The 47029-nt window shown below is 59.2% G+C and carries 39 protein-coding genes and 1 tRNA gene (1 of these 40 running past the window's edge); 26 read left to right on the top strand and 14 right to left on the bottom strand.

Annotated features, from left to right (window positions below):
• The 4 genes from WBK19_RS12070 to WBK19_RS12085 all read left to right on the top strand — a co-directional run.
• Positions 1–1633: the 3' end of a transglutaminase family protein gene (locus WBK19_RS12070; protein ID WP_511290019.1), read on the top strand. Its footprint begins 1754 nt before the window's first position; the window shows 1633 of its 3387 coding nt (coding positions 1755–3387); its start codon lies beyond the left edge, outside the window; it ends in the stop codon at positions 1631–1633.
• Positions 1634–1701: 68 nt separating this feature from the next.
• A complete protein-coding gene (locus WBK19_RS12075) occupies positions 1702–4245 on the top strand; it encodes a circularly permuted type 2 ATP-grasp protein (RefSeq protein ID WP_511290020.1) in 2544 nt (847 codons plus the stop codon).
• A gap of 2 nt (positions 4246–4247) precedes the next feature.
• Positions 4248–5246 carry a transglutaminase family protein gene (locus WBK19_RS12080; RefSeq protein ID WP_511290022.1) on the top strand — a complete coding sequence of 333 codons (999 nt, stop codon included), beginning with the start codon at positions 4248–4250 and terminating at the stop codon, positions 5244–5246.
• The gene (locus tag WBK19_RS12085; RefSeq protein WP_511290024.1) at positions 5246–6475 is read left to right on the top strand and encodes a TIGR03862 family flavoprotein; all 1230 of its coding nucleotides are present in this window, start codon (positions 5246–5248) and stop codon (positions 6473–6475) included. The genes WBK19_RS12080 and WBK19_RS12085 overlap by 1 nt, the downstream gene beginning before the upstream one ends.
• Here the strand turns inward: WBK19_RS12085 and WBK19_RS12090 are convergent.
• The 6 genes from WBK19_RS12090 to WBK19_RS12115 form a co-directional block, all read right to left on the bottom strand.
• Complete coding sequence (locus WBK19_RS12090; protein WP_511290026.1) at positions 6472–11169, bottom strand: PAS domain-containing protein; 4698 nt, start codon at positions 11167–11169, stop codon at positions 6472–6474. The two genes, WBK19_RS12085 and WBK19_RS12090, sit on opposite strands and share 4 nt — an antisense overlap.
• The gene (locus WBK19_RS12095; protein WP_511290028.1) at positions 11166–14600 is read right to left on the bottom strand and encodes a PAS domain-containing hybrid sensor histidine kinase/response regulator; all 3435 of its coding nucleotides are present in this window, start codon (positions 14598–14600) and stop codon (positions 11166–11168) included. The genes WBK19_RS12090 and WBK19_RS12095 overlap by 4 nt, the downstream gene beginning before the upstream one ends.
• Positions 14601–14603: 3 nt before the next feature.
• Entirely contained in the window at positions 14604–15689 is a 1086-nt protein-coding gene (locus tag WBK19_RS12100) for a response regulator (RefSeq protein ID WP_511290030.1), read from the bottom strand.
• A gap of 118 nt (positions 15690–15807) precedes the next feature.
• On the bottom strand, positions 15808–16674 hold the full coding sequence (gene rsgA / locus WBK19_RS12105; RefSeq protein ID WP_511290032.1) for a ribosome small subunit-dependent GTPase A: 867 nt from the start codon (positions 16672–16674) through the stop codon (positions 15808–15810).
• Positions 16674–16988 carry a cytochrome c gene (locus WBK19_RS12110; protein WP_511290034.1) on the bottom strand — a complete coding sequence of 105 codons (315 nt, stop codon included), beginning with the start codon at positions 16986–16988 and terminating at the stop codon, positions 16674–16676. Before WBK19_RS12110 ends, rsgA begins: the two co-directional genes overlap by 1 nt.
• Entirely contained in the window at positions 16985–18187 is a 1203-nt protein-coding gene (locus tag WBK19_RS12115) for a M48 family metallopeptidase (protein WP_511290036.1), read from the bottom strand. Before WBK19_RS12115 ends, WBK19_RS12110 begins: the two co-directional genes overlap by 4 nt.
• A gap of 104 nt (positions 18188–18291) precedes the next feature.
• Between WBK19_RS12115 and orn the strand changes: the two genes are divergently transcribed.
• Positions 18292–18837, top strand: coding sequence for an oligoribonuclease (gene orn, locus WBK19_RS12120; RefSeq protein ID WP_511290038.1), 546 nt, complete (start codon positions 18292–18294; stop codon positions 18835–18837).
• Between the two features lie 20 nt (positions 18838–18857).
• Here orn and WBK19_RS12125 read toward each other — a convergent pair whose 3' ends face one another.
• The 6 genes from WBK19_RS12125 to WBK19_RS12150 form a co-directional block, all read right to left on the bottom strand.
• Positions 18858–20492 (bottom strand): ArnT family glycosyltransferase, encoded by a 1635-nt coding sequence (locus tag WBK19_RS12125; RefSeq protein WP_511290040.1) that lies wholly within the window; start codon positions 20490–20492, stop codon positions 18858–18860.
• A gap of 60 nt (positions 20493–20552) precedes the next feature.
• On the bottom strand, positions 20553–20774 hold the full coding sequence (gene rpmE / locus WBK19_RS12130; RefSeq protein ID WP_117608274.1) for a 50S ribosomal protein L31: 222 nt from the start codon (positions 20772–20774) through the stop codon (positions 20553–20555).
• 88 nt (positions 20775–20862) lie between these two features.
• Positions 20863–22122, bottom strand: a complete 1260-nt coding sequence (rho, locus tag WBK19_RS12135) for a transcription termination factor Rho (RefSeq protein ID WP_226400710.1) — start codon at positions 22120–22122, stop codon at positions 20863–20865.
• Positions 22123–22283: 161 nt separating this feature from the next.
• Positions 22284–22610 (bottom strand): thioredoxin TrxA, encoded by a 327-nt coding sequence (gene trxA / locus WBK19_RS12140; RefSeq protein WP_511290042.1) that lies wholly within the window; start codon positions 22608–22610, stop codon positions 22284–22286.
• Between the two features lie 107 nt (positions 22611–22717).
• Positions 22718–23314 carry a response regulator transcription factor gene (locus WBK19_RS12145; protein ID WP_511290044.1) on the bottom strand — a complete coding sequence of 199 codons (597 nt, stop codon included), beginning with the start codon at positions 23312–23314 and terminating at the stop codon, positions 22718–22720.
• A complete protein-coding gene (locus WBK19_RS12150; RefSeq protein WP_511290046.1) occupies positions 23311–25296 on the bottom strand; it encodes a sensor histidine kinase in 1986 nt (661 codons plus the stop codon). The genes WBK19_RS12145 and WBK19_RS12150 overlap by 4 nt, the downstream gene beginning before the upstream one ends.
• A 154-nt stretch (positions 25297–25450) precedes the next feature.
• Between WBK19_RS12150 and WBK19_RS12155 the strand changes: the two genes are divergently transcribed.
• From WBK19_RS12155 to WBK19_RS12255, 21 genes are all read left to right on the top strand, one after another.
• Positions 25451–26800, top strand: coding sequence for a dicarboxylate/amino acid:cation symporter (locus WBK19_RS12155; RefSeq protein WP_511290048.1), 1350 nt, complete (start codon positions 25451–25453; stop codon positions 26798–26800).
• Between the two features lie 162 nt (positions 26801–26962).
• Positions 26963–27967 carry a TRAP transporter substrate-binding protein gene (locus WBK19_RS12160; protein ID WP_511290050.1) on the top strand — a complete coding sequence of 335 codons (1005 nt, stop codon included), beginning with the start codon at positions 26963–26965 and terminating at the stop codon, positions 27965–27967.
• Positions 27968–28030: 63 nt separating this feature from the next.
• Positions 28031–28807 carry a TRAP transporter small permease gene (locus WBK19_RS12165; protein WP_511290093.1) on the top strand — a complete coding sequence of 259 codons (777 nt, stop codon included), beginning with the start codon at positions 28031–28033 and terminating at the stop codon, positions 28805–28807.
• Complete coding sequence (locus WBK19_RS12170) at positions 28804–30087, top strand: TRAP transporter large permease (RefSeq protein WP_511290052.1); 1284 nt, start codon at positions 28804–28806, stop codon at positions 30085–30087. Before WBK19_RS12165 ends, WBK19_RS12170 begins: the two co-directional genes overlap by 4 nt.
• A 104-nt stretch (positions 30088–30191) precedes the next feature.
• Positions 30192–30878: a hypothetical protein gene (locus WBK19_RS12175; RefSeq protein WP_511290054.1), complete on the top strand. Its 687-nt coding sequence runs from the start codon at positions 30192–30194 to the stop codon at positions 30876–30878.
• Between the two features lie 72 nt (positions 30879–30950).
• Positions 30951–31379, top strand: coding sequence for a nucleoside-diphosphate kinase (ndk, locus tag WBK19_RS12180; RefSeq protein ID WP_226400694.1), 429 nt, complete (start codon positions 30951–30953; stop codon positions 31377–31379).
• 10 nt (positions 31380–31389) lie between these two features.
• Entirely contained in the window at positions 31390–32484 is a 1095-nt protein-coding gene (gene rlmN / locus WBK19_RS12185; RefSeq protein WP_511290056.1) for a dual-specificity RNA methyltransferase RlmN, read from the top strand.
• Positions 32481–33281 carry a type IV pilus biogenesis/stability protein PilW gene (pilW, locus tag WBK19_RS12190; protein WP_511290058.1) on the top strand — a complete coding sequence of 267 codons (801 nt, stop codon included), beginning with the start codon at positions 32481–32483 and terminating at the stop codon, positions 33279–33281. Before rlmN ends, pilW begins: the two co-directional genes overlap by 4 nt.
• On the top strand, positions 33278–34198 hold the full coding sequence (locus WBK19_RS12195; protein WP_511290060.1) for a RodZ domain-containing protein: 921 nt from the start codon (positions 33278–33280) through the stop codon (positions 34196–34198). The genes pilW and WBK19_RS12195 overlap by 4 nt, the downstream gene beginning before the upstream one ends.
• 3 nt (positions 34199–34201) lie before the next feature.
• Positions 34202–35431 (top strand): flavodoxin-dependent (E)-4-hydroxy-3-methylbut-2-enyl-diphosphate synthase, encoded by a 1230-nt coding sequence (ispG, locus tag WBK19_RS12200; RefSeq protein ID WP_511290061.1) that lies wholly within the window; start codon positions 34202–34204, stop codon positions 35429–35431.
• Complete coding sequence (gene hisS / locus WBK19_RS12205) at positions 35428–36717, top strand: histidine--tRNA ligase (protein ID WP_511290063.1); 1290 nt, start codon at positions 35428–35430, stop codon at positions 36715–36717. The genes ispG and hisS overlap by 4 nt, the downstream gene beginning before the upstream one ends.
• Before the next feature lie 5 nt (positions 36718–36722).
• Positions 36723–37361: a YfgM family protein gene (locus WBK19_RS12210; RefSeq protein WP_511290065.1), complete on the top strand. Its 639-nt coding sequence runs from the start codon at positions 36723–36725 to the stop codon at positions 37359–37361.
• Positions 37361–38521, top strand: coding sequence for an outer membrane protein assembly factor BamB (bamB, locus tag WBK19_RS12215; protein ID WP_511290067.1), 1161 nt, complete (start codon positions 37361–37363; stop codon positions 38519–38521). The genes WBK19_RS12210 and bamB overlap by 1 nt, the downstream gene beginning before the upstream one ends.
• Positions 38518–39849, top strand: coding sequence for a ribosome biogenesis GTPase Der (der, locus tag WBK19_RS12220; protein WP_511290069.1), 1332 nt, complete (start codon positions 38518–38520; stop codon positions 39847–39849). The genes bamB and der overlap by 4 nt, the downstream gene beginning before the upstream one ends.
• A gap of 76 nt (positions 39850–39925) precedes the next feature.
• Positions 39926–40162, top strand: a complete 237-nt coding sequence (gene hfq, locus WBK19_RS12225; RefSeq protein ID WP_011288708.1) for an RNA chaperone Hfq — start codon at positions 39926–39928, stop codon at positions 40160–40162.
• Between the two features lie 63 nt (positions 40163–40225).
• A complete protein-coding gene (gene hflX / locus WBK19_RS12230) occupies positions 40226–41380 on the top strand; it encodes a GTPase HflX (RefSeq protein ID WP_511290071.1) in 1155 nt (384 codons plus the stop codon).
• A 37-nt stretch (positions 41381–41417) separates the two neighbouring features.
• Entirely contained in the window at positions 41418–42725 is a 1308-nt protein-coding gene (gene hflK, locus WBK19_RS12235; RefSeq protein ID WP_511290095.1) for an FtsH protease activity modulator HflK, read from the top strand.
• The gene (gene hflC / locus WBK19_RS12240; protein WP_511290073.1) at positions 42725–43612 is read left to right on the top strand and encodes a protease modulator HflC; all 888 of its coding nucleotides are present in this window, start codon (positions 42725–42727) and stop codon (positions 43610–43612) included. The genes hflK and hflC overlap by 1 nt, the downstream gene beginning before the upstream one ends.
• Positions 43609–43794 carry a DUF2065 domain-containing protein gene (locus tag WBK19_RS12245; protein ID WP_226400677.1) on the top strand — a complete coding sequence of 62 codons (186 nt, stop codon included), beginning with the start codon at positions 43609–43611 and terminating at the stop codon, positions 43792–43794. The genes hflC and WBK19_RS12245 overlap by 4 nt, the downstream gene beginning before the upstream one ends.
• Positions 43791–44945: an ATP phosphoribosyltransferase regulatory subunit gene (locus WBK19_RS12250; RefSeq protein WP_511290075.1), complete on the top strand. Its 1155-nt coding sequence runs from the start codon at positions 43791–43793 to the stop codon at positions 44943–44945. The genes WBK19_RS12245 and WBK19_RS12250 overlap by 4 nt, the downstream gene beginning before the upstream one ends.
• Before the next feature lie 3 nt (positions 44946–44948).
• Positions 44949–46259 carry an adenylosuccinate synthase gene (locus WBK19_RS12255; protein WP_511290077.1) on the top strand — a complete coding sequence of 437 codons (1311 nt, stop codon included), beginning with the start codon at positions 44949–44951 and terminating at the stop codon, positions 46257–46259.
• A gap of 51 nt (positions 46260–46310) precedes the next feature.
• On the opposite strand, the gene WBK19_RS12260 is transcribed toward WBK19_RS12255, so the two are convergent.
• Entirely contained in the window at positions 46311–46661 is a 351-nt protein-coding gene (locus WBK19_RS12260; RefSeq protein WP_511290079.1) for a hypothetical protein, read from the bottom strand.
• A gap of 229 nt (positions 46662–46890) precedes the next feature.
• Positions 46891–46975: transfer RNA gene (locus WBK19_RS12265), tRNA-Leu, on the bottom strand.
• Between the last annotated feature and the right edge of the window lie 54 nt (positions 46976–47029).

The following is a 47029-nucleotide window of genomic DNA, read 5'->3' on the forward strand; positions in this document are numbered from 1 at the left end:
GGGCAGTGCCGGTGCTGGCGCTGGCGCCGCCGGTGCCGCCGCCTCAGCGAGCGGCGACGGCAAAGTGCGGCCGTGGGAAAAGCCAACCGAGACGATGCCGGGTTTCAAGGAATCGGCCGGCTGGATCACCCGCATGGCCATGTGCGCCGAGCCGCGCGACGGTCGTCTCTACGTCTTCATGCCGCCGACCGAGAAGCTAGATGACTATCTGGAAATCGTCGCTGCGGTCGAAGCGACGGCCGAAGAGATGTCGCTGCCGGTCATCATGGAAGGCTATACGCCGCCGTCCGACCCGCGCCTGACGCATTTCAGCGTCACCCCCGATCCCGGTGTCATCGAGGTCAATGTCCATCCGGCGCGTAGCTGGGACCAACTGGTCGACCAGACCACCCACCTCTACGAGGCGGCCCACTACTCGCGCCTGACCACCGAAAAGTTCATGGTCGATGGTCGCCACACCGGCACCGGCGGCGGCAATCACTTCGTCCTCGGCGGCGCCACGCCGAACGATTCGCCCTTCCTCCGTCGGCCGGACCTGCTCAAGAGCCTGATCGCCTACTGGCACAATCACCCGAGCCTGTCCTACCTGTTCTCCGGCCTGTTCATCGGCCCGACCAGCCAGGCGCCGCGTGTCGACGAAGCGCGCAACGACAGCCTCTACGAGCTCGAAATCGCCTTCAAGCAGATTCCGCAACCGGGCGGCGTTGTTCAGCCGTGGCTGATTGACCGCATCCTGCGCAACCTGCTCACCGATGTCACCGGCAACACGCACCGTTCCGAGTTCTGCATCGACAAGCTTTACTCGCCGGACGGCCCGACCGGTCGCCTCGGCCTGCTTGAGCTGCGCGCCTTCGAAATGCCGCCGCACGCCCGCATGTCGCTGGCCCAGCAACTGCTGCTCCGCGCCATGATCGCCCGCTTCTGGGAACAACCCTACGAGCCAGCTCGTCTGGCGCGCTGGGGGACCGAGCTGCACGATCGCTTCATGCTGCCCTTCTACGCCGAGCAGGACTTCAATGATGTCATGCAGGAAATGGCGGAGGCCGGCTTCGCCTTCAAGGCCGAATGGTTCGCCCCTCACTTCGAATTCCGCTTCCCGAAATACGGCGATTTCGCCGTCAAGGGCATGGAGTTCGAGCTGCGCCACGCCCTCGAACCCTGGCACGTCATGGGCGAGGAGGGCGGTGCCGGGACCACGGTGCGCTACGTCGATTCCTCGGTCGAGCGCGTCCAGGTCAAGATCAAGGGCATGGCGCCCGACCGTTACGTGCTGACCTGCAACGGCGTTCCGGTGCCGCTGCAGAACACCGGAACCAACGGCGAATTCGTCGCCGGCGTTCGTTACCGCGCCTGGCAGCCGGCATCCTGTCTGCATCCGACCATTGGCGTTCATGCGCCGCTGGTCTTCGACATCGTCGATACCTGGATGCAGCGTTCGCTGGGCGGTTGCCAGTACCACGTGGCGCATCCGGGCGGTCGCAGTTTCGACACCTTCCCGGTCAATGCCTTCGAGGCCGAAAGCCGTCGTCTGGCCCGCTTCTTCCGCTTCGGCCACACGCCGGGCAAGCTGCAGGTCAAGGCAGCGGAGGTCAGCGCCGAGCACCCGTTTACGCTAGACTTGCGCAGGTTTTAATCAAAAATTCGGGTTGACCGTGGGAACAGGCCGGAAACGGCCTGTTTTTTCTACAAGAACAAAGAAAAATGGCGCGCACCCTCCTCGCAATCTACCCCCACAGTCCCCGCCGCTACGATGAAATGCTGGCTGCGGATGGTGAAGTTCGTCCGCACTGGAAGCAGTTCCTGACGCATCTCGATGCGGTGACGCCGGAGGAAATGCGGCGCCGCCTCGATTTTTCCGAGCAGCGTATCCAGGAAAACGGCGTCACCTACAACGTCTACGCCGATCCGAACGGGGCCGACCGGCCGTGGGCGCTCGATCCGTTGCCGCTGATCATTCCGCCCGACGAATGGGCCGAGCTGTCCGCTGCCGTCGCCCAGCGCGCCACGCTGCTCAACGCCATTCTGGACGATCTCTATGGCGAGCAGACGCTGCTTGCCGAAGGTCTGCTGCCACCGGCGCTGGTCTATGGCCAGCATGGCTACCTGTGGCCGTGCCGCGGCGTCAAGCCGCCGGGCGGGATCTGGCTGCACAATTACGCCGTCGATCTGGCGCGTTCGCCGAACGGCCGCTGGTGGGTCATCGCCGACCGTACGCAGGCCCCGTCGGGAGCGGGCTATGCGCTGGAAAACCGGCTCATCGTTTCGCGTGTTTTCCCGGAAATGTTCCGCGACCTGCGCGTCCAGCACGTCGCCGACTTTTTCCGCGACCAGCTCGATGGCCTGACCGCGCTGGCGCCGGTCGAGGGCGACGAACAGCCGCACATGGTCCTGCTCACCCCCGGGCCGTACAACGAAACCTATTTCGAACACGCCTACCTGGCCCGTTACCTCGGCTTCCCGCTCGTTGAGGGACAGGACCTCACGGTACGCGGCGAAACGGTCTATCTCAAGACCCTGCGTGGCTTGAAGCGCGTTCACGTCATCCTGCGCCGTCAGGACGATGCCTATTGCGACCCGCTCGAACTGCGTGGCGAGTCGGCGCTGGGCATTCCCGGCCTGCTCAACGTGGCGCGGGCCGGACGCGTCGTCATCGCCAATGCGCTGGGCAGCGGCCTGCTCGCTTCCGGCGCGCTGATGGGCTTCCTGCCCGCCATCTGCCGGCACCTGCTCGGCGAAAAGCTGGCCATGCCGTCGGTCGCGACGTGGTGGTGCGGCGAGAAACCGGCCCTCGATTACGTCAAGGAAAATTTCGACGATCTGGTCATCAAGCCGGCCTACCCGACCCAGAACATGGAGCCGGTTTTCGGTAACGAACTGAAGGGCGAGGCGCGCGCCGAGATGCTGCGCCGGATCGAGGCGCGACCACACGCCTACGTCGCCCAGGAAATGATCAACCTCTCGCAGGCGCCAACCTGGAGCCGGGCGCATGAACGTCGCCTGCTGGCCCGTCCGGTCGGTCTGCGCGCCTACGCGGTGACGACGCCGGACGGCTATTCGGTGATGCCGGGCGGTCTGGCCCGGGTGACGACGGCGGCCGGCACGCGCATCATTTCGATGCAGCGCGGCGGCGCCTCGAAGGATGCCTGGGTTCTGACCAATGGCCCGGTCAGCCAGTTCTCGCTGCTCAAGCCGTCGGTTGGCGTGCGCGACCTGGTGCGGGCCGGCGCCAATCTGACTTCGCGCGTCGTCGAGAACCTGTTCTGGCTCGGCCGCTATTCCGAACGCTTCGACGACAGCGCCCGCATGCTGCGTGTCGCCTTGTCGCGCGTCGTCGTCGGCGGCGGCCAGAAGACGCCGGTAGTCATCGCGGCGATGGAACTGGCCCGGCGGCTGGGCGTGTTGCCCAAGCCGGGCGAGGAGGAGGCCAAGCTCAAGGAAAGTGGCGGCGAGGTCAAGGAGGGCGGCGAGCACGAGTTGCTCGAGGCGATCTACGATCCCGAGCAGCCGGGCAGTCTGGCCCGCAATATCCGCGCCCTGATGTGGTCGGCGACGCATGTCCGCGAACGCCTGTCGCTTGATCACTGGCATTCGCTCAACCGCCTGCAGCGTGACCAGCAGGCCGCACTCAAGACACATCCGACGCTGACCGAGGCGATCGCCTTCCTCGACCGCGTGCTAGGCGTCTCGTCATCGCTGACCGGTTTCGCCATGGACAACATGACGCGTGACGACGGCTGGCGCTTCCTGTTCATCGGCCGACGGCTCGAACGGCTTTCCTTCCTGTCGCTGATGGTTGCCCATTTTCTGCGCATGCCGGCAGCGCGCAGTCAGGGTTCGCTCGAATGGCTGCTCGAACTGTCCGACTCGATCATCACCTACCGCTCACGCTACTCGCGCCAGCCGGAACTGCTGCCGGTCATCGACCTGCTTGTTTTCGACGAGAGCAACCCGCACGGCGTGGTGTTTCAGGCCAACGTCCTGGGCAACTACCTGGAGCGCATGCAGCGCGAGCTCGGTGACGATTTTGGTGGCGGCCTGGCCGCTGCGCTGGCGGCTCTGGAAGCCTTTGACCTGCATCGTCTGGAAAACATCCAGTTCGACAGCGCCCGCGATTATTCAGCCTGTGAGGAACTCGCCGACCTCTTGCTGGCGCTCGATAGCGCCGCGAACAAGCTCTCCGAGGCACTCGGCATGCGCTACTTCACCCATGTCGGCGATGTCAGCCGGCAGACGATGGCGGTCTGATCATGGAACCCGTTCGCTACCGCGTCCTGCACGAAACCCGCTACGACTACGGCAGCAACGTGTCGCTGTCGCAGCAGCAGTTGCACCTGTCGCCGCGCATTCTCGACTGGCAGCAGGTCGAAGAGCAGCGCATCGACATCACGCCGGTGCCGACCTGGCGCCGTGACGGCCGCGACGCCTTCGGCAATCCGGTGACCTGGATGGCCTTTCATACGCCGCATGACGAGCTGTTCATCAGTTCGGCCATGACCGTCGCCGTCATGCCGCATCTGCCCAAGGATATCGAGGCATCGTTGCCCTGGGAGGAAGTCCGCGACCGCCTGGCTTACGATTCGACCGATCCGATCCCGGCCGACCTCGATGCCACGCGCTTCCTGTTCGAAAGCCCGCACGTGCGCGTCAAGCACGAGCTGGCCGACTACGCCGCCGACTGTTTCCCGCCAGATACGCCGGTGCTGGTTGGCGCCAAGGCGCTGATGGCCAAGATTTTCCGCGAATTCACCTTTGATCCCGAGGCGACCACGGTGTCGACGCCGGTCCTCGAAGTGCTCGAAAACAAGCGCGGCGTCTGCCAGGATTTTGCCCATCTGATGATCGCCTGCCTGCGGGCGCTCGGTCTGGCCGCCCGTTACGTCAGCGGCTACCTGCTGACCCGGCCGCCCCCGGGCAAGCCGCGCCTGATCGGCGCCGATGCTTCGCACGCCTGGGTTTCCGTCTATGCACCGGGTAGCCAGGAGGAAATGAGCGACTGGGTGGATTTCGATCCGACCAACAATCTGCTGCCCAATACCGAACACATTACGCTGGCTTTCGGCCGCGACTTTTCCGACATTTCGCCGTTGCGCGGCATCATTCTCGGCGGCGGTGGCACCGAGCCGGACGTTGCGGTGACGGTCATTCCGCTCGACGAGGAAGAGATTCCCGGAGAACTGCTCAAGGCAGAAAAAGACGAGCCAGCCGAACCGTCCGAGGCGCCGGAAGCCGACGCGGACGACAAGTGATGCCGCGTGTCGCCATCATCGGTGGCGGCCCGGCTGGCCTGATGGCGGCCGAAACGCTGGCGGCAGCGAATTCCACGGTCAACCCGAAAAACATCCAAATTTTCGAATCCATGCCCTCGGTCGGCCGCAAGTTTTTGATGGCCGGCAAGGGTGGCATGAACATCACCCATTCCGAGCCGCTGGCCGATTTCATCGGGCGCTATGGAGAACGAGCGGCGAACATCGCGCCGCTGCTCGACGCCTTCGGCCCGACCCAGCTGCGCGAATGGATCAATGACCTCGGCATCGACACCTTCGTCGGCACCTCGGGCCGGGTCTTTCCGACCGACATGAAAGCGGCGCCGCTACTGCGCGCCTGGCTGCATCGGCTGCGCGGACAGGGCGTGCAGTTTCATGTGCGGCATCGCTGGCTCGGCTGGGCGGCCGATGGCAGCCTGCGTTTTGCCACACCGGCCGGCGACATTGCGGTCGAGGCGGATGCGGTCATTCTGGCCCTCGGCGGCGGTAGCTGGGCCAAACTCGGTTCGGATGGCGCCTGGGTGCCCATACTGGTCGACCGCGGCATCGACGTGGCGCCGCTCAAGCCGGCCAACTGCGGCTTCGATGTGGCGTGGAGCCCGTATTTCAGCGAACGTTTTGCCGGTGCCCCGGTCAAGGCCGTTTCGGCCCATTGCCACGGTCAACCGGAAAAAAAGGGCGAATTCAACATCACGGCGACGGGCATCGAAGGCGGCCTGATCTACGCCGTTTCGGCGCCCTTGCGCGATGCGCTGGCCCGCGACGGCAGCGCTGTGCTGCATCTCGATCTGGCCCCCGGCCGCAGCCTCGACAAACTGAGCGCTGACCTCTCCCGGCCGCGTGGCCGCGATTCGCTGGCCAACCATCTGCGCCGGCATGCCGGCATCGAAGGCGTCAAGGCCGGACTGCTCCGGGAGTTCTGTTCGGCCGAGACGATGAATCAAGCAAGCCGTCTGGCTGCGGCGATCAAGCGCTTGCCGCTGGTGGTGACGGCAACCCGGCCACTCGACGAAGCGATCAGCACGGCTGGCGGCGTTACCTTCGAAGGGCTGGACGAAAACCTCATGCTGCGTGGCCAGCCCGGTGTGTTCTGCGCCGGTGAAATGCTTGACTGGGAGGCGCCGACCGGCGGCTACCTGCTCACCGCCTGTTTCGCCAGCGGCCGGGCCGCCGGTCTGGGCGCCAGTCGCTGGCTGGATAGTCTGGCCTAAACTGCGCTCGCGGGCGAAGTTGCGTCGTTAAGCACGGCCAGTGCGCCTTCAAAATCGAAGACGGAGACGCAGTCCTCGAATGCCCGGAAGTCCTTGCCGAGGACCATTTTCAAGGTCGCTGCCTGGTGTCTGACCAGATCCTGGGCACTCATCTCGCCTTGTTGCAACTCTCGGCGGAGGCGCTCGATCAGGGCGCTGCTTGCCACCGCGTCGCCCGCATCTTCGCCGACATGCAGCGGTTGGGCGACAGCGGCCAATTGCTCGCGCAATGAGATGTAGGCTTGCTCGGCAGCCTCAATGAGCGGTTCGATGGCGGTTGATTCACGCCCTTCCTTGATTGCCGCTTCCAGCGCTATCGAGGTTTTGTTGATGAGCATGGCGCCAAGCGTCGCCGAGACGCCTTTCAGCGAGTGGGCGAGGCGGCGCGCCTCGTCACGGTTGCCAGCGGCAAGATGGTTGCGGATGCGGGCAAAGTCGTCGCCGTGGTTTTCCGTGAATTTGGCGAGCAGCCGGAGATAGCTGTCCATCCGGCCGCGCACCGATTGCAGGCCGAAGCGGCTGTCCAGACCGCTGATGTCGGCCAGTTCGTGGCGGGCAACTGGCGGCTCGTCAGCCGGAGTCGGGATGGCAGCCTTGATCGGCAGCCAGCGGGTAAGCGCGGCAAAAAGGACATCCGGGGCGACGGGCTTGGCAACGTGATCGTTCATGCCGGCGGCCAGACAAATGTCACGATCTTCGTCAAAGGCATTGGCGGTCATCGCCAGAATGGGCGTTTTTCCCCAGCCCGGCAGGGCGCGAATCTGGCGGGTCGCTTCAAGGCCATCCATGAGCGGCATCTGCATGTCCATGAGAACCAGATCGTAGTGCCGTCCGCGGGCCATCTTGAGGGCCTGGCTGCCATCGACAGCGAGATCGACTTTCAGTCCGGCGCAGTGGAGCAGTTCACTGGCGACCTCGGCGTTGATAGCGTTGTCTTCGGCCAGCAGGATGTGTGCGCCGCGCCGGTAGCCGGCGGCGAATGCAGCGCTCGCCTCGGGCAAGATCTCATTTTCCAGTGCCACGCCGAGCCGGGCAGTGAACCAGAAGGTGCTCCCTGTGCCCGGCTCGCTGTCCACGCCGATCTCGCCATGCATCGCTTCGGCCAGCCGACGGCTGATTGCCAGACCCAGTCCGGTGCCGCCGTAGCGGCGAGTGGTCGACGTGTCGCCCTGCTCGAATGGCTGGAACAGTCTGGCCAGGCCTTCCGGAGAAATGCCGATACCGGTATCGGCAACTTCGCAGCTGATCATTGCATGGCCATCGGCGCGACCGAGCAAGCGCATCGTGATGCGGACGTTGCCACGGTGGGTGAATTTGATGGCGTTGGAGAGGAAATTGAGCAATATCTGCTGGATCCGCAACGGATCGCCGAGCAGGGTCGCCGGCATGGCCGGGTCGATCACGCAGCTCAGCGGAAGATGTTTGGTTTGAGCCCGGTCGGCCACCATCGCGCAGGTATTGGCGCAGATATGGGCGAGCGAGAAGCCGGTATGTTCGAGCTGCAGCTTGCCGGCTTCGATCTTTGAGATGTCGAGCACATCGTTGATGATGCCCATCAGGTGGTGCGCGGCCTCGGCGACCTTGCCCAGCCGATCGTGCTGTTCGGTACTGCCGGCGCTGCGCTGGGCAATATGGGTGAGGCCGATGATGGCATTCATCGGTGTCCGGATTTCATGACTGATGTTGGCCAGGAAAGCGCTCTTGGCGCGGCTGGCCGATTCGGCTTCGTCCTTGGCCTGGATCAGTTGCTCGGTGCGCTCGGCGACCAGCGTTTCGAGGTGGTGACGGTAATTTTCCAGCTCGGACTGGTTCCGCTTTTTCTCGGTAATGTCTTCCTTGATGGCGAGATAGTGGGTAATCAGTCCATCCCGCTGGCGCACCGGTGAAATGATGGCGAATTCGGTGAAGACAGAACCATCCTTGCGCTGGTTGATGAACTCCCCACGCCAGGTATTCCCTTCGCCAAGCGTTGCCCACATCTCGATATACGTCTCTTTTGGCGTTTGCTCCGAGTGCAGCAGGTTCGGGTTGGCGCCAATCGCTTCTTCGCGGAGATAGCCTGTGTTGCTGACAAACGCTTCGTTGACGTACTCGATTTCGGCACGGGTATTGGTGATGACGATGCTGTGCGGACTTTGCTCGATGGCCAGCGACAGCTTGCTCAACTGTTCCTCGGCGAGATGACGCTCGGTGACGTCCTGCACCGTGCCGACGGCGAATACAGCCTGACCGGCCTGGTCAAAGCGGATATTGGCCCGCTCGCGGACCCAGCGCAGCTCGCCATTGACGACGATGCGATGCTCGCTGTCGTAGCTGGCGCCGGCCAGGGCGGCCTGCCAGTCGGTCAGAACGCGCGCCTGGTCGTCCGGATGGATGCGTTCGACGAAATCGGCCAGGCGCAACGGGTGAGTGTGCGGGAGCTTGAAGATCTGGTAGACCTCGGTGCTCCAGTTGAGCTTGTCATTGACAATGTCCAGCGTCCAGCTGCCAAGGTGGGCAACGGCCTGCGCCTCTTTCAGTTCTGCTTCGCTCTGGCTCAGGCGCTGCTCGAACTGCTTGCGTTCGGTGATGTCCTGGCTCGTGCCGAATAGCCGGCTGACCCGGCCATCGGCGCCGTAAGCAAGCTGGCCGACGGTGTGTATCCAGCGTTCCTGGCCATCATTGCGGCGGATCAGCCGGTATTCGTTGTCGAATGGCTGGCCACCCCGGAAAACGTGGTCCCGCGAGTAATCGCTCATCCGTGCCCGGTCTTCGGGATGGATCAGGCGCCGCCAGTCCTCGGTATTGAGCAGTTCTCCCGGACCCATGCCGAATATTTCGTTGTGCGTTGGCGAACCGGTCAGGCAGTCGTTGGCTGCGTCGAAGGTGAAATGGCCGAGCCGTGCCAGGCGCTGGGCTTGAAGCAGCATCGCCTCGCTCTGAGCCAGCGTCTGCCGCGAGCGCTGCATGCTCAGGCCAAGGCCGAGTTCGCCGGCGAGGTTGCAGAGCAGGGAGATCTCTTCGTCGTCGAACGGGTCGATCGCTGCCGAATAGAGATTGAGGACGCCGATGACCTGTCCGTCAACCCGCAGCGGGAGTGAAATCGACGAATGAAACCCCTGCGCATTGGCTGCTAGCCGCCACGGTTCGAAGGAAGCATCGCAGTCGATATTCCGGATGATCGACGGGACGCCACTGCGGACGGCGCGGCCGCTTGGCCCGCGCCCGGTCGGCGTATCGTCCCAGGTGACGTTCAGGTTGGTGACATACGGTTCACAAAGGCCGGAACAGGCCGTTGGAGCAATGCTCCTTCTTTCGTCGTGAACCGCTTCGCCGACCCAGGCCGTCAGATAGCCGCCAATATCAACCAGTACGGAGCAAACGTCAGCCAGCATCTGCTTTTCATCGTTGTGGCGGACCAGCGACTGGGCGACGCTGCTCATCATGCGCAGGGCGCGGTTCTGGCGGGTAATCTGCTGACGGGTAATCTGCCGTTCGGTAATGTCATTGACGACGCCCGTTGTCACGCTGGGGCTGTCGTCGGCATTGCGTTCAACGACGCAGCTGCGATCCTCGACCCATAGCCAACGTCCGTCGCTATGCCGGATCCGGTATTCGAGTACCCGGGAATGATTTTTCGGGCGATTTTTGTCGTTGACCGTGGCAACCAGCAGATGCCGGTCATCGGGATGGATTTGCCCCATCCAGTCCGCCTTGGTCTCGGGCGCGCCGGATCGCGTATGACCGAGCATGGCGAGCAGACCATCGCTGGCGATCAGATAGCTGCTTTTGTGGCTGTACTCCCAGCTGCCGGCAGCGGCGCCGTCGAGTGCCAGTCGCAAGTGGGTTTCGAGATGCAGCCGCTCGCGTTCCTGCTGGGACTGGAGCATGGCGTTTTCCAGACGTTCGAGCGCCAACTGCTCGAACAGCCGGCGTTGGCTGATGACGCCGAGAATCCGGCCGTCGTCGGCGAGAACCACCATGTGCCGAAGCTGGAAATGGTTCATCGTTTCCAGCGCCGTGGTAACCGTCGCGTCGACATGGACGCTGCGCAAGGGCGCGCTCATGGCCTGGCTCAGGCTGGCGCCGTGCGGGTCCTGAAAAACGCTGATCAGACGCGGGATGTCGCGTTCGGTGATGATGCCGAGCGGCTTTTCGTCGGCGCTGACGATCAGGTAGTCGGCAGCATGCCCGACCATGCTGGCCAAGGCCTCGCCCAGCGTCGCTTCGGGTGGCAAAAGCGGGATATTCCTGTCCATGATGCCTTCCAGCGTCCGCAGGTGGCGGAAGGCTTCGGTACCCAGGCGCAGGCGGAAATCGGTGTCGCTGACGATACCGCAGACCAGCCCCGACGAATTGACGACGACGAGGTGACGGATGCCATGTTCTTCGACAAGGTGGCGGGCGCTGGCCAGATCAAGATTGGTCGGGGCGGTGATCAGCGGGCGCGACATGACTGCATCGAGTCGAACATCTCCCGACTGGTGCTCATGCAGGGTACGCAGGATGTTGCTTTCGGTGATGATGCCGAGAGCTTGCCCATCGGCTATCACGAGCAAGCTGGAAATATGTTCCCGGGCCATGAGATTTGCTGCTTCGCGCAGCGTCGCGTGCGGCGGCAGGCTGCGCACGTCGGCGGTCATGATGTCGAGGAGCGTGGTTAAGGGGGCGCTCATTTGGTATCCGTGCGGCTCGCCGCAATGATGGGGGACAGGGCGCCGCAGGTTTCCCGCAGGCGCTCGGCAAGGGTGGCGAGGCGGAGGGAAATGACCGGTGGTGCGGCGGGTTCGCGCAAGGCCTCATTGAGGGCGCGGGCGGCATCGTAGATACCCTTGAGGCCAAGGGTGCCGGAGACGCCTTTGAGGCCATGGGAAATTTGTTCAGCCTGGGCGTTGGCGCCGCTGCTCAGGGCGGTGCTGATCTTCGCGTGATCGTCGCCATGGGTGTCGACAAAAATGCCGAGCAGGCGCAAATAGCTTGGCAGCTTGCCGCGCATGGATTTCAGCCCATAGTCGCTGTCCAGTCCCGGGACTTTCTCCAGGGCGGCGATGGTTGCCTGCGCGGCATCGATCGGGGCCGGTTCTGGTTGCGCTGCCGCCGGGAGGGCTTGGGGGCTGGTTGTGATCATTGGCGGTGTCAGCCATTTGATCAGCGTGGCATAGAGCGTCGACGGATTTACCGGCTTGGCGACGTGATCGTTCATTCCGGCATCAAGACAGCGCTGACGATCCTCGCCGAAGGCGTTGGCCGTCATCGCCAGAATGGGCACCTGACGGCCGCCCGGGCTCTGCCGTATGAGGCGGGTGGCGGTCAGGCCATCCATGACCGGCATCTGGATGTCCATCAGAATCAGATCGTAGACCGTTTCCGCGGCCATTTTTACGGCTTTTTCGCCGTTGACCGCGAGGTCGGCCTGCAGGCCGATGCCGCGCAGCAGGTCGAGCGCCACTTCCTGATTGATCGGATTGTCCTCGACCAGCAGGATGCGCGCATGGGCGTATTCGCTGCTGATCAATTGTTCCGCTTCATTGGCCGAGAGGCGCGGGGTGGATACGTCGGTGGCTGTTGTCCCGGCTTGCAGGCGGGCGGTAAACCAGAAGGTGCTGCCTTGTCCGGGAACACTTGTCAGCCCGGCTTCGCCACCCATCAGGTGGGCCAGTCGGTGGGCAATGGCGAGGCCCAGTCCGGTGCCGCCGAAGCGGCGGGTTGTCGAGTTGTCGGCTTGTTCAAAGGCGTTGAAAAGACGGCCTTGTTGCTCGATGGGGATGCCGATCCCGGTGTCGGATACGGCAAAGCGCACCATCAGGTTCTCAGCCTCGGCAGAGAGCAGACTGACGGTGACGGAAATGCTGCCCTTTTCGGTGAATTTGACCGCGTTGCTCAGGTAGTTGAGCAGAACCTGGCCAATTCGCAACGGGTCGCCATGCAGCACGGGCGGCAAGGCCGGGTCGATGTCCTGGCGGAATGCCAGGCCACGGGATTGCAGTCGGTCGAGTATCAGTTCGCTGGTGTTGTCGAGGATCCGCGAGAGGAGGAAATCAACCGGGGTAAGCTCCAGTTTTCCGGCCTCAATCTTCGAGATGTCGAGGATCTGGTTGATGATCGCCAGCAGGTGGTGTGCGGCATCGGCTACTTTGTTCAGGCGCCCGAGTTGCTCGGCATCCTGTGTGTGATGTTCGGCGAGGTGGGTGAGTCCGATAATGGCATTCATCGGCGTCCGGATTTCGTGGCTCATGTTGGCCAGAAAGTCGCTTTTCGCGCGGTTGGCCTGTTCGGCAGACTCCTTGGCAGCCTCGAGTTCGGCTGTGCGTGCCTCGACCAGTTCCTTGAGGTGCTCGCGATGTTGTTCGAGTTCGCTGGCTGTTTGCTTGGCTTCCGTGATGTCCTGCCAGATGGCCGATACCTTGATGCCCTCGCCGACCCGGACGGCCGCCGCCGCGATCCGGGCAATCTGGATGCTGCCGTCGCGGCGTCGGTGCTGACGCTCGAAGGTGGCGTTGCCCTGGGCAATGACCCAGGACATGAACGAGCGCAGGTCGGCCTCGGTCGTGTCGACTTGCAGGTCGAGAAGGGTGAAGCCGGAAAATTCGGCGCGGCTATAGCCGAGGTTATGAATGACCGCATCGTTGATTTCGATGAACCCCAGCGTTTCGGGATCGATCAGGCAGATTCCGTCGTTGGCCTGGGTGACGATGCTCCGGAAGATTTCTTCGCGTTCGCGCAGTGCCTGTTCTGCAGCCTTGCGTTCGGACACGTCGATAATGTAGACAACGAGATGGGGTTCGCCGTTGATATCAATTTTGGCAGCGGAAAGGCTGATGCGTCGCCGACGTCCGTCGCGGCCTATGCCGATGCTGTCGAAATCGACGACATGACCGTCGCGTTTGAGTATGTCGACCATTCTGGCCCGATCCTCGGCTTGCCAGAGTCCGGCCTCGATAGTCGTCTTGCCGATCAGTTCTTCGCGTGTCGAGCTGTATTCGCTGAGCAAGCGTTCGTTGACATCAACCATTTTGCCATCGGCCGCGCGGGTGATGCAGGCAGCGACCGGGGCGGCGCGGAAGGCGATGGCCAGTCGCTCCTGCAACTGGGCAATTTGCTCGGTTGCCCGTTTGCGTTCGGAGATGTCGAGGATGAAGGCAAGGATGTAAGGATTGCCACCGAGATGGACGATTTCGGCCGAGAGGCTGATCTGGACAGGCGTCCCGTCGCGTCGCAACCACTCGGTCTGAAAGTCCTGGAGGAGGCCCGTTTCCAGTAGCTGATTACGCCATGTAATTCGGGCCTCGGTACTCGGCCATAAATGAAAAACGAGAGCGCTTTTGCCAATCAGCTCCTCCCGCTGCCAGCCAAGGAGATCCAGGTAGCGCGGGTTGACCTCGAGAAATGTGCCGTCGTCCAGTGTGGTTAACGAAATGGCCGCCGGGCTGCCATTGAAGGCAACGGTAAACCGTTCCTGCAGTTCATGGTTCTGGGTAATGTCGCGGCTGATACCAAGGACACCAATCAGATGCCCGGTGCTGTCGTGGATCGGTGCCTTGGTTGTCTGCAGCAGTTCGCGATGGCCGTCGCTGGCGAAGGTGACCCATTCGTCGTTACGGCACGGCCCTTTGGCGAGCAGTGCGGCGAGATCATTGGCCCGGAAGAGTCTGGCCAGTTCGGGATCGACGAAATCGAAGTCGGTCTTTCCGCAAATGCTGGCTTCGTCAGCGCCGAAGAACTGCTCGAAGCGCTTGTTGCAGCTGAGATAGACACCATCAGGATCCTTCAGCCAGACGAGGTCGGGCATGGTGTCGAACAGGGTGCGCAGATGGCCGCGTTCGCGCTCGAGACCGACTTTGGCATCTTCGGCAGCTGCGCGGCGAGCCATGTTCTCGCGCAGCAGGCGGTAAAGCAGCACCGAAAGGAGGGCTGCCGTAATGGCGATGAAAAACCAGCCTTTGAACATGCTTGCCGTGATACGCATGTCTGCATCGGTGATCAGGTAGGCAACAAGTTGGTCAGATACCAGGATCCACAGTGCTGCCAGCGCAACGTAGGGCAGGACTACCTGGGCGATGGCCCGATGTAATTCTTTTTGCTGGCTGCGTTGTCGGGCGCTCGGCATTGTCTACTCGGCGTAGGTCTTGGCGACGGTCATGAAAGTGGCGTATTCCCGAATGAAGGCGTCGACGACGTCCGGATCGAAATGGTTTCCTTTGCCATCGACGATGATGCGGTAGGCGTCGTCAAAGGAAAATGCAGGTTTGTAGACGCGTTTGCAGGTCAGTGCATCGAATACATCGGCCAGGGCCATCAGGCGTGCAGCAATCGGAATCCTGTCGCCGATGAGTCCGTCCGGATAGCCGCTGCCATCCCATCTTTCGTGGTGGGAGCGGGCGATCAGCTTGGCGATGGCAAGAAATTCGACCGGTTTGTCGGCGTCCGCTTCGGCTTGGGCTATGGCATTGCTGCCGAGTTCGGCATGGGTTTTCATGATTTCCCACTCTTCCGGCGTCAGTTTTCCAGGCTTGAGGAGGATGTGGTCGGGAATGCCGACCTTGCCGATGTCGTGGAGCGGGGCGGACTGAGCCAGTGCGTTGATGGTCCGTTCGTCGAGATAGCCGGAGAAACGCGGATTGTCACGCAGTGCCTTGGCCAGGGTCAGGACATACTCCTGCGTGCGCCGAAGGTGCTTGCCGGTTTCCGGGTCGCGGGTCTCGGCTAGGCGGGCCAGCGCATGGATGCTGACTTCCTGAATCAACTGGTTTTCGCCCATGCGGCGAGCCACTTCGGCTTCCAGATAGTTGTTCTGGTTGCTCAGGATGTCGCGCGCCTGTTTGAGTTCGAGTTGCGTGCGGATGCGGGCGAGGACAATGCTGGGGCGGATCGGCTTGGTGATGTAGTCCACCGCGCCATGGTCCAGGCCGCGTTCTTCGTCTTCGGTGCCGTCCATGGCCGTGACAAAAATGACCGGGATGTTTCGTGTGGCCGGGGTAGCCTGCAATTCGGCGAGGACATCGTAGCCATCCATTTCCGGCATCATGACATCGAGCAGGATGAGATCAGGTGTCGGGCTGCCGAGCGCGATCTGCAGCGCGCGTCGGCCGGAATTGGCAGCACGGACGCGATAGGCAGGTTGCAACAACTCGCCGAGGACGCTGAGATTCTCCGGGGTGTCGTCTACGATGAGAATGGTCGGCGGGTTGGCGCCCATTTTGTCTCCTGTCGCCCAATCATGGCGAATTTCTCAGAATTATCACCTTGTGGTCGTGAAATTGCTATGGTGGCAAACCCTCATCGGCCGCCATGGGAGGATTTATATCCTCTTCTATTCAGATCCCGCGTTGCGTTCCGACAATACGGTGATAGGTGGCAAAGCGCGTTTTATCGATCTTTCCGGTGTCGATCGCAGCAATCAGGGCGCAATCCGGTTCCCGGTTGTGATGGCAGTCGCGGAAGCGACACTGACCAAGATAGGGGCGAAATTCCGGAAAGGCCTGTTCGATATCCTGCAGGTCGAGGTGGCCCAGGCCGAATTCTTGCAGGCCTGGCGAATCGATCAGATGGCTGTCGGCATCGAGGTGGTAGAGCGTGGCGTGCGTTGTCGTGTGCTTGCCGGAGTCGAGCGCCTGCGATATTTCGCGGGTGGCGGCCCGGGCTTCGGGGATCAGCGCATTGACCAGCGTCGATTTGCCCATGCCGGATTGGCCGACGAGTACGCTGGTCTGGTTGGCGAGGTAGGGGCGCAGGTCTTCGGCGTGTTCGAGGGCGGACAGTTCGAGGACGCGGTAGCCGAGGTTGGAGAACACGGCCAGGCGTTGGCGGGCGGTCGGCAGCTTGTCGGCAAGGTCGCACTTGTTGAGCACGATGAGCGGCGCGATTTCCTCGCTTTCGGCTGCCACCAGGGCGCGGGCGATCAACTCGTCGGAAAAGGCCGGTTCGGTGGCGACGACGATGACCAGTTGGTCGACATTGGCGGCGATCAGTTTCTGGCGGGTTTCATTGGAGCGGTAGAGTAGGCTGCTGCGCGGCTGAATGGCCTCGATGACGCCCTGATCGTCGGATGTTTGCTTGATGTCTACGCGATCACCACAGGCCACATCGCTTTTCTTGCCGCGCGGGAAACAGGGCAGCCGTGAGCCGTCGGCCAGTTCGACGACGTACTGGCGGCCGTGCGCGGCAATGACGCGGCCTTCCATCAGTCTTTGAAGTGGTAGTACTGCTGGTTCAGGTAGGCGGCGACTTCGGCTTCTTCTTCCGGGAACCAGCCGGCCTTGGTCATCGCGTTGCAGGTGGCGACGCGTTGCAGGATATCGAGCTGGGTCGACAGCAAGCGACCGTCACGGGTGTACATCTTGCTGCCATCACCACCGTAGAGGCGGACATGGCAGGCGACGCAGGCCTTGTCGTGGTGTTCCTTGCCGATTTTCGGGTCGGCCTTGCCCCATGGTTCGGCGGCCAGCGCCGGTAGTGAGATCAGGGAGGCAGCAAGCAGTGCGTTGACTGTTTTCATGCGGGTTTCTCCTGAATTTGCAGGTGCGCGATGCGTTGCGCGGCCGGCGGGTGGGAATCGTGGAACAGCGAGTGTAACGGGTCGGGCGTCAGGGTTGAAGCATTGTCCTGATAGAGCTTGACCAGAGCGCGAATGAGATCGCTGGCGGCAGCATGCTGAGCAGCGTAAGCATCGGCCTCGAATTCGTGGCGACGGGACAGGTTACTCATCAGCGGACTGAGCGGAAAGGTGAATACCGGCATGACGAGGAAGAACAGGATCAGTGCCAGGGTCGTGTTCTGTGTCGCAACGCCGAGCCCGGCGTAGAACCACTGGGCGTCGATCAACTGGCCGAGCAGCCAGAGAAAGCCGAGCGAGCCGGCGAACATCAAGACCATGCGCTTGACGACGTGTTTTTTGCGGAAATGGCCCAGTTCGTGGGCCAGCACGGCTTCGACTTCGGGCGGTTCGAGGCGCGAGAGTAGGGTGTCGAAAAAGACGATGCGTTTGGTGTTGCCGAAGCCCGTGAAGTAGGCATTGCCGTGGCTCGAACGCTTCGAGCCATCCATGATGAACAGGCCGGAGGAGCGGAAGCCGCAGCGGGTGAGCAGGGCTTCGATACGCGATTTCATTTCGCCATCCTCGAGCGGCGAGAACTTGTTGAAGATCGGCGCGATCCAGGTCGGATAAACGAACATGATGAGCAGATTGAAGGCGCTCCAGAATAGCCAGACGTATAGCCCCCAGTACTCGCCCATGGCGCCCATCAGCCAGAGCACGGCGGCGATGACGGGAGCGCCGATGGCGACGCCGAGCAGGGTTTGCTTGAGTAGATCGGTAACGAACAGGCCGAAGGTCATCCGATTGAAGCCATGACGGGCCTCGATGACGAACTGGCTATACAGCGAGAGCGGCAGGTCGATCAGCCCGGAAATGAACATCACGCTGAAAATCATCGCCAGGCCGTAGGGGAGTCCATCCAGACGGAGCGACCAGAAGTCGTGCAGTGTAGCCAGGCCGCCACCGAGGGTGAAGGTGAGCAGCACGCAGGCTTCGATCAGGGTGTTGAAAATGGCTGCCTTGCTCCGGTCGACCGTGTAATCGGCCGCTTTCTGGTGTTCTGCCAAGGCGACGCGTTCGGCAAATTCGGCCGGTACGGCACCGCGATGAGCTGCGACGAAACGGATGTGGCGCAGTTTGAGCCAGAGGCGCGTTGCCACGGTCAACCCGAAAAAAAGCAGAAAAATGAAAGTGAAGTCAGGTGTCACGGATGGGGGACCAAAGCTGTGCGAAAATCGCGGTTTTCAAGGATTCGGGCAATTATATGGCAGGCACTGCAAACAACCTCGTCTGGCTGGACATGGAAATGACCGGCTTGAACCCGGATGGCGACCGGATTATCGAAATGGCCATGGTCGTCACCAACTCGGAACTTGAAATGGTCGCCGAGTCGCCTGCCTGGGTCGTCCATCAGAGCGACGAAATCCTCGCTGGCATGGATGATTGGAACCAGAAAACCCACGGACGTTCCGGCCTGATCGACAAGGTCAAGGCGTCGACCATGAATGAGGCTGAAGTCGAAGCCCAGGCGCTGGAATTTCTGAAGAAATATTCCCTGGCCGGCCACTCGCCGATGTGCGGCAATTCGATCGGCCAGGATCGTCGATTCATGGCCCGCTATATGCCGACGCTGGAAACCTTTTTCCATTACCGGAATCTTGATGTCAGCACCCTCAAGGAGCTGTGCAAGCGCTGGCAGCCGGAGATCTACAAGGGCTTCAAGAAAAAGAGCAAGCACACGGCGCTGGCCGATATTTACGAATCAATCGATGAAATGAAGTATTACCGCGAGCACTTCCTGAAGGGGTAATCGCGTCGCAACCGCTGCTGTCAGCGCCGGAAGAGACGGAAAGTTTCCTTGCGGTCGCCCGGGCGGTTGCCTTCCCAGACCTTGGACCACTTGCCATTGGGCGCCGCCAGTTCGCTGCGCGTGTCGCCGACGACCAGCAGCCAGTTGCAAGCCTGTCCCGCTTTTGAACTTTCGTTCACCGGTTCGATGCCGACAAAATAGGACAGCGAGGCAAGCTGGGTTTGGTTCAATCTGCGTTCGGCTAGGCAGCCGTGATCGGCCGGCAAAGTCTGCGCGATGGACTGGGCAACCAGGCGGTACGATTTGTTGAAGTCGAACCACGGCATGATCAGTGTCGTTGCCAGCAGCCACAGCGTCGTGCAGCCGAGCGTCCAGTGCGTCAGGCTGCGATAGGGCGAACGCGGTGCGGTGACAATTAGCCAGATCCACCATGCCGTTGCCGCCAGGCCGATGAGTAGTGCCACTAAGTCGAAATGCCCGGAGAAGCCGGGGCGCAGTACCAGCGCCCGCTTGGCCATCTGCCCTGGCCAGCCGAGAACCATTGCCGACCAGCCTAGCCAGACGATGCCGACAAAGACGCTGAAGGTCGACATCGCGAACCAGTCGAAGGCATTCGCCGAGCCGCGCCGCAAGGCGAGGGCGCCGGGCGTGGCGAGCAGGGCCAAGGGAGGTAACAGCAGTAGCGCGGGAATTTGCTGGGGGCGGTAGGCCCAGGCCAGCAGTAGAAGCGTTATCAGCAAAAAGGAGAGGGGCAGCAATTGCTCCGCTGCCTTGAGGCTCTTGCGCCTGATCCATAGCGTCCATCCAGCGAGCGGAATGGCAGGAAAGGCGAACCACGGCAACATGGCGAGAAAACGGCCGCCGCCAGCGAGCGAAAATGGTGTTTTGAGCGGCGCCAGTTCGGTGGCCAGCCAGCCGTGGAAGCGACTCGGCTCGAGATTGAGCAGAAGCAGCGGCCACGGCAGAATCAGGACGGTGGCCAGGGCAAGGCCAATCAGCAGGGTGTGCAGGGCTTTCGGGCGGTCCGGAGACAGCCACCAGGCGATGGGGGCAATGGCCAGCAGAGGCAGTGTCGGGGCGATGCCGGTTCCGAGCAGGCAGCCGGCTACCGCGAGGCCGTAGAAAATGCCGGTCAAGCGAGGTTTTCGGCCAATCGTGGCAAGTGCGCCCAAGCCGCCGGCGTAGGCGGCAAGTGCGATCAGCATCGGCTGTGCATCGTGGGCGTGGAAGAGAAGGCCGGCACAGCCGGCGAGCAGCAGCGGGCTGGCTGCCGCGCTCTCCTCGCCATACAGCTCGCGGCCGGCGTAGTAGAGCCCCATCAGCGCCAGCGCAACCCAGATGCCGCTGGCCAGGCGCATTGCTTCATGCAGCGGCAGCAACCAGCCGAACAGTTTGCCGGTCAGGGCCGCGCTCCAGTAATAGAGCGGCGGCTCGTGGAAAGGGCGGCCAGCCAGATCGGGCGATAGCCAGTCGCCAAAGTTCAGCATATGCCAAGCGGCGCCAATGTGGATGGCGTCCTCGCCCTTCCACGGGTCGCGGCCGAACAGGCCCGCAAGTACGTAGAAGGCCAGGATGGCGGCGAGCACCCAGCCGGCGGGAGGCAGGCGAATGCCGCGACGCAAGGTGTCGCGAATCAGTACGAGGAAATCAGACATGTCGGCCAGAAATGAAAAAGGCAGCCATCAGGCTGCCTTTTATACCGTAACTCGGGCAGATCAGGCAGCAGCCTTGCCGCGCATGGCACCGAATTTCTGGTTGAAGCGTTCAACACGGCCGGCGGTGTCGACGATCTTCTGCTTGCCGGTATAGAACGGGTGGCAGAGCGAGCAAACTTCGACGTGAAGAGCCTTCTTCATGGTCGACTTGGTCGTGAAGGTGCTGCCGCAGGAGCAGGTCACCTGAATCTCGTTGTAATCCGGATGGATATTGGCTTTCATCTTTAGTCCTTAGTCAAGCGACCGGCGGATGTGGCCGATCTGGAAAACGCATGATTATCCTCGAATAATCACGCGGTTGCAATAGCTCTTAGCCGCGACGCATCGCGTCGAAGAATTCCTGGTTGCCCTTGGTCGATTTGACCTTGTCGAGAAGGAACTCCATCGCTTCGAGATCGTCCATCGGGTAACATAGTTTGCGCAGAACCCACATTTTCTGCAGGACGTCGGGTTTGAGCAGCAATTCTTCGCGGCGGGTGCCGGAGCGATTGACGTTGACTGCCGGATACATCCGCTTCTCCGCCATGCGACGGTCGAGGTGGATTTCCGAGTTGCCGGTACCCTTGAATTCTTCGTAGATCACTTCGTCCATGCGCGAGCCAGTGTCGATCAGCGCCGTGGCGAGAATGGTCAGCGAGCCGCCTTCCTCGATGTTGCGCGCGGCACCGAAGAAACGCTTCGGCTTCTGCAGGGCGTTGGCGTCGACGCCGCCAGTCAGTACCTTGCCGGAGGCCGGTTGCACGGTGTTGTAGGCGCGGGCGAGGCGGGTGATCGAATCGAGCAGGATGACAACATCCTTCTTGTGCTCAACAAGGCGTTTGGCTTTTTCAATGACCATTTCGGCAACCGCGACGTGGCGGGTGGCTGGTTCGTCAAAAGTGGAGGCAACGACTTCGCCTTTGACGGTGCGGGTCATTTCAGTGACTTCTTCCGGACGCTCGTCGATGAGCAGGACAATCAGGATGACTTCCGGGTGGTTGGCGGTGATGGCGTGGGCGATGTTTTGCAGCATCACGGTCTTGCCGGTCTTTGGCGGAGCGACAAGCAGGCCGCGCTGGCCACAACCGACTGGCGCAATCATGTCGATGACGCGGCTGGTGATATTTTCTTCGGACTTGATGTCGCGTTCGAGCTTGAGGTGACGCGTCGGATGCAGCGGCGTCAGGTTCTCGAACATGATCTTGTTCTTGTTCGCCTCGGGCGGGAAGCCGTTGATCGACTCCAGTTTGGTCAATGCAACGTAGCGTTCGCCTTCCTTCGGCGTGCGAATCTCGCCTTCGACGGTGTCGCCGGTGCGCAGATTGAAGCGGCGAACTTGCGACGGGGAGACGTAAATGTCATCCGGGTTGGCAAGGTAGGATGTGTCGGAGGAGCGGAGGAAGCCGAAGCCGTCCGACAGTACTTCCAGTGTGCCATCGCCGTAAATTGTTTCGCCGTTTTTGGCCTTGGCTTTCAGGATGGCGTAGATCAGCTCCATCTTGCGCATGCGGTTGGCGTTTTCGATGGCCAGTTCGGTGGCCATGTCCAGCAGTTTGCTGACGTGTAGTGTTTTTAGTTCGGAAAGTTGCATGTGGGAGTGTGTGGCGCCAGTAAATGATGGGCCGGGCTGCTGCCCGAAACCGGGGCGCAAGAGCTTGGGAGCTTTTGGGTGGGGAGTGATGCGTGGGCCCTGGGCCGGAGGCATCTGCCTGAAGGTGCAGAACGCACCTTCAGGGCGGGAGACTACGGAGATTACAGGTTGCTGTCAATAAAGGCAGCGAGTTGTGACTTGGACAGTGCCCCAACCTTGGTTGCTTCGATGTTGCCGTTCTTGAAAATCATGAGCGTCGGAATGCCGCGGATGCCGTACTTGGCAGGGGTTGCCTGATTGTCATCAATGTTGACCTTGGCCACCTTGAGCTTGCCGGCGTATTCGGTTGCTACTTCGTCAAGGATCGGAGCGATCATCTTGCAGGGGCCGCACCATTCTGCCCAGTAGTCGACGAGAACGGGTTGCTGCGACTGCAGCACTTCCGCATCAAATGTGTCGTCGGTTACGTAATGGATGTGCTCGCTCATGGTTGCCTCATGGGATGGGTAAAACGAATGGGTAAGGTCGCGCCGGAGTGGCGACGTGAATGTTGCGTGATGCTAGCGAAAAAAGAAGCGCTAGGGAAGCATCGGTGTCAGGGTTTAAGTAGATTGGCTAGTTCGACTGCGGTTTTCACCTTCATTTTGTCGAAAATATTGGCGCGATGCACCTCGACGGTGCGCATGCTGATGTTCAATTCGTCGGCGATCACCTTGTTGAATTTTCCGAGCAGAACGAGTTCCATGATTTGGCGCTCGCGGGTGGTCAATGTCGAAATTCGTGCTTTTACCGAGTCGACCGTGGCATTTGCCGCTCGCTGGCGCGCATCAATCCCCATTGCTTCCTCGATGCGAGTAGCCAGCTCATTGTCGTTGAGCGGCTTTTCAAAGAAGTCGAAGGCGCCTTTCTTGAGCGTACTGACGGCGAGCGGGACATCACCGTGGCCGGTGAGAAATATTACGGGCAGCGTTGATTTCCTTTCGAGCAATTGATCAAAACAATCGAGGCCGCTAATGCCGGTCATCCGCATATCAAGAACCACGCAGCCACTGGTGGTGGCTGTCCAGGCAGCCAGGAAGCTTTCTGCTGAATCGTAGGTTGCATACGGAATGCCGCGTGATTTCAACAACCAGGCCAAGGCGTCACGAATGGCATCGTCGTCATCAACCAGATGTGCTTTGGGGGCGTTCATTCGGCTTCCATAGGCAGGGTGAAAATAAATATCGTACCGCTTCCGTTTGGCGATTGCTGGTTGTCTTCAACCCACAATCGGCCGCGGTGAAACTCGATGATCGAGCGGCAGATCGACAGCCCGATCCCCATGCCTTCAGGCTTTGTAGTAAAAAACGCGGTAAATAACTTGTCGCGGATTTCCGGCGAGATGCCGCAGCCTCGGTCGCTGACCCTGACATGCAGTTCGCTGCCGCTGATTTCAGTCGCAATATGCAACACGCGGTCGGCTATATCGTTGCTGGCCATCGCTTCCATACCGTTCCTGATCAGGTTAAGAAGGACTTGTTCGAGCATCAGTCGATCGGCCGGAATCGGCGGTAGCGAGGGGATTTCGCATTCGATCCGGACATGCCGCTTGCGCGCCTCGGCTTCGACGAATCCGAGGCAGTCTTCAATGACTTCGCCGAGCAGGCAGGGGGCGCGTTTTGGTTCGCTTTTCCGGACGAAGTCATGGACGCGGCGAATGATTTTGCCGGCGCGCTGGGCTTGCACCCCGATTTTTTCCAGGGCCGGCAGAATTTCTTGTGGGGTCGCTTTGCCGCTGCTCAGCAAATTCTGGCAACCGGTGTTGTAGCTGGCGATGGCCGCAAGTGGCTGATTCAGCTCGTGGGCAAGGGTGGATGCCATCTCGCCCATGGTGACCAGGCGAGAGGTAAATTGCAGTTGCTCCTGTTGTTGGCGAGCTAACTCTTCAGCGTGTTTGCGTTCGGTTATGTCAAGCACCGAGGCCATCCAGCCGGTATGCCGTCCACTACCGTCGATCAGCTTGGCTTCGTAGACAAGTGCGTGGAAACGTTCGCCATTCTTGCGCATGAAGGTGATCTCGAAACCATCCGGTGGTGCCTCACCAGCCAGGACGGTCTGGTGCATGGCGTAGGTTTCTTCCAGTTGTTCCGGCGCCCAATAGGGCATGGGCGGCGCCTTGTTGACCAGTTCTGCTGGACTGAAGCCCGTCATTCTGCAGAAGGCTGGATTGACGTAGATGACCCGTCCGAGCAGGTCTCGAGCCCGCATGCCGACCGTCAGTGAATCCTCCATGGCGGCACGGAAAGCGTGTTCTTCGCGCAGCGCATCTTCGGCGAGAGAGCGCTTTTTCATCAGGTCGCGGACCAGCCACAGGCTCCAGAAGACGCCAGCGGCGAGCAAAATGATGGCGGCGACCAGCAGGCGTTGCAGTGAGTTATCCGGGGCGTTGTAGTTTGTTACGCGTAGCAAAAGACCGGAACCCGGTGGATCGAAGGGGATTTCGTAGCTCTGGCTGCGGTTGCCGGAAATGTGGGTTTTGGTGGCGAATTGGAGATCGTTGTCGTCGACAATTTCGACTTTGTATTTCTCGGTAAACCACCATGGCACTTGGTTGCCGAGGAGTGTGTCCAGTGGATACAAGAGGACGAGCATGCCTGTTGTCCGACGCTCGTTGAAGATGGGAACGAGCAGCTCGACGAAGGCTCGGTTACCTTCAAGAAAGAAGGGCTCGGTGTATTGCCGTTTGCCCAGCCGGCTGGCCAATTCGAAAGCCTTGGCTGTCACGGAGGGACCGAATGATTCGATCTCGCTATCCGGCTGAGTTGTGGTCGGCAAGGCGTCAAGCACCTGCCGGTCGGCATCCAGCCAGAGTACCTGGGCAATATCCGGCGAGTTTTTCAATATGTGCTCGGCGCGCAGTCGGAACAGCTTCTGGCGATTGGGCGAATTGGCGATTTCCAGCGCCAGTTGCTGCATTTGTTCTTCGTTGCCATCGAGGTGAAAACGCAGATTCTGTTCCAGCCAGAGCACGTCCTTGATCAGGGCTGAGCGCTCTTCTTCCGCTTCGTTGCGGTGCAGCAGCCAGATCAGGGTGAGCACGGCGACGAGCAGCAAGACGATACCCAGCTTGGGCAGGGCCAGTAGCCAGCGCAGCCGGCGCGAACTGCCCGGGAGGATCGGAAGCGTGTGATTCATTTGCAAAATGGTACACCACGTTTTTTCGGGCCGGTTGATTGTGGTTTTCCACAACACGGATATCCACAATGGTCGGCCGAAGCCATGTTGGAGATACTGCCGCCCGTTTTCCGGACTTTTCCGGAGTCCGTATTCGAGGAGGAGCACAAGTACCATGGCCAGAAAAACGATATTCAAGAGTCTCTATTTTCAGGTGATCGTCGCCATCATCATTGGCGTGTCGCTCGGGCATTTCTATCCTGAAACCGGCGCGGCGATGAAGCCGCTTGGCGACGGGTTCATCAAGCTGATCAAGATGATCATCGCCCCGATCATCTTCTGCACCATCGTTGTCGGCATTGCCGGCATGGAAGACATGAAAAAGGTCGGCAAGACCGGTGGCCTGGCCGTGCTCTATTTTGAAGTGGTCAGTTCCATCGCGCTGGTGATTGGTCTGGTCGTCGTAAACGTCTGGCAGCCCGGTGTTGGCATGAACGTCGACGTGTCGACGCTGGATACCAAGGGCATTGCCAAGTATGCCCAGCCTGGCCAGATGCAATCGACGACTGACTTCCTGTTGAACATCATCCCGACCAGCGTTGTCGATGCCTTTGCCAAGGGCGACATGCTGCAGGTGCTTTTCTTCTCTATCCTCTTCGGCTATGCCATGCATGCCTTCGGTGAGCGTGGCAAGCCGGTCTTCGAGTTGATCGAGAAATTGTCGCACGTGCTGTTCGGCATCGTCGGAGTGATCATGAAGGTCGCTCCGATCGGTGCTTTCGGTGCGATGGCCTACACCATTGGCAAACACGGTGTCGGTAGCCTGACCCAGTTGGCCAGCCTGATGGGGGCGTTCTACCTGACCTGCGTGATCTTCATTCTTGGTGTATTGGGAAGTATTGCTGCGTTTCACGGCTTCTCCATCATCAAGTTGATCAAGTACATCAAGGAAGAGCTTTTCCTGGTGCTCGGTACCTCTTCGTCGGAATCTGCCTTGCCGCGCCTGATGGCCAAGATGGAAAATGCGGGTGCGCAAAAGTCGGTGGTTGGTCTGGTTGTGCCGACCGGCTATTCCTTCAATCTCGATGGCACCTCGATCTACCTGACCATGGCTGCCGTTTTTATCGCTCAGGCGACCAATACACCGATGGATATCGGGCAGCAAATTACACTGCTGGTCATTTTGTTGCTGACCTCCAAAGGTGCCGCCGGGGTGACAGGAAGTGGTTTTATCGTGTTGGCAGCGACGCTGTCGGCCGTAGGCACCGTACCGGTGGCTGGGTTGGCCCTGATTCTAGGGATCGACCGTTTCATGTCAGAAGCCCGTGCCCTGACCAACTTCATTGGCAATAGCGTTGCTACGCTGGTGGTGGCCAAGTGGTGCAATGCGCTCGATACCAAGCGCCTGAATGCTGTTCTCAACAACGAAACCGCAGACGAGGCAGACAATCCGGAACTGGTTCTGGATGACGCCCCGGAACTGGTCATTCCCCACGTTCCGCGGCCTATCGTCGAACATCACTGATCGCGAATATCGTTGCTAACAACCGTCGGCTGGTCCGGCGGTTTTTTTATGGGTAATCGGTATGTGGAAAACCACAATACACGGCGGTTATATCTTTCGTAATAATTTAACTCAGCTGAAATTTTTTTAAATTTCGCTATTCCATATCTGGAGGAGAAAACAATGAAAGTATCCAAGCTTTTGGTTGCCCTGTTTGCCGGCGCGCTGTCGCTGGCCGCCTATGCCCAGGCACCCATCGTCATTAAATTCAGCCACGTGGTAGCCGCCGATACTCCGAAAGGCAAGGCTGCCGAAATGTTTGCAAAGAAAGCCGGCGAACTGACGAAGGGCAAGGTCAAGGTTGAGGTTTATGCCAACTCGACGCTGTACAAGGACAAGGAGGAGATGGAAGCGCTGCAGTTGGGCGCAGTTCAGATGCTCGCTCCGTCGCTTGCCAAGTTTGGTCCGCTCGGTGTCAAGGAGTTTGAGGTTTTTGATCTGCCGTTCATCTTTAGTGACTACGATGGTCTGCGCAAGGTAACCAACGGCGCTGTCGGCAAGCAATTGCTGGCCAAGCTGGAACCCAAGGGTATTCGTGGTTTGGGTTACTGGGACAACGGGTTCAAGTCCTTCTCGCTGAATACGCCGATCAAGACGCCAGCAGACCTCAAGGGCAAGAAGCTGCGCATCCAGTCGTCGAAGGTGCTTGAAGAAGAAATCCGTGCCCTGGGTGGTTTGCCACAGGTAATGGCTTTCTCCGAGGTCTATCAGGCGCTGCAGACCGGTGTGGTCGACGGCACCGAGAATCCGATTTCGAATCTCTACACCCAGAAGATGCACGAAGTGCAGAAGCATCTGACGCTGACCGAGCACGGTTACCTTGGCTATGCGGTGATCGTGAACAAGAAGTTCTGGGACGGTTTGCCGGCTGACGTTCGGGCTCAACTGGAAGATGCCATGGAGCAGGCTACCCGTTACGCCAACCAGATCGCCAAGGTTGAGAACGACAACGCACTTGAGGCAGTGAAGAAGAGTGGCAAGACGACGGTCTATACCCCGACCAAGGAAGAGCGCCTGGCTTTCAAGAAGGCGCTGGTGCCGGTCCATCAGAAGATGGAAGGTCGCGTCGGCAAGGAAGTGATCCAGGCGGTTTACAAGGACACCGGGTTCAAGCCGGATAGCCTCTAACCGTAGCTGCAACATGAATGCGGGGGCTACGGCCCCCGCATCACAACGGGGGAACTCGTCATGATCAACAAGGCGTTGAATCACCTTGAAGAGTTGCTGGTCACCTTCCTGATGGGAGCGGCCACACTCATTATTTTCGTCTCAGTCATGCACCGTTATCTGGCCGGGATGGATATTCCCGGGCTTCAGGACTGGTTGCTGACACTCAATTTCGGCTGGGCTCAGGAGCTCTGCATCATCATGTTTGTCTGGATGGCCAAGTTCGGTGCGGCTTACGGGGTGCGTACCGGTATCCACGTCGGGGTCGATGTGCTGATCAACCGTCTTGACGACAGCGCCCGCGGCAAGGCCATTGTGTTCGGATTGCTGGCCGGCGCCTTGTTTACGGGCATTGTAGCGACGCTGGGCGGTCATTTCGTCTGGGAAAACGGGGCGCATTACGCCATCTTCCAGTTCCTTGGTATCGACACCGGCGACAACTATGAAGGACCGACGACGCCTGATCTTGAATGGCCGACGTGGATTGTTTACAGCGCCATCCCGCTGGGTTCTTCGCTGATGTGCTTCCGCTTCCTGCAGGTCTGCATCTCGTTCATGCGTACCGGCGAACTGCCGCACCATGACCATGGTCACGTTGATGGACTGGAGGATGAAACGCCGCCGGTCGATGTCAATCTCTATGGCATGGATGACAACTTGCACATGCACGACCTGAAGCACCCAATGATTGGCGAGCGTCGCACGGGTGAGGATCGCCGGCGTGGCGAGAGCGAGGCGTTGGAAAACGAGCGTCGCGCGGCTGAGCGTCGCAGTGAAGACGACAAAGGAGGTCAGCAATGAACGCCCTGGTGATTTTCGGCCTGCTGGCCGTGCTTATGCTGACCGGCATGCCGATTTCGATCTCGCTTGGCCTGACGGTTTTGACCTTCCTCTTTACGATGACCGAGGTGCCGCTTGAATCGGTAGCACTCAAGTTATTTACCGGCATCGAGAAGTTCGAAATCATGGCGATTCCGTTCTTCATCCTCGCCGGCAATTTCCTGACCCATGGCGGGGTGGCGAAACGGATGATCAACTTCGCCACGTCGATGGTCGGTCACTGGTACGGCGGTCTCGGTCTGGCTGGCGTGCTGGCCTGTGCGCTGTTTGCTGCGGTATCTGGCTCCAGTCCGGCAACAGTCGTAGCGATCGGTTCCATTCTGCTGCCGGCAATGGTCAAGGCTGGCTTCCCGAACAAGTTCGGGGCCGGCGTGATCGCGACGTCCGGGGCGCTCGGTATCCTGATTCCGCCATCCATCGTCATGGTGATGTATTCGGTGGCGACCAATACTTCGGTCGGCGCCTTGTTCATGGCCGGGGTGATTCCGGGTCTGGCGCTGGCGGCGACGCTGGGCGGTGTTACATGGTATCGCGCCAAGAAGTTTGATTATCCGCGTCAGCCGAAGGCGACCTGGGGTGAGCGCTGGAAAGCCTTCCGCGCTTCGGTCTGGGGCTTGTTGTTGATTGTTGTCGTGATGGGTGGTATCTACACTGGCATCTTCACGCCGACCGAAGCGGCAGCGATGTCTGCGGTCTACGCCTTTATTTGTGCCGTTTTCATCTACAGGGATCTGGGCTTGAAGGATGTGCCGAAGGTGTTGCTCAATTCGGCCAACATGTCGGCGATGCTGCTCTACATCATCACCAATGCCGTGCTCTTCTCGTTCATCATGACCAATGAGAACATTCCGCAAGCACTGGCTGACTGGATGCTGGGCAACGGGCTGGGCATCATTAGCTTCCTGCTGGCAGTGAACGTGATTTTGCTGCTCGCCGGTAACTTCATGGAGCCGTCTTCCATTGTCCTGATCTTCGCGCCGATTCTATTCCCGGTGGCGATTGCGCTCGGCATCCATCCGGTGCATTTCGGTATCCTGATGGTGGTGAATATGGAAGTCGGCATGTGCCATCCGCCGGTCGGCTTGAATCTCTATGTCGCGTCGGGGATAACCAAGATGGGCATTACCGAGTTGACCGTAGCCGTCTGGCCGTGGCTGCTCTCCATGCTCTGCTTCCTGATGGTTGTTACCTATTGGCCTGATCTTTCGCTCTGGTTGCCACGGACCATGGGCATGATTTAAGGCTGGCCTTCCCGCAATAGACAAGCCCCGACTCCGTTCGGGGCTTGTTTTTTTGTGGGGCGGGTGTGGCACAATCCGGTCCCCGGAAAGTACGTTAGGAAATCATGAAATTCGCACTCTCGATGATCGCGCTGATTGCCATTGCTTTGATTGTTCCCTTTTTGGTTCCGGGGCTGGGGAAGCAGGACGGTGTCGATCCCAATGCCAACCTGCCTTGGCAAATCGAACTCGATGCCCAGGGTGGTAGTTCAGTCTTCGGTCTGCACCCGGGGGTCAGTACCGTCGGCGAGGTGCGCCAGAAGTTTGGTAGCGAGATGGACGTGGCGATCGTCGCCGAGCCAAACGAAATGGGCACGCTCGAAGGCTATTACTCGCAGGTGGCACTCGGTTTTGTGCTGGCCAAGGTGATTGTCACGGTCGACGCGAAAAATGAGCTGATTTTGGAAATGCGTGATCGAGCCCTCAAGGCCAAACACATGGAAAGCATGACGCGCAAAATCACATTGAACCCCGATGATCTGGCTGCAATTGAAAAAATGCCGGTCAAGGCGATCAGCGTCATACCGTCGGTCAATCTCGATGAGGCGACGGTGATCCAGCGCTTCGGGCCGCCGGGCGAACGGCTGGCAGTGTCGGAAAAGCGGGTGCATCTGCTCTATCCCGAAAAAGGGCTCGATGTTGTCGTCGACAGCGATGGCAAGGAGCTGCTGCAATACGTTGCGCCGCGCAATTTTGCCGAGTTGCGCGAGCCGCTGAACAAGCCCGAAGACGAGAAATCGCTAGTGCAGTGATTCGGGCGTTCGTGTTCTGAATCTGCTAAAATTGCCCGTTTTTCAACTGACTAGCTTTTGCGGAGCAATTAAATGGCTATCGAACTCGCCCTCTCCATCATCAAACCCGACGCTGTTGCCAAGAACGTTATCGGCAAGATTTACTCCCGTTTTGAAACCAATGGTCTGAAGATCGTTGCTTCCAAGATGGTCTGGCTATCCGAACAGGAAGCCGGCCAGTTCTACGCTGTGCACAAGGCTCGTCCTTTCTTCAAGGATCTGGTTTCTTTCATGACCTCCGGTCCGGTCATGGTTCAAGTGCTCGAAGGCGAAAACGCCATCGCCAAGAACCGTGAACTGATGGGCGCCACCAATCCGAAGGAAGCCGCCGCCGGTACCATCCGTGCCGACTTTGCTGAATCGATTGATGCCAACGCCGTGCACGGCTCTGATGCACCGGAAACCGCTGCCGTGGAAGTTGCTTTCTTCTTCCCGGGCCTGAACGTTTACGCTGGTCGCTAATCAATACCGAATGACCGTCAATCTGCTGGATTTCGATGGCGAAAGCCTGACTGCCTGGTTTGCCGAGCAGGGCGAAAAGCCCTTCCGCGCCAAGCAGGTCTTGCGCTGGATCCATCGTTCCGGCGTGGCGGACTTCGATGCCATGACCGATATCGCCAAGAGCCTTCGCGAGAAGCTCAAGGCGACGGCGGTCGTGGCGCCGCCGGCCATCGTCTCGGACAAGCTGTCGGATGACGGCACGCGCAAGTTTTTGTTTGATGTCGGCAACGGCAATGCCGTCGAGACGGTGTTCATTCCCGAAGACGACCGCGGCACGCTGTGCATTTCGACGCAGGCCGGCTGCGCGCTCGATTGCGCTTTCTGCTCGACTGGCAAGCAGGGCTTCAACCGTAACCTGACAGTGGCGGAAATCATTGGCCAGCTGTGGCAGGCCAATCATGCACTGGGTGCGGTCCACGGCGACGAACGGGTTATTTCCAACGTTGTGCTGATGGGCATGGGCGAGCCGCTCGCCAATTTCGAAAATTCCGTTGCCGCCTTGAAGCTGATGCTCGACGACAACGCCTACGGTCTTTCCCGCCGACGTGTCACTGTATCCACCTCGGGTCTGGTGCCGGTCATGGATCGTCTGGGTGATGAGTGTCCGGTCGCCCTGGCTGTCTCGCTGCATGCGCCGACCGACAAGCTGCGCGACCAGATCGTGCCGATCAACCAGAAATACCCGCTCAAAGAACTGATGGCCGCCTGCCAGCGTTATCTGGACAAGGCGCCGCGCGATTTCATCACCTTCGAATACATCATGCTCGACGGCATCAACGACAGCGACGCCCACGCCCGCGAACTGCTGACGCTGGTCAAGTCGGTTCATTGCAAATTCAACCTGATTCCCTTCAACCCCTTCCCGGGTTCGCCGTTCAAGCGTTCCCCGGCCGAGCGGGTGCGCCGGTTTGCCGATATTTTGATGCAGGCCGGAATCGTGACCACGACGCGCAAGACGCGCGGTGACGACATTGATGCAGCCTGTGGCCAGTTGGCCGGGCAAGTGCTGGATAAAACCAAACGTACCGCCGGACGAGTGATTCCCTTAGTGGAGGCAAGATCGTGAAAATCCTTTCGCTGAAAAATCGAATCGCGGGTGTTTTTTTGGGGGCCCTCTGCGTTTTATCTGTTCAGGCTCAATACGACTTCAACCCTTCTGCAACCGGCCAGTCAAAGGGCACAACCGATCCGCGTAATCGGGCCAAGATTCACACTGAGCTCGGTGCCATGTATTTTCAGGCCGGAAATCCGGGGGTTGCGCTGGATGAGTTACGCATTGCACTGAGTGCGGACTCCAGTTATTTCCAGGCGTATAGCGTGCGCGGCTTGGTCCGCCTATCGCTGAAGGAGTACGACAAGGCGGAAGACGATTTTCGGCAGGCGTTGAATCTCGCGCCGAACGATCCTGAGGTCAATAACAACTACGGTTGGTATCTCTGTGAAACGGGAAAGGAGCGCCAGTCAATCGCTTATTTTCTCAATGCGCTGAAGAGCCCACTGTACGAGACGCCAGACAAGGCCTACACCAATGCCGGAACCTGTGCTTTCAAGGCGGGTGATTTTGATGGTGCGCAGGATTACCTGCTCAAAGCCTTGCAGCTTTCGCGCGATGGTGCGGTGCCGGCTCGCCTGCAACTGGCAAAAATTTTTTACAAGCGCGGAAATTTTGAAGAGTCACGCATTTATCTGGCTGAAGCGCTGAAAATGATGGAGCCGCCAACGGCGGATGCCCTTTGGCTCGGATTGCGCCTTGAGCGCAAGCAGGGTAATCGTGCGGGTGAAGCGGGCTACGCTTCGCAGCTGCGTGGGCGATATCCGACATCGTCGGAGTATCAGGAATTCCTAAAAGGCAATTTTGAATGAGTGAGCAGGTGAATATTCAGGACATCGTTGCAGAAGAGGTTGTTGTGATGTCCGGGCCGCAAGTCGGCGAGCAATTGCGTGTGGCGCGCGAAGCGCGCGGGTTAGAGGTGGCTGATATCGCGCAGACGCTCAAGCTCGGACCGCGGCAGGTGGAAGCGCTTGAGCGCGGCGACTGGAAAAGTTTGCCAGGTAATACCTTCATTCGTGGTTTTGTTCGCAATTATGCCCGCCTGATCCAGATTGATCCGGCGCCGCTGATGGCGCAACTCGATGAAGTACTGGAAAAACCGGTCAATAACCTTGGTGTATCCGAGATGACGCCGGCAGCAATGCCGCATTCCGGCAGTGCCGGATCCCGGCGCAGCAAGCTGGTCGTGTTGGTTGGGGCCGGAGCGGTCGTTCTGGCTGCCTTGGCGTATTTTTTGATGCCAGGTGATCTTTCGTCTTTGCGCGAAAGCACCCAATTGCTGCTCGACTCTTTGGCTCGCAAGGATCCGGAAGTGTCGACATCGGCGCCTGTTGCACCTGTTGCCGAGCCTGTTTTTCCCCCCGGAACGACGCCGCAACAAGTCATGAACCCGCAGGTGCTCGCGCCGGCTGAACTGCAGGCTCCCCAGTCGGCTTCCCCGGCTCTGCCTGCCAGCCAGGATGGGCGAGAGTCCGGAGCGGCGCCGGCAAATGCTCCCCAAATGCGTTTTCTGTTCGAGAAGGATTCCTGGCTTGAGGTTCGCGATCGCGACAACAAGGTTGTGTTTTCCCAGAAGCTGACGGCTGGTACGGAGCAATCCCTGTCCGGACAGGGACCACTCTCGGTCACCATCGGCTACGCGCCGGGCGCCCGTGTGTTCTGGCATGGCGAGGCCGTTGATCTGGCACCATACACGCGTGGCGACGTGGCTCGCCTGGTTCTGGAGTAAATCGTGAGCGCTGTTGCCAAACGCTTGACCCGGTCGTGTTTCGTCGGCCATGTGAAACTGGGGGGTGATGCCCCGACGGTTATCCAGTCGATGACCAACACTGATACTGTCGACTATCTAGCCACCGCCCTGCAGACCGCCGAACTGGCACGCGCTGGTTCAGAGTTGGTGCGCATCACGGTGAATTCGCCGGAGGCAGCCGCTGCCGTGCCGAAAATCCGCGAGCACCTTGACCGGATGAACTGCAATGTGCCGCTGATCGGTGATTTCCATTACAACGGCCATCGCTTGCTGACCGAGCATCCGGCCTGCGCCGAGGCGCTGGCCAAGTACCGGATCAACCCAGGCAACGTTGGATTCGGCAAGAAAAAGGATGAGCAGTTTGCCCAGATGGTAGAGCTGGCCTGCAAGTACGATAAACCGGTCCGTATTGGCGTCAATTGGGGCAGCCTCGATCAGGAACTGCTGGCTCGAATAATGGATGAAAATTCCGGTCGACCGCAGCCTTTGGATGCGACCGAGATCATGCGCCATGCGATGGTGACGTCGGCCCTCGAATCCGCTGCCAAGGCCGAAGAGGTCGGCTTGGCCGGCGAAAAAATCATTCTGTCCTGCAAAGTCTCTAGCGTTCAGGACCTGATCGCCATTTATCGCGAGCTTTCGAAGCGCGCCGACTACGCGCTGCACCTCGGTTTGACCGAAGCAGGCATGGGGTCGAAGGGAATCGTCGCGTCGACCGCAGCGTTGTCCGTTTTGTTGCAGGAAGGCATCGGCGACACCATTCGTATTTCGCTAACCCCGGAGCCGGGTGGTTCGCGCACCCAGGAGGTCATCGTTGGCCAGGAGATCCTGCAAACGATGGGTCTGCGCGCTTTTACGCCGATGGTTGCAGCTTGTCCCGGTTGCGGACGGACGACCAGCACACTATTCCAGGAACTGGCCGGCGAAGTCCAGGATTTCGTGCGCGCCAAGATGCCGGAATGGAAGCTGCGCTACGACGGGGCAGAGAACATGACGCTGGCTGTGATGGGCTGCATCGTCAATGGGCCCGGCGAATCAAAGCACGCCAATATCGGAATTTCCCTGCCGGGGACCGGTGAGGCCCCATCGGCGCCAGTTTACGAGGATGGCCAGAAGACGGTCACCCTCAAGGGCGACAATATCGCCAACGAATTCAAGCAAATCATCGAGCGCTATGTTGAGCGCACCTACACCAAGAAACTGAAGTCATGAGTCAAACCTTGCAAGCCGTCCGCGGGATGAACGATATCCTGCCCGACGAAGCCGCATTCTGGGAGCTGTTCGAGGACACCATCCGGTCGTGGCTCAAAAGTTACGGCTATCGCCCGATTCGCATGCCCATCGTCGAGCCGACGCCACTTTTCAAGCGCGCCATCGGTGAAGTCACCGACATCGTCGAAAAGGAAATGTATTCCTTCATCGACGGCCTCAACGGCGAAGCGCTGACCCTGCGTCCGGAAGGTACGGCTGGTTGTGTACGCGCCGTTATTGAGCACAATCTGGCCGCCCGCCAGACCCAGCGCCTCTACTACATTGGCCAGATGTTCCGCCACGAGCGTCCGCAGAAAGGACGTTACCGCCAGTTTCATCAAGTTGGCGTCGAATCCTTCGGTATGACCGGCCCTGATATCGATGCCGAAATGATCCTGATGGGTGCGCGCCTGTGGAACGACCTTGGGCTGGATGGCATCGAACTGCAACTCAATAGCCTCGGTCAGTCCGATGAGCGAGCCCAGCATCGCGCCGCCTTGATTACCTATTTCGAGGAAAACGCCGAGTTGCTTGACGACGATGCCAAGCGTCGCCTGCATACCAATCCGCTGCGCATTCTCGATACCAAAAATCCGGCTATGCAGGACCTGTGCGCCGCTGCGCCAAAGCTGATTGACTACCTTGGCGCCGAGTCGCTGGCCCACTTCGAAGGCGTGCAGCGCGTTTTGCGTGATGCAGGCATCCCTTTCAAGATCAATCCGCGTCTGGTGCGTGGTCTGGACTATTACAACCTGACCGTTTTCGAATGGGTGACCGATAAATTGGGCGCCCAGGGTACGGTCTGTGCCGGTGGTCGTTACGATGGTCTGGTCGAGCAACTCGGCGGTAAACCGACGCCAGCCTGCGGTTTTGCCATGGGTATCGAACGCCTGATCGCCTTGATCAAGGATTCCGGTGGCGAGCCGACGGCGCCGGCGCCGGATGTCTATCTGGTGCATCAGGGCGACGAAGCCGCTCGCCTTGCCTTCCGTGTCGCCGAAGGCTTGCGCGATCAGGGCGTCGATGTGCTGCAGCATTGCGGTGGTGGCAGCTTTAAGTCGCAGATGAAAAAAGCCGATGGCAGCGGCGCGACATTCGCGGTGATTATTGGCGATGACGAAGCATCGACCGGAGAAGTCCAGTTGAAGTCGCTACGTCAGGCTGGCATTGAACAACGTAAACTGAAAGTCGATGAACTGGCAGAAGCCATCATCGATCAAATTATTGATTCGGACGAAGAGGAATAAGCAGCATGGCGCATTACGACCTCGAAGAACAGGAACAGATCGATACCCTGAAAACCTGGTGGAAGATGTACGGCAACCTCGTGACGGGCGTGGTTGTTGCTGCTTCGCTGGGGGTTATCGGTTGGCAAGGCTGGAACTGGTACCAGCGCGGGCAATCGACGCAAGCCGCGGCCATCTATGGTGTGCTGGAACAGGCGACAGCAGTCGGCGATGTCCAAAAGGTCAAAGCGGCGGCGGGCGAACTGGCCGAGAAATTCGGCGGTACCAGCTACGCCTCTCTGGGCGCAATGCTGGCTGGCAAGCAGTCTTTTGAAGCTGGCGACCTGAAAACGGCCAAGACCCAGTTTGGTTGGGTGGCCGAAAATGGCAAGGACGAAATTAGGGATCTGGCTCGCCTGCGGCTGGCCGCCGTTCAAATTGACGAGCAAGCCTACGACGATGCGATCAAGCAGCTCGAGGCAGCTCATGCGCCAGCTTTTGATGCGCGCTTTCAGGAATTGAAGGGTGACGCACTTGCGGCTCAAGACAAGAAAGCTGAAGCGCGGACGGCCTACAAGGCCGCGCTGGAAAAAATGACTGGCAAGCAGGGCGCCGGTCGTGAATTGCTGCAACAGAAACTTGACAACCTGGGTGAGGCCGTCTGATGTCACGACAACTTGCTGCCCTGTTTGCCGCCGCCGGACTTCTCCTTGGCGGCTGTGCGACTGTGTCGGATACGATCGATTCGATCAATCCGTTTGCCAGTGCCGGGCCGAAAATGGCTCCGTTGGTGCCGTTGACTACAACAGCGGAAGTCCGTGCGGTGTGGTCTGTCAGTGTTGGCAAGGCCGGTGACTATACCTTCACGCCAGCCGTGGTCGGCAGCGTTGCTTATGTGGCGAGTCGGAGCGGCACGGTTTCCAAGCTGGAAGACGGCAAGCTTGTCTGGAAAGTCGAAGCCGGCCAACCCCTATCGGCCGGGGTTGGTGCAAATAGCCGCTTGCTGGTTGTTGGTACTTCGAAAGGTGATGTACTGGCCTTCTCCGCCGATGACGGCAAAGCGCTTTGGCAGGCCAAGGTTTCGAGTGAGGTGCTTGCCGCCCCCGTCATCGGTGATGATGGCGTCGCGGTGAAGAGCGGTGACAACCGCATTCATCTGCTTGATGCTGGCGATGGTGGGCGCAAATGGGTCTATCAACGGTCGACGCCTTCGTTGTCCGTGCGCAGTGCCGGTTCTCCGGTGTTTACTGACCGCTACATCTTTGTCGGGTACCCCGGCGGCAAGCTTGTCGCACTGGCGGTACAAAATGGTGCCCCAGTCTGGGAGGGCGCAGTAGCCTTGCCCAAGGGTGCTACCGAACTTGACCGGGTGGCGGATATCGTTGCGCCACCTGTCGTCGATGGTCGCCAGATCTGCGCGGTCGCCTTTCAGGGGCGCGTGGCCTGTTTCGACATGGGGCAGGGCGGGGCAATGATATGGTCACGTGACTTGTCATCCGTGGCTGGGTTGGCGATGGATAGCCGTTATCTATTCGTCGCAGATGACAAGGGTGTTGTCTATGCGCTGGACCGTCAGTCCGGTAGCAGCTTGTGGAAACAGGACAAACTCAAAAACCGACGACTCTCAGCGCCTGTTGTGCAGCGCGGTCTGGTCGCCGTGGCTGATGGCGAAGGCATTGTTCATTTTCTTTCCCGTGACGATGGCAGCTTTGCCGCCCGCCAGAAAACCGATGGCACGCCGGTTCGCGCGCCACTTCAGATGCTCGGTAATGCCGTTCTGGTTCAGACCACGGGCGGCAGCGTGAGCGCAATAGAGGCTCGATGAAACCTACGCTCGTTCTGGTTGGCCGACCCAATGTCGGTAAATCCACTCTGTTCAATCGTCTGACCAAGTCGCGCGACGCTATCGTCGCCGATCTGCCTGGGCTGACTCGCGACCGTCACTATGGCCACGGAAAACTGGGCAAGAAGCCCCATCTGGTGGTCGATACGGGCGGTTTTGAGCCGCTGGTCAAGGAAGGCATTCTGCACGAAATGGCTCGCCAGACGGAACAGGCGATTGCCGAAGCCGACGCCATCATCTTCGTTGTCGATGGTCGTGCTGGCCTGACGCCGCACGACAAGGAAATTGCCAACAAACTGCGGCGCGTCGACTGTCCGGTCATTGTTGCAGTCAACAAGGCCGAAGGCATGAATTCCGGGATGGTAGAGGCAGAATTCCACGAACTCGGCCTCGGCGAGCCCAATGCCATCTCCTCGGCCCATGGCGAAGGGGTGCGTGGTCTGGTCGAACTGGCGCTCGAAGGTTTTCCTGAGCCCGAGGATGACGAATGGCACTCCGACGCCATTCGCGTCGCCATCGTCGGTCGCCCCAATGTTGGCAAGTCGACCCTGATCAATACCTTGCTCGGTGAAGAGCGGGTCATCGCCTTCGATGCGCCGGGAACGACGCGCGACTCGATTGAAATCGATTTCGAACGAGGCGGCCGAAAATATGTGCTGATTGATACAGCAGGGATGCGCAAGCGCGGCAAGGTATTTGAATCAATCGAGAAATTCTCGGTGGTCAAGACGCTGCAGGCCATTGAAGACGCCAATGTTGTCATCCTGATGGTCGACGCACAGGCAGATGTTTCGGATCAGGATGCGCATATCGCCGACTTCATCGTCCAATCCGGCAAAGCGCTGGTGGTTGCGGTGAACAAGTGGGATGGCCTCGATTCCTACGTTCGTGAGCAAACTCGCCTGATCCTGCAACGGAAGTTGCAATTCCTTAGTTTTGCCAAGTTCCATTTCATTTCGGCACGCGACAATGTCGGTCTCGAGTCGCTGTTCCGCTCGGTTGACTCAGCCTATGCCGCAGCAATGGCCAAAATGACCACCCCGCGCCTGACTCGTGTGCTGATCGATGCGGTTGCCAAGCAAGCGCCGGCCAAGCACGGGCTATTCCGGCCCAAACCGCGCTATGCCCACCAAGGAGGGTCGAACCCACCGATCATCGTCATTCACGGCAATGCGGTCGACAAGATCACGGACAGCTATCGACGTTTCCTAGAGCATACTTTTCGTGAAGCCTTCAAATTACAGGGGACGCCATTGCGCATCCAATGTGTAAGCGCAAAAAATCCGTTTGCCGACAAAGACAAGAAATAAACTGCAAAATCTTTGGCAGCACTTTATAAATTTGGGTACATTAGGACCCTCATAACAATTACATGGAGTCCACACCATGAGTAACAAAGGGCAACTTTTACAAGACCCCTTCCTCAATGCTCTTCGTCGCGAGCATGTTCCCGTCTCAATTTACCTGGTTAACGGGATCAAACTGCAGGGCCAGGTTGAATCATTTGATCAGTACGTTGTGCTGCTCAAGAACACGGTTACCCAGATGGTGTACAAACATGCCATCTCAACGGTGGTTCCGGCGCGTCCGGTCAACCTCCAGCAGGAACAGGCCGCGGAATAATCGAATCCTGTCCAGCGACCCGCCTTTATGGTGGGTTTGCGCTTCTTCTTCCTGGAAACGCCCATGATTGAACGACCCGCCGCCGGTGAACGTGCGGTGATCGTTCAACTTGATTTTGGCCAGTCCGATCTCGAAGATCAACTAGAAGAAGTTCGTTTGCTGGCCGAATCGGCTGGCGGCGTGGTTGTTTCAGAAGTTTTTGGCAAGCGCCGGAGTCCCGATGCCAAGACGTTTGCCGGTAAAGGCAAGGTTGACGAAATCGGAGCGATGGTTGCGGCGGGTGAGGCGGATCTGGTGATTTTTAATCACGAGCTTTCCCCCGCGCAGGAGCGCAATCTCGAGAGGGAGCTAAAATGCCGTGTGATCGACCGAACCAGCCTGATACTCGATATTTTTGCTTTGCGTGCTACCAGTGCGGAGGGCAAACTGCAGGTCGAACTGGCTCAGCTTGAGCATTTGTCGACACGCTTGGTGCGTGGCTGGACTCACCTCGAACGGCAGCGCGGTGGTATTGGTATGCGTGGACCAGGCGAAAAGCAGCTGGAAACGGACCGCCGCTTGCTTGGTAACCGCGTCAAGTTGTTGAAGGACAGGCTTGGAAAGCTCTCAAGACAACGAGGCGTTCAGCGTAAAGCTCGGATGCGCGGTGATGTCCTGAATGTATCGCTGGTTGGTTATACCAATGCAGGAAAGTCCACGTTATTCAACGCGCTTACCCACGCCGGCGTTTTTGCGGCAGATCAGTTATTTGCTACGCTCGACACAACTTCGCGCAAACTGTGGGTCGAAGGGGCTGGAAATATAGTGATTTCAGATACTGTCGGCTTCATTCGTGACCTGCCTCATTCTTTGGTTGATGCCTTCCATGCAACCCTGGAGGTGGCAACGCATGCGGATTTGCTGTTGCATGTGGTGGATAGTGCGAGTCATGCTCGCGACGAGCAGGTAGACGAAGTCAACAAGGTACTCAGGGAAATTGACGCCGACCGTGTCAGGCAATTGATTGTCTGGAACAAGATAGACCTGACCGAAGCCCTGCCGGGGATCGAGCGGGGCGAGTATGATAATATCGCGCGCGTTCGAGTTAGTGCGCGTACTGGAGAAGGCGTGGATTTGTTGCGTGAATCCTTGGCCGAATATGCCCGAGCGAAGGCTGAAGCCCGTCAGAAGGCGATTGCTGAAGCTGAATATGAAGCACAACACGATTACATTTACTGAATTCCCGACACCCATGATTCCGACCCTAGGTATTTTTATGTCGCTCAATGACCCTCAGTGGGGCAACCGCGGTGGCAGTGATGGTGATAAACCCAATGGCAGTGGTCCTCGCCGACCCAACGATGGCCCACCTGATCTGGAAGAGCTCTGGCGCGACTTCAATCGCAAACTAACCGGCATGTTCGGCAAAAAAGGCGGTGGTGGCAATGGCGGTGGTGATGGTCCCCGCATGCCGAATATAGACTTCAATCCGAAATTCATCGGCGGTGGCGTCGGTTTGCTTTTCGGATTGGTCGCTATTGTTTGGCTGGCGTCGGGTTTCTACATCGTGGATGCTTCGCAGCGTGGTCTTGTGCTCCAGTTCGGCAGCTTCAAGGAAGCGACTGATCCCGGTCTGCGCTGGCGCTTGCCGTACCCGATCCAGTCGCATGAACTGGTAAATCTGACCGGTGTACGCACCATCGAAATTGGCTATCGTGGAAGTGAGCGCAACAAGGTGCTGAAAGAAGCCCTGATGCTGACCGATGACGAGAACATCGTGAACATCCAGTTTGCTGTCCAGTACATACTGAAAGATCCTGTTGAATATCTGTTCAATAACCGCTCGACGGATGAGGCGGTGATGGGGGCCGCTGAAACTGCGGTCCGCGAAATAGTTGGCAAGAGCAAAATGGACTATGTGCTCTATGAAGGTCGCGAGCAGATTGCTACCCAAGCCGCCAAGTTGATGCAGGACATCCTTGACCGCTACAAGAGCGGTATCATGATTTCCAAGGTGACCATGCAGAATGCTCAGCCGCCAGAGCAGGTGCAGGCAGCATTTGATGACGCGGTCAAGGCAGGCCAGGATCGTGAGCGCCAAAAGAATGAAGGCCAGGCTTACGCCAATGACGTGATTCCGAAGGCAAAGGGTACGGCAGCACGACTGCTTGAAGAGGCCAATGGTTACAAACAGCGCGTGATCTCCTCGGCCGAGGGTGATGCTTCCCGCTTCAAGCAAGTTCTTGCCGAGTATGCCAAGGCCCCGGAAGTGACGCGTCAGCGCATGTATCTGGAAACCATGCAGCAGATTTATGCGAACACCAGCAAGGTCATGGTCGATACCAAGGGGCAGGGCAATTTGCTCTATCTGCCGCTTGACAAGCTGATGCAGGCGGCTAGCGCAGCGACAGCGGCTCAGGTTGCGCCGGAAGCTTCCGTGGCGCCGTCGACAGCCAGGCCGACTGCGCAGTTGTCTGCCGACGCGCCGCCACAGCTTGAAAGTGCGCCGAAGGTCGGTGGTGGTTCGAATTCTTCAAGTTCGCGCGATGGTTCGCTGCGTTCGCGTGATCGGGAGGGGCGTTGATGAGTCCGCGTATCAATTTGTTGGGGGCTATTATTGCCACCGTGTTGGTCGTAATGGCTATGTCGATTTTTACCGTCGATCAACGTCAGTATGCCGTGGTTTTCCAGTTGGGTGAGGTCAAACGGGCGATCAGCGAGCCGGGGCTCTACTTCAAGATTCCGATGATCCAGAACGTCCGTTTTTTCGAAAAACGCATCATTACGTTGGATAACGCAGAGCCGGAGCGTTTCATTACTTCGGAAAAAAAGAACGTACTGGTCGATTCCTACATCAAGTGGCGCATTGTCGATCCGCAGCTTTATTACATCTCGGTGGGTGGAGACGAGTCACGGGCAAAGACCCGTCTGAATCAGACGGTCAATGCGGGTTTGCGTGAGGAATTCGGCAAGCGCACCGTGCATGACGTAGTTTCTGGCGAGCGTGACAAGATCATGGAACAGATGCGCGAAAAAGCGGACACCGATGCGCGCAAAATTGGCGTGCAGATCGTTGATGTTCGAGTAAAGCGTGTCGAGTTGCCGACCGAAGTCAGCGAAGCCGTCTATCGCCGCATGGAGGCTGAGCGCAAGCGGGTCGCCAACGAATTGCGTTCAGAGGGTTCAGCCGAGGCCGAAAAGATTCGTGCAGATGCCGATCGTCAGCGTGAAATCCTTGTCGCCGAGGCCTATCGCGATGCGCAGAAAATCAAGGGGGAGGGTGATGCCAAGGCCACTAATACCTATGGCCAGGCGTTTGGCCAGAACGCCGAGTTCTACGCGTTCTATCGCAGCCTTGAAGCGTATCGTGGCAGCTTCAAGAACAAGAGCGATTTGCTGGTGATCGAACCCAGCTCGGATTTCTTCAAATACATGAAGAATGGTGGGCGTGGGGCAGACAAAGGCAAATGACCTCGACGTTGCTGATGGCCTTCGCGCTGATGCTGGTGCTCGAAGGCCTCATGCCCTTTATTGCCCCGGCGGCCTGGCGTGAAACCTTCCGTCGCCTTGTTCAATTTTCGGATGGGCAGATTCGCTTCGTTGGCCTGACGTCGATGCTGATTGGCCTGATCCTCCTGATTGTTTTCTCATGAACTGGCTGTTACCTGAATACCTTGCCGATGCGCTGCCTGCTGAAGCGGCGCGCATTGAGAACCTGCGTCGGACCATCCTCGACCATTTTCGCGGCCGTGGCTACGAACTGGTCATGCCACCGATGCTGGAATATCTGGAATCGCTGCTGACCGGTGCCGGTCAGGATCTGAAATTGCGGACATTCAAGCTGGTCGATCAGCTTTCAGGCCGGACCATGGGCGTTCGCGCCGATATAACGCCGCAGGCTGCGCGCATCGATGCGCATCTTCTCAACCATCAAGGTGTTACCCGGCTGAGTTATTGCGGAAGCGTGTTGCATACGTTGCCTGCGACAATTTCAGCCGGTCGCGAGCCGGTGCAGATTGGTGCTGAACTCTACGGCTATTCAGGGATCGAGGCCGACCTTGACGTTATTCGTCTGATGGCTGGTGCTTTCGAGCGCGTAAAACTGCCGATTAGTCGTATTGACCTTGGCCACGTTGGCATCTTCCAGGCGCTGGCAGAGGCCGCTGGGTTGCCGCAGGAAGCCGAGGATACGGTCCTCAGTCTGCTTCAGGCCAAGGATGTTCCGGGTCTGGAAGAGGCTTGCGTTGATGTGCCGTCACCATATCGTGACGCACTGTTGCGCCTGCCGCAACTCTATGGTGGTGCCGATGTTCTGGCCCGGGCGGCGGCAGAGTTGCCTGCCTTGCCGGCCATTTCGGCTGCCCTCGACGGTCTGCGTCATCTGTTGGCCGGTGCGCCGGACTTGCCTTTCTCGATTGATCTTTCAGACCTGCGCGGTTACCACTATCACAACGGCGTGGTTTTCGCCGCCTACTGCCCGGGCTACCCGGCGGCGATCGCCATGGGCGGCCGCTACGATGGCGCGGGCAAGGCCTTCGGTCGCGCTCGTCCGGCCACTGGATTTTCGATGGATTTACGCGAAGTGGCGCGTCTGGCACCCGCAGGCAAATTGCACGGTGCGATTCTGGCGCCGCATGCCGGGCATGATGTGCGTCTCGCCACCCATATTGCCGCGCTACGCGAACAGGGCGAAATTGTTGTCCAGTTGCTGCCAGGCGAAACAGCATGTGAGGGCCCGGTCTGTGACCGAAAACTGGCGCTGGTTGGCGAACACTGGATTATTGAAGCAATACAAGAGGACTAAAAAATGGCAAAGAATGTCATCGTGGTGGGTACGCAATGGGGCGACGAGGGTAAAGGCAAGATCGTCGACTGGCTGACCGATCACGCCAAGGGGGTTGTACGTTTTCAGGGCGGCCACAATGCCGGTCATACGCTAGTGGTTGGTGAACAGGTTTACAAGCTGAATCTGGTGCCTTCAGGCATCGTGCGTGATGGTGTCGAATGCTACATCGGCAATGGTGTTGTGCTGGATATTCATCATCTGCTGTCGGAAATCGCCGAACTGGAAAAGGGCGGTATTGACGTTCGTTCGCGCCTGAAAATCAGCCCGGGATGCCCGCTGATCCTGCCCTACCACTCAGCCATTGACCAGGCTCGCGAAGGTGCCAAGTCCGACGACAAGAAGATCGGCACTACTGGCAAGGGTATTGGCCCGACCTATGAGGACAAGGTTTCCCGCCGTGGTCTGCGCGTCTATGACCTGTTCCATCCGGAACGTTTTGCCGAGAAGCTGAAGGAGGTTCTGGAGTATCACAACTTCGTGCTTACCGAGTATTTCAAGGCGCCGGCCGTTGATTTCCAGATGGTTTACGATCAGGCGATGGCCGATGCCGAGCAGATTCGACCAATGGTGACCGATGTTTCAGCTGCGCTTTATGCCGCCAACAAGGCCGGCTCTAACCTGCTGTTCGAAGGCGCGCAGGGTACCTTGCTCGACATTGATCATGGTACCTACCCGTTTGTTACCTCGTCGAACTGTGTTGCCGGCCAGGCTGCCGCGGGTTCGGGTATTGGTCCAGGCATGCTGCATTACGTACTGGGCATTACCAAGGCCTATTGTACTCGGGTCGGTGGTGGTCCATTCCCCAGCGAACTGGATATCGAGACCGAAGGCGTACCGGGGTACCAGATGTCGCAGGTTGGTCGTGAGTTCGGTACGGTTACCGGCCGCAAGCGTCGTTGTGGTTGGTTCGATGCCGCAGCTCTGCGTCGTTCGGGCCGTATCAATGGCCTGACCGGGCTGTGCATCACCAAACTGGATGTGCTCGACGGCCTCAAGGAACTGAGTATCTGCACCGGCTACAAGCTGGATGGCCAGATTATCGACCTGCTGCCGATCGGTGCCGATGAGGTGGCCCGTTGCGAGCCGATCTACGAAACGATGCCGGGCTGGAGCGCGACTACTTTTGGCGTCAAGCGCTGGGAAGACCTGCCCGCCGAGGCGCGCGCCTATCTCAATCGCCTGGAGGTGTTGTGCGAGGTGCCGATCGCCATCGTGTCGACCGGCCCGGAGCGTGACGAAACCATCCTCAAGCAGCACCCGTTCAATAACTGAGCGAAAGCCGGATTGCTACGGTCAACGGGCCTTCTGGGCCCGTTTTCTTTTTTATTGCGCCGGTACCGCTTGCCAGCCTTCGGGGCAGGCGTTGGTGTACGGATAGTATTGGCCGGACGAACCGCAGTAGTACCAAGTACCGTAGTTGGCGCTGGGCATCGGGCGCGGCGGGGGGCTATAGACCGGGGCTGGTGCGTAGTTGTTCTGGGAAGCGACGGCAGCGCCAATGGCCAAGCCTGTGATGGCAAGTATGGCGGCCGGGCCAACCCAGCCCGGACCGGATCGGTGGCCATGGTGACCGTAGCCGTGGCCACCATGATGGCGGCCCCAGTCGGCCTGCGCAGGAGTGGCGGCGGTCATGGCCAATGAGGCGGCGAGAAACAGGGTGGCAATCTTCGTCATGGTTCGGCTCGTATTTGTCGTTTGGATAAGCCGAATAACGCGATAGCTGGCCGGGCGATGACCTGCGCTGTGTACCCAAGTGTTAGCAATTGTTACGGCAGTGCTGCAAAGCATCTGCTATGAGACAATGCGTTCGCAATTGGCAATCGGCCGTGTTGGCCGGTTACCGAAGCCCGGCGGCAGAAATGAAAAAAGGCCTTGTTTTAACAAGGCCTTCTATCAAAATCGCTGGTGCCCAGGAAGGGACTCGAACCCCCACGGAGTTACCCGCTAGTACCTGAAACTAGTGCGTCTACCAATTCCGCCACCTGGGCACAGGTGCGAAGAGCCGCCATTATAGAGAAAGAAGAATTGATGTCAAGAAAAAA

This window comes from Azonexus sp. (assembly GCF_049652925.1).
Lineage (GTDB): Bacteria > Pseudomonadota > Gammaproteobacteria > Burkholderiales > Rhodocyclaceae > Azonexus.

Coding starts and splice junctions, on each gene's coding strand:
- WBK19_RS12110 (WP_511290034.1), bottom strand. CDS start 16,988: ATGAAAACAGTCAACGCACTGCTTGCTGCCTCCCTGATCTCACTACCG.
- ndk (WP_226400694.1), top strand. CDS start 30,951: ATGGCTATCGAACTCGCCCTCTCCATCATCAAACCCGACGCTGTTGCC.
- hisS (WP_511290063.1), top strand. CDS start 35,428: ATGAGTCAAACCTTGCAAGCCGTCCGCGGGATGAACGATATCCTGCCC.
- WBK19_RS12245 (WP_226400677.1), top strand. CDS start 43,609: ATGACCTCGACGTTGCTGATGGCCTTCGCGCTGATGCTGGTGCTCGAA.
- rpmE (WP_117608274.1), bottom strand. CDS start 20,774: ATGAAAGCCAATATCCATCCGGATTACAACGAGATTCAGGTGACCTGC.
- orn (WP_511290038.1), top strand. CDS start 18,292: ATGGCAGGCACTGCAAACAACCTCGTCTGGCTGGACATGGAAATGACC.
- WBK19_RS12095 (WP_511290028.1), bottom strand. CDS start 14,600: ATGCCGAGCGCCCGACAACGCAGCCAGCAAAAAGAATTACATCGGGCC.
- WBK19_RS12085 (WP_511290024.1), top strand. CDS start 5,246: ATGCCGCGTGTCGCCATCATCGGTGGCGGCCCGGCTGGCCTGATGGCG.
- hflK (WP_511290095.1), top strand. CDS start 41,418: ATGTCGCTCAATGACCCTCAGTGGGGCAACCGCGGTGGCAGTGATGGT.
- rlmN (WP_511290056.1), top strand. CDS start 31,390: ATGACCGTCAATCTGCTGGATTTCGATGGCGAAAGCCTGACTGCCTGG.
- hflX (WP_511290071.1), top strand. CDS start 40,226: ATGATTGAACGACCCGCCGCCGGTGAACGTGCGGTGATCGTTCAACTT.
- WBK19_RS12090 (WP_511290026.1), bottom strand. CDS start 11,169: ATGAGCGCCCCCTTAACCACGCTCCTCGACATCATGACCGCCGACGTG.
- WBK19_RS12160 (WP_511290050.1), top strand. CDS start 26,963: ATGAAAGTATCCAAGCTTTTGGTTGCCCTGTTTGCCGGCGCGCTGTCG.
- rho (WP_226400710.1), bottom strand. CDS start 22,122: ATGCAACTTTCCGAACTAAAAACACTACACGTCAGCAAACTGCTGGAC.
- der (WP_511290069.1), top strand. CDS start 38,518: ATGAAACCTACGCTCGTTCTGGTTGGCCGACCCAATGTCGGTAAATCC.
- WBK19_RS12075 (WP_511290020.1), top strand. CDS start 1,702: ATGGCGCGCACCCTCCTCGCAATCTACCCCCACAGTCCCCGCCGCTAC.
- hflC (WP_511290073.1), top strand. CDS start 42,725: ATGAGTCCGCGTATCAATTTGTTGGGGGCTATTATTGCCACCGTGTTG.
- hfq (WP_011288708.1), top strand. CDS start 39,926: ATGAGTAACAAAGGGCAACTTTTACAAGACCCCTTCCTCAATGCTCTT.
- WBK19_RS12175 (WP_511290054.1), top strand. CDS start 30,192: ATGAAATTCGCACTCTCGATGATCGCGCTGATTGCCATTGCTTTGATT.
- WBK19_RS12155 (WP_511290048.1), top strand. CDS start 25,451: ATGGCCAGAAAAACGATATTCAAGAGTCTCTATTTTCAGGTGATCGTC.
- WBK19_RS12195 (WP_511290060.1), top strand. CDS start 33,278: ATGAGTGAGCAGGTGAATATTCAGGACATCGTTGCAGAAGAGGTTGTT.
- WBK19_RS12250 (WP_511290075.1), top strand. CDS start 43,791: ATGAACTGGCTGTTACCTGAATACCTTGCCGATGCGCTGCCTGCTGAA.
- WBK19_RS12210 (WP_511290065.1), top strand. CDS start 36,723: ATGGCGCATTACGACCTCGAAGAACAGGAACAGATCGATACCCTGAAA.
- WBK19_RS12100 (WP_511290030.1), bottom strand. CDS start 15,689: ATGGGCGCCAACCCGCCGACCATTCTCATCGTAGACGACACCCCGGAG.
- bamB (WP_511290067.1), top strand. CDS start 37,361: ATGTCACGACAACTTGCTGCCCTGTTTGCCGCCGCCGGACTTCTCCTT.
- WBK19_RS12080 (WP_511290022.1), top strand. CDS start 4,248: ATGGAACCCGTTCGCTACCGCGTCCTGCACGAAACCCGCTACGACTAC.
- WBK19_RS12170 (WP_511290052.1), top strand. CDS start 28,804: ATGAACGCCCTGGTGATTTTCGGCCTGCTGGCCGTGCTTATGCTGACC.
- WBK19_RS12145 (WP_511290044.1), bottom strand. CDS start 23,314: ATGAACGCCCCCAAAGCACATCTGGTTGATGACGACGATGCCATTCGT.
- WBK19_RS12260 (WP_511290079.1), bottom strand. CDS start 46,661: ATGACGAAGATTGCCACCCTGTTTCTCGCCGCCTCATTGGCCATGACC.
- rsgA (WP_511290032.1), bottom strand. CDS start 16,674: ATGGAAGGCCGCGTCATTGCCGCGCACGGCCGCCAGTACGTCGTCGAA.
- WBK19_RS12255 (WP_511290077.1), top strand. CDS start 44,949: ATGGCAAAGAATGTCATCGTGGTGGGTACGCAATGGGGCGACGAGGGT.
- trxA (WP_511290042.1), bottom strand. CDS start 22,610: ATGAGCGAGCACATCCATTACGTAACCGACGACACATTTGATGCGGAA.
- WBK19_RS12150 (WP_511290046.1), bottom strand. CDS start 25,296: ATGAATCACACGCTTCCGATCCTCCCGGGCAGTTCGCGCCGGCTGCGC.
- WBK19_RS12125 (WP_511290040.1), bottom strand. CDS start 20,492: ATGTCTGATTTCCTCGTACTGATTCGCGACACCTTGCGTCGCGGCATT.